The 57462-nt window shown below is 72.2% G+C and carries 51 protein-coding genes and 1 riboswitch (1 of these 52 running past the window's edge); of the genes, 33 read left to right on the top strand and 18 right to left on the bottom strand.

Annotated elements, in window-relative coordinates:
• The 8 genes from HHX30_RS18485 to HHX30_RS18450 all read left to right on the top strand — a co-directional run.
• On the top strand, positions 1-699 hold the 3' portion of the coding sequence (locus HHX30_RS18485) for a phosphotriesterase (RefSeq protein WP_169983218.1). The gene continues 360 nt to the left of window position 1, outside the view; only the last 699 of its 1059 coding nucleotides appear in the window; its start codon lies off the left edge, out of view; the stop codon is at positions 697-699.
• A gap of 31 nt (positions 700-730) precedes the next feature.
• A complete protein-coding gene (locus HHX30_RS18480; RefSeq protein WP_169983217.1) occupies positions 731-1480 on the top strand; it encodes a glutamine amidotransferase in 750 nt (249 codons plus the stop codon).
• A 1-nt stretch (position 1481) separates the two neighbouring features.
• Positions 1482-2423 (top strand): nucleoside hydrolase, encoded by a 942-nt coding sequence (locus tag HHX30_RS18475; RefSeq protein ID WP_169983216.1) that lies wholly within the window; start codon positions 1482-1484, stop codon positions 2421-2423.
• A 41-nt stretch (positions 2424-2464) separates the two neighbouring features.
• Complete coding sequence (locus tag HHX30_RS18470) at positions 2465-3406, top strand: ribokinase (RefSeq protein ID WP_169983215.1); 942 nt, start codon at positions 2465-2467, stop codon at positions 3404-3406.
• A 70-nt stretch (positions 3407-3476) separates the two neighbouring features.
• Positions 3477-4859 carry a hypothetical protein gene (locus tag HHX30_RS18465; protein WP_169983214.1) on the top strand — a complete coding sequence of 461 codons (1383 nt, stop codon included), beginning with the start codon at positions 3477-3479 and terminating at the stop codon, positions 4857-4859.
• Positions 4860-5295: 436 nt separating this feature from the next.
• Positions 5296-6447 (top strand): YncE family protein, encoded by a 1152-nt coding sequence (locus HHX30_RS18460; RefSeq protein WP_211592184.1) that lies wholly within the window; start codon positions 5296-5298, stop codon positions 6445-6447.
• A 132-nt stretch (positions 6448-6579) separates the two neighbouring features.
• Positions 6580-7050, top strand: a complete 471-nt coding sequence (locus tag HHX30_RS18455) for a lamin tail domain-containing protein (protein ID WP_169983212.1) — start codon at positions 6580-6582, stop codon at positions 7048-7050.
• Between the two features lie 263 nt (positions 7051-7313).
• Positions 7314-7796, top strand: coding sequence for a hypothetical protein (locus HHX30_RS18450; protein WP_169983211.1), 483 nt, complete (start codon positions 7314-7316; stop codon positions 7794-7796).
• 173 nt (positions 7797-7969) lie between these two features.
• On the opposite strand, the gene HHX30_RS18445 is transcribed toward HHX30_RS18450, so the two are convergent.
• The gene (locus tag HHX30_RS18445) at positions 7970-9685 is read right to left on the bottom strand and encodes a carbohydrate binding domain-containing protein (protein WP_211592183.1); all 1716 of its coding nucleotides are present in this window, start codon (positions 9683-9685) and stop codon (positions 7970-7972) included.
• Between the two features lie 372 nt (positions 9686-10057).
• Here HHX30_RS18445 and HHX30_RS18440 point away from each other — a divergent pair, with 372 nt between their 5' ends.
• The 4 genes from HHX30_RS18440 (at position 10058) to HHX30_RS18425 (ending at position 13108) form a co-directional block, all read left to right on the top strand.
• Positions 10058-10462: a YchJ family metal-binding protein gene (locus tag HHX30_RS18440; RefSeq protein ID WP_169983210.1), complete on the top strand. Its 405-nt coding sequence runs from the start codon at positions 10058-10060 to the stop codon at positions 10460-10462.
• Between the two features lie 213 nt (positions 10463-10675).
• A complete protein-coding gene (locus HHX30_RS18435) occupies positions 10676-11092 on the top strand; it encodes a hypothetical protein (RefSeq protein ID WP_169983209.1) in 417 nt (138 codons plus the stop codon).
• Positions 11093-11256: 164 nt separating this feature from the next.
• A complete protein-coding gene (locus HHX30_RS18430) occupies positions 11257-11826 on the top strand; it encodes a hypothetical protein (protein ID WP_169983208.1) in 570 nt (189 codons plus the stop codon).
• 34 nt (positions 11827-11860) lie between these two features.
• Positions 11861-13108: an ROK family transcriptional regulator gene (locus HHX30_RS18425; RefSeq protein ID WP_169983207.1), complete on the top strand. Its 1248-nt coding sequence runs from the start codon at positions 11861-11863 to the stop codon at positions 13106-13108.
• A gap of 78 nt (positions 13109-13186) precedes the next feature.
• On the opposite strand, the gene HHX30_RS18420 is transcribed toward HHX30_RS18425, so the two are convergent.
• The gene (locus HHX30_RS18420) at positions 13187-13870 is read right to left on the bottom strand and encodes an STAS domain-containing protein (RefSeq protein ID WP_169983206.1); all 684 of its coding nucleotides are present in this window, start codon (positions 13868-13870) and stop codon (positions 13187-13189) included.
• 107 nt (positions 13871-13977) lie between these two features.
• Between HHX30_RS18420 and HHX30_RS18415 the strand changes: the two genes are divergently transcribed.
• On the top strand, positions 13978-15003 hold the full coding sequence (locus tag HHX30_RS18415) for a chemotaxis protein CheB (RefSeq protein WP_169983205.1): 1026 nt from the start codon (positions 13978-13980) through the stop codon (positions 15001-15003).
• Positions 15004-15012: 9 nt separating this feature from the next.
• Positions 15013-16863 (top strand): CheR family methyltransferase, encoded by a 1851-nt coding sequence (locus tag HHX30_RS18410; RefSeq protein WP_169983204.1) that lies wholly within the window; start codon positions 15013-15015, stop codon positions 16861-16863.
• Positions 16864-16884: 21 nt separating this feature from the next.
• Here HHX30_RS18410 and HHX30_RS18405 read toward each other — a convergent pair whose 3' ends face one another.
• Entirely contained in the window at positions 16885-17697 is an 813-nt protein-coding gene (locus HHX30_RS18405; RefSeq protein WP_311922547.1) for an SAM-dependent methyltransferase, read from the bottom strand.
• A gap of 164 nt (positions 17698-17861) precedes the next feature.
• Here HHX30_RS18405 and HHX30_RS18400 point away from each other — a divergent pair, with 164 nt between their 5' ends.
• From HHX30_RS18400 to HHX30_RS18380, 5 genes are all read left to right on the top strand, one after another.
• Positions 17862-18746: a TIGR03619 family F420-dependent LLM class oxidoreductase gene (locus tag HHX30_RS18400; protein ID WP_169983202.1), complete on the top strand. Its 885-nt coding sequence runs from the start codon at positions 17862-17864 to the stop codon at positions 18744-18746.
• 82 nt (positions 18747-18828) lie between these two features.
• Positions 18829-19302 carry a nuclear transport factor 2 family protein gene (locus tag HHX30_RS18395; RefSeq protein WP_169983201.1) on the top strand — a complete coding sequence of 158 codons (474 nt, stop codon included), beginning with the start codon at positions 18829-18831 and terminating at the stop codon, positions 19300-19302.
• Between the two features lie 94 nt (positions 19303-19396).
• Positions 19397-20566 carry a hypothetical protein gene (locus HHX30_RS18390; RefSeq protein WP_169983200.1) on the top strand — a complete coding sequence of 390 codons (1170 nt, stop codon included), beginning with the start codon at positions 19397-19399 and terminating at the stop codon, positions 20564-20566.
• Positions 20566-21342, top strand: coding sequence for an SDR family oxidoreductase (locus tag HHX30_RS18385; RefSeq protein WP_169983199.1), 777 nt, complete (start codon positions 20566-20568; stop codon positions 21340-21342). Before HHX30_RS18390 ends, HHX30_RS18385 begins: the two co-directional genes overlap by 1 nt.
• A 19-nt stretch (positions 21343-21361) precedes the next feature.
• Complete coding sequence (locus tag HHX30_RS18380; RefSeq protein WP_169983198.1) at positions 21362-22516, top strand: sulfotransferase; 1155 nt, start codon at positions 21362-21364, stop codon at positions 22514-22516.
• Between the two features lie 25 nt (positions 22517-22541).
• On the opposite strand, the gene HHX30_RS18375 is transcribed toward HHX30_RS18380, so the two are convergent.
• From HHX30_RS18375 to HHX30_RS18365, 3 genes are all read right to left on the bottom strand, one after another.
• Positions 22542-23402, bottom strand: coding sequence for a hypothetical protein (locus HHX30_RS18375; RefSeq protein ID WP_169983197.1), 861 nt, complete (start codon positions 23400-23402; stop codon positions 22542-22544).
• Between the two features lie 265 nt (positions 23403-23667).
• Positions 23668-25164: a sugar ABC transporter ATP-binding protein gene (locus HHX30_RS18370; RefSeq protein WP_310741928.1), complete on the bottom strand. Its 1497-nt coding sequence runs from the start codon at positions 25162-25164 to the stop codon at positions 23668-23670.
• Between the two features lie 66 nt (positions 25165-25230).
• Entirely contained in the window at positions 25231-26031 is an 801-nt protein-coding gene (locus tag HHX30_RS18365; RefSeq protein WP_310741929.1) for a DeoR/GlpR family DNA-binding transcription regulator, read from the bottom strand.
• Positions 26032-26384: 353 nt separating this feature from the next.
• Between HHX30_RS18365 and HHX30_RS18360 the strand changes: the two genes are divergently transcribed.
• The 5 genes from HHX30_RS18360 (at position 26385) to HHX30_RS18340 (ending at position 33665) form a co-directional block, all read left to right on the top strand.
• The gene (locus tag HHX30_RS18360; protein ID WP_211592182.1) at positions 26385-28934 is read left to right on the top strand and encodes a PA14 domain-containing protein; all 2550 of its coding nucleotides are present in this window, start codon (positions 26385-26387) and stop codon (positions 28932-28934) included.
• A gap of 109 nt (positions 28935-29043) precedes the next feature.
• Entirely contained in the window at positions 29044-30114 is a 1071-nt protein-coding gene (locus HHX30_RS18355; RefSeq protein WP_169983195.1) for an ABC transporter substrate-binding protein, read from the top strand.
• A gap of 95 nt (positions 30115-30209) precedes the next feature.
• Entirely contained in the window at positions 30210-31760 is a 1551-nt protein-coding gene (locus HHX30_RS18350) for a sugar ABC transporter ATP-binding protein (protein WP_169983194.1), read from the top strand.
• Positions 31753-32703, top strand: a complete 951-nt coding sequence (locus tag HHX30_RS18345) for an ABC transporter permease (RefSeq protein ID WP_169983193.1) — start codon at positions 31753-31755, stop codon at positions 32701-32703. Before HHX30_RS18350 ends, HHX30_RS18345 begins: the two co-directional genes overlap by 8 nt.
• Positions 32700-33665 carry an ABC transporter permease gene (locus HHX30_RS18340; protein ID WP_169983192.1) on the top strand — a complete coding sequence of 322 codons (966 nt, stop codon included), beginning with the start codon at positions 32700-32702 and terminating at the stop codon, positions 33663-33665. The genes HHX30_RS18345 and HHX30_RS18340 overlap by 4 nt, the downstream gene beginning before the upstream one ends.
• Before the next feature lie 76 nt (positions 33666-33741).
• Here HHX30_RS18340 and HHX30_RS18335 read toward each other — a convergent pair whose 3' ends face one another.
• Together HHX30_RS18335 and HHX30_RS18330 are read right to left on the bottom strand one after the other, a co-directional pair.
• On the bottom strand, positions 33742-35979 hold the full coding sequence (locus HHX30_RS18335; RefSeq protein WP_169983191.1) for a glycoside hydrolase family 3 C-terminal domain-containing protein: 2238 nt from the start codon (positions 35977-35979) through the stop codon (positions 33742-33744).
• Between the two features lie 122 nt (positions 35980-36101).
• Positions 36102-38459 (bottom strand): beta-glucosidase, encoded by a 2358-nt coding sequence (locus HHX30_RS18330; RefSeq protein ID WP_169983190.1) that lies wholly within the window; start codon positions 38457-38459, stop codon positions 36102-36104.
• A 174-nt stretch (positions 38460-38633) separates the two neighbouring features.
• Here HHX30_RS18330 and HHX30_RS18325 point away from each other — a divergent pair, with 174 nt between their 5' ends.
• Both HHX30_RS18325 and HHX30_RS18320 read left to right on the top strand, forming a co-directional pair.
• A complete protein-coding gene (locus tag HHX30_RS18325; RefSeq protein WP_169983189.1) occupies positions 38634-39677 on the top strand; it encodes a LacI family DNA-binding transcriptional regulator in 1044 nt (347 codons plus the stop codon).
• A 311-nt stretch (positions 39678-39988) separates the two neighbouring features.
• Entirely contained in the window at positions 39989-41248 is a 1260-nt protein-coding gene (locus HHX30_RS18320; RefSeq protein WP_169983188.1) for an MFS transporter, read from the top strand.
• Between the two features lie 21 nt (positions 41249-41269).
• Here the strand turns inward: HHX30_RS18320 and HHX30_RS18315 are convergent, their stop codons facing one another.
• Entirely contained in the window at positions 41270-41905 is a 636-nt protein-coding gene (locus tag HHX30_RS18315; RefSeq protein ID WP_169983187.1) for a class I SAM-dependent methyltransferase, read from the bottom strand.
• 185 nt (positions 41906-42090) lie between these two features.
• Here HHX30_RS18315 and HHX30_RS18310 point away from each other — a divergent pair, with 185 nt between their 5' ends.
• The 5 genes from HHX30_RS18310 (at position 42091) to HHX30_RS43295 (ending at position 47804) form a co-directional block, all read left to right on the top strand.
• Positions 42091-42777, top strand: coding sequence for a peroxiredoxin (locus tag HHX30_RS18310; protein WP_169983186.1), 687 nt, complete (start codon positions 42091-42093; stop codon positions 42775-42777).
• Between the two features lie 72 nt (positions 42778-42849).
• On the top strand, positions 42850-44214 hold the full coding sequence (locus HHX30_RS42735; RefSeq protein WP_169983185.1) for a D-arabinono-1,4-lactone oxidase: 1365 nt from the start codon (positions 42850-42852) through the stop codon (positions 44212-44214).
• 63 nt (positions 44215-44277) lie between these two features.
• A complete protein-coding gene (locus HHX30_RS18300; RefSeq protein WP_169983184.1) occupies positions 44278-46053 on the top strand; it encodes a glycoside hydrolase family 15 protein in 1776 nt (591 codons plus the stop codon).
• Positions 46054-46192: 139 nt separating this feature from the next.
• Complete coding sequence (locus HHX30_RS18295; RefSeq protein ID WP_169983183.1) at positions 46193-46666, top strand: SPW repeat protein; 474 nt, start codon at positions 46193-46195, stop codon at positions 46664-46666.
• Between the two features lie 385 nt (positions 46667-47051).
• Positions 47052-47804 carry a GNAT family N-acetyltransferase gene (locus HHX30_RS43295; RefSeq protein ID WP_169983182.1) on the top strand — a complete coding sequence of 251 codons (753 nt, stop codon included), beginning with the start codon at positions 47052-47054 and terminating at the stop codon, positions 47802-47804.
• Between the two features lie 107 nt (positions 47805-47911).
• On the opposite strand, the gene HHX30_RS18285 is transcribed toward HHX30_RS43295, so the two are convergent.
• Complete coding sequence (locus HHX30_RS18285; protein WP_169983181.1) at positions 47912-48199, bottom strand: DUF6295 family protein; 288 nt, start codon at positions 48197-48199, stop codon at positions 47912-47914.
• A 10-nt stretch (positions 48200-48209) separates the two neighbouring features.
• A complete protein-coding gene (locus tag HHX30_RS18280; protein ID WP_169983180.1) occupies positions 48210-48953 on the bottom strand; it encodes a dienelactone hydrolase family protein in 744 nt (247 codons plus the stop codon).
• A gap of 384 nt (positions 48954-49337) precedes the next feature.
• A riboswitch (cyclic di-AMP (ydaO/yuaA leader) is annotated at positions 49338-49480 on the top strand.
• 349 nt (positions 49481-49829) lie between these two features.
• Between HHX30_RS18280 and HHX30_RS18275 the strand changes: the two genes are divergently transcribed.
• Positions 49830-50438 (top strand): CHAP domain-containing protein, encoded by a 609-nt coding sequence (locus HHX30_RS18275; protein ID WP_169983179.1) that lies wholly within the window; start codon positions 49830-49832, stop codon positions 50436-50438.
• 48 nt (positions 50439-50486) lie between these two features.
• On the opposite strand, the gene HHX30_RS18270 is transcribed toward HHX30_RS18275, so the two are convergent.
• On the bottom strand, positions 50487-51074 hold the full coding sequence (locus HHX30_RS18270) for a DUF305 domain-containing protein (protein WP_169983178.1): 588 nt from the start codon (positions 51072-51074) through the stop codon (positions 50487-50489).
• A gap of 450 nt (positions 51075-51524) precedes the next feature.
• On the opposite strand from HHX30_RS18270, the gene HHX30_RS18265 reads away from it, so the two are divergent.
• Complete coding sequence (locus HHX30_RS18265; RefSeq protein ID WP_169983177.1) at positions 51525-52322, top strand: IclR family transcriptional regulator C-terminal domain-containing protein; 798 nt, start codon at positions 51525-51527, stop codon at positions 52320-52322.
• A gap of 39 nt (positions 52323-52361) precedes the next feature.
• On the opposite strand, the gene HHX30_RS18260 is transcribed toward HHX30_RS18265, so the two are convergent.
• From HHX30_RS18260 to HHX30_RS18235, 6 genes are all read right to left on the bottom strand, one after another.
• Positions 52362-53006, bottom strand: coding sequence for a DNA alkylation repair protein (locus HHX30_RS18260; RefSeq protein WP_211592211.1), 645 nt, complete (start codon positions 53004-53006; stop codon positions 52362-52364).
• Between the two features lie 75 nt (positions 53007-53081).
• Entirely contained in the window at positions 53082-54065 is a 984-nt protein-coding gene (locus HHX30_RS18255) for a zinc-binding dehydrogenase (protein ID WP_169983175.1), read from the bottom strand.
• 143 nt (positions 54066-54208) lie between these two features.
• Positions 54209-54568 carry a hypothetical protein gene (locus HHX30_RS18250; RefSeq protein ID WP_169983174.1) on the bottom strand — a complete coding sequence of 120 codons (360 nt, stop codon included), beginning with the start codon at positions 54566-54568 and terminating at the stop codon, positions 54209-54211.
• A complete protein-coding gene (locus HHX30_RS18245; RefSeq protein WP_169983173.1) occupies positions 54565-55428 on the bottom strand; it encodes an extradiol ring-cleavage dioxygenase in 864 nt (287 codons plus the stop codon). Before HHX30_RS18245 ends, HHX30_RS18250 begins: the two co-directional genes overlap by 4 nt.
• Positions 55421-56266 (bottom strand): citryl-CoA lyase, encoded by an 846-nt coding sequence (locus tag HHX30_RS18240; RefSeq protein ID WP_169983172.1) that lies wholly within the window; start codon positions 56264-56266, stop codon positions 55421-55423. The genes HHX30_RS18245 and HHX30_RS18240 overlap by 8 nt, the downstream gene beginning before the upstream one ends.
• Entirely contained in the window at positions 56259-57437 is a 1179-nt protein-coding gene (locus HHX30_RS18235) for a CaiB/BaiF CoA-transferase family protein (RefSeq protein WP_169983171.1), read from the bottom strand. Before HHX30_RS18235 ends, HHX30_RS18240 begins: the two co-directional genes overlap by 8 nt.
• Between the last annotated feature and the right edge of the window lie 25 nt (positions 57438-57462).

Genomic DNA, 57462 nt, shown 5'->3' with positions numbered 1-57462 from the left:
ACCGGGCTGAACATCGTCATGGGCTGCGGTTTCTACCTGGAGAAGACCCACCCCGCCCGGGTCCGCCCGATGACGGCGGCGGACGTCGCCGACGAGATCGAGCGCGACCTCACCGAGGGCGTGGGCGGCGTTCGCGCCGGAGTGATCGGTGAGATCGGCGTCTCGCCCGACTTCACCGCCGAGGAGGAGAAGGTGCTGCGCGGCGCGGCCCGGGCGCAGGCCCGCACCGGCGTGCCGCTCTCGGTCCACCTCCCCGGCTGGGTACGGCACGGCCACCGCGTGCTCGACGTCGTCGCGGAGGAGGGCGGCCTGCTCGCCGGCACCGTGCTCTCGCACCTGAACCCCAGCGGGGCGGACCGCGACTACCAGGTGTCCCTCGCCCTGCGCGGCGCCTACCTCGGCTACGACATGTGCGGCATGGACTACCTCTATCCGGGCGAGGGCCAGTCCCCGTGCGACGAGGAGAACGCCGCCGCCGTGGCCTGGCTGGTCCGCGCCGGGCTCGGGCACCGGGTGCTGCTCTCCCAGGACGTGTTCCTGAAGACCATGCTCGTCCGCTACGGCGGCACCGGCTACGCCCACATCCTCACCCACTTCGTCCCGCGCCTGCACCGGCACGGGCTGACCGCCGGCGACACCACCCGGCTGCTCGCGGACAACCCGCGCGAGCTCTTCCTCGCCGCCGCGCGCGGCCACTGATCACAGAAGTAGAAAGAAGGAGACGATTTCCATGACCCGCGTGCTCGTCGCCGGTGAATCGTGGGTGAGCGTGTCGACCCACTACAAGGGCTTCGACGCGTTCACCTCGACCACCTACCACACCGGAATCGAACCCCTGCGGGGCGTCCTGACCGCCGACGGCATCGAGGTCGACCACCTGCCCGCGCACGACGTGCCCGCGTTGTTCCCCGGCACGCCCGAGGCGCTGGCCGCCTACGACGTGATCGTGCTCTCCGACATCGGGGCCAACAGCATCCTGCTGCACCCCGCCACCTGGCTGGCCAGCGAGAAGACCGTCAACCGGCTCGACCTGCTGGCCGAGTGGGTGGAGCAGGGCGGCGGCCTCGCCATGGCCGGCGGCTACCTGAGCTTCCAGGGCTTCGAGGCCAAGGCCGCGTTCGCCGGTACGGCGGTCGAACGGGTGCTCCCCGCCGAGATCTCCCGCTACGACGACCGCGTCGAGACCCCGCAGGGCGTGCCCGGCCTGCTCGCCGACGACGCGCACCCCATCGTGGCCGGACTCCCCGCCCAGTGGCCCGACCTGCTCGGCTACAACCGGTTCGCGCTGCCCGAGGACGCGACGCTGCTCGCGACCGTCGCCGGCGACCCCCTGCTCGCCGTACGGCAGGCCGGGGCGGGCCGCACGCTCGCCTGGGCCTCCGACATCGCGCCGCACTGGTGCCCGGACGAGTTCGTCTCCTGGGACGGTTACCGCACCCTGTTCACCCGGGCGGTCCGCTGGCTCGCGAAGGAGCTCTGACATGCCGATCCCGGTGATCCTCGACTGCGACCCCGGGCACGACGACGCCATGGCCATCCTGCTCGCGGTGGCCAGCCCGGCGATCGACCTGCGCGCGGTCACGACCGTCGCGGGGAACCAGACGGTGGAGAAGACCGCGCTCAACGCCCGCCGGATGCTGAGCCTCGCGGGCGTCACCGGCGTGCCGGTCGCCGCGGGCTGCGACCGCCCGCTGACGGCGCCGCTGGAGATCGGCGACTACGTCCACGGGGAGAGCGGCCTTGACGGCCCGGCGTTCGGAGAGCCGAGCGTGCCGCTCGACCCCCGCCACGGCGTGGACCTCATCCACGACACGCTGGCGGCCGCCGCCGAGCCGGTGACCGTGGTGGCCATCGGCCCGCTGACGAACATCGCCACCCTGCTGCGCCGTCATCCCGAGGACCGCGAGCGGATCAGGGAAGTCGTGATCATGGGAGGTTCCACGGATCGCGGCAACCACACGCCGTACGCGGAGTTCAACATCTACGCCGATCCGGAGGCGGCGGCGGAGGTGCTGGACAGCGGTGTGCCGACGACATGGGTCGGGCTCAACGTCAGCCACCAGGCGCTGGTGACCGCCGACGTGCTCGCCAGGATCGACGCGCTCGGCACCCCGCTCGCCCGGGTCTGCGTGGAACTGCTCACGTTCTTCGGCTCCACCTACCACGAGACCTGGGGCTTCCCCGCTCCGCCGCTGCACGACCCGATCACGGTGGCGTACCTGATCGATCCCGAGGTCATGACGTACGAGCGGGTGGGCCTGCGGATCGAGCTGGACGGCCGGCACACCCGGGGTGCGACCGTGGCCGACCTGCACCACCGCATGGACTGGGAGCCCAACGCGAACGTCGGCATCGGGCTGAACCGGGACCGGTTCTGGGATCTCATGATCGGCGCGATCGAGACGCTCGGCCGGGCCTCCTGAGCCTCGCCGCAGCACTGACAGCCTGAAACAGGAGGAACGTCATGGAACCCCAAGGTGTCGTCGTCGTCGGGAGCATCTCCGCGGATGTCACCGCCTTCACCCGCCGCCTCCCGCGCCGGGGAGAGACCGTTCTCGGCGACGACGTCACCTTGGTCCTCGGAGGGAAGGGCGCGAACCAGGCGGTCGCCGCCGCCCGTGCGGGGGCGCCCACCTGGCTGGTCGGCTGCGTCGGCACGGATCCGTTCGGTGAGATCGTCTCGTCTGCGCTGCGCTCCCACGGCGTGGCGCTGACGGAGGTCCGCTCCGTGGCCGGCCGCACCGGCGTCGCGCACATCAGGGTGGACGCGTCGGGCGAGAACGACATCGTCATGACTCCACTGGCCAACACGGACCTGAACGCCGCGATGGTGGACGAGAGCATCGGGGCCGTGCGCGACAAGGCGAGCGTGCTCCTGCTCCAGCTCGAGACCCCCGCCGACGTCGCCTGTCACGCCGCCGAAGCGGGTGCGCGGGCCGGCCTGACCGTGGTGCTCGACCCCGCGCCCGCGCAGCCGCTGCCCGACCGGGTCTGGCCGCACGTCGCCGTCGTCACCCCCAACGAGAGCGAGGCGGCCGCGCTGACCGGGGTGGAGGTCGTCGACGTCGCGTCCGCCGAGCGGGCCGCGGCCTGGTTCCTCGACCGCGGCGTGCGTCACGCGCTCATCACGCTCGGCGCGGCCGGGGCCCTGTCGGTCACCCCGGAGCGCACCCGGCACTTCCCCGCCTACGCCGTCACCCCGGTTGACACCACCGCAGCGGGCGACGCCTTCACCGGCTTCGTGGGCGCCGCCCTCGCGGCCGGCCTCGACACCGCCACGGCCATCCGCCGGGGGATGGCCGCCGGGGCCCTCGCCACCACGCTGCCCGGCGCCAGCCCCTCGCTCCCCGACCGGAAAGCCGTGGACGAACTGCTCGACGCCGAGGCTGAGGGAGCCGCCCGCTGAGGCGTCCCGGTCTCGAGAGCCGACGGCGGCAGGTGTCCGCTGTCGGTGGGGGCGGCTACCGTGTCGGCTCGTGTCGTGGAGATCGCGTTGGTGGTGGGGTGCCGCTCTGACGGCGGCCCTGGCCGGGGCCGCCTACGTCCTGTCATTGCAGGAGGGGGCTTTCTTCCTGGGAATCGACGCCGCCTACGCCTTCTGCCCGGGCTGGGAAGCCAACATGGGGGCGGGTGCGGCACGGGGGACGGTCTTCGACTGGGTGCCCCTGCTCTGGTACGCGGGCTTGCCTGGCGTCGTCGTCGCGTTTCTCGCCCACTGGATCTGCGTCCGGGTCCGGCGCCCGCGCGTCGGCACGGTCGTCGCGCGGGTCCAGGCGGCGCTCATGCTGGTCGTCTACGGCACCGCCCCGCTCGCCTTCGCGGTGGACATGGGCATCGACCGGGACTGTCTCGGGATGTGGAGCGTAGCCGATGACCCGATGTTCTTCCTGGACACCGACATCGCGCCCACGCTGGCCGCGCTGTGCGTGCTGGCGGCCGTCCGGACTCCCCGCCACCGGATCCGCCGGCTGGCCGCCTCCCGCCGCCTGCGAAGGGGTACGGCCGGTCTGGCGGTGCTGGGACTGCTGGCGCTGCTGCCCGCGGCCGACCTGACGAAGGGTCCGATCGCTCCGCTGGAGGCGTGCCCGGTGGACGACTGGACGAAGGTCGCCATGGGGGAGCACGCCTTCCTCTGCGGTGCCCGTTCCGGCGGGCAGTTCGACGGAGTGTCGGACCACGACCTGCTCGCGTACGGGCGCGCGGGATGCCGTGCGTATCGGGGCCGCGTGGAGGACGCCTATCTCATCGCGCCCATCTGCCCGCGTGCCGCCGCCGACGTGCAGGCGAAGCTCGACGCCGAAGACGCGGACTTCCAGGCCGAGGAGGCGAGGAACCAGCGGGTGTGCGACGCGTCGCGGCACCGGCCGCGGATCACGCCCGTGCGGGTGGCCCGCGACCGCACCTGGACCGACTACGGCGTGCTGGAGTCCTACGAGTACGACGAATCGACGGCGCAGCCGCCGGGGGAGGACGACCTCCTGCGGGAAGCGCAGGAGAACGGCCTGGTGGCGGCCGGACCGGGACACCTGATCATCCTCAGCCATTCGGACTTCGACATCTGCCTCACTCTGGAGACGTACCGGCGGCGGCCGCCGCTGGAGCTGAAGGGGTGGGACCACGTCGTGGAGGTCGGCTACGAGAGCACGACCGGGCAGGTCCGGCTCGTGAACCCCATGGTTGGGCAGAACGACCTGCCCAACCTCGCGTTCCGGGGCAAGGGCCGCTACCGGATCCGGGTGCACTACCGCAGGCCCGATCTCAAAGCGTGGACACCTCAGCACATCCTCGTGATGGTCTATCCCGGCAGAGCCCGGCCGTTGGTCGAACACCGCTCCCGCCCTGTGGGCCTCAGTGATTAGTGCGAGCTGTGCGTACGGTGGACGATCAACACTCGGCCGACGAGGATCCCCTCGTGCGTGATGTCCGGCTGTCGGCGGAGGACTTCGAGAGCGGTCTCGTCCTCACCCCTGTACGGCAAGGTGCTCCGGTGGGGTCCGGGCTGGTGGATCCACCACACGCCGGCCGACGCGTCCCCGGCGGGTCGCGCGATCGCGGCTCAGCTACGGGACGTCGAGGCCGGTGACCCGTCCTGCTCGCTCCGGCACCCTCCCGCCTGAGGGCGGCCAAGAGCAGGTAAAGCCGCCTTCGGACCGCACCCGGCGGGCGTTAGCGTCGCGCCGACCCGCTGCGTCGTGCCGATCCCGGCGCGGCCGGTCATGACCGTACGGGGGCCGGCCGGGCACAGCCCGCCGCGACGAAGGGGCAGGCGTGGACCGAGCGCGTGGAGCCGCTGCCGTGACCGTGGCGCTGATGATCGTGGGGGGATGCGCCCTCGCCGGCTGCGCGGCGGGGCCGCCCGTGCCACCGGCCGCACCGTCGCGGGTCATCGAAGCCCCGACGGCGTCCGCCCGGCCGTCGCCGCGGGCGTCGGTCGGGGCGAAGGGCCGGGATCAGGTCGACATCTACGCGGCCGACCGTCCGGGCATGCTCAGCCCGGTCGTGAAGGGCTTCCGCTCTCTCGTGTACGTGCCCAACAGCGAGAGCGGCACGGTCGACGTCATCGACCCGGAGACGTACCGCATCGTGCGGCATTTCACGGTCGGGGCGCTGCCCCAGCACGTGGTGCCGTCCTGGGACCTCAAGACGCTGTGGGTGAACAACAACCGGGGCAACTCCCTGACCCCGATCGACCCCCGCACGGGCAGGCCCGGCCGCCCGGTGCCCGTGGAGGACCCCTACAACCTGTACTTCTCGCCGGACGGCACGTACGCGCTGGTCATGGCGGAGCGCAACAACCAGCTCGACCTGCGCGACCCGCACAGCATGAAGCTGCTGCGCTCGCTGTCGCTGCCCTGCCGGGGGATCAACCACGGCGACTTCACCGCCGACGGCTCGGTGTTCCTCGCGAGCTGCGAGTTCAGCGGCGACCTGGTCGTGCTCGACTGGCGTACGCCGAGCGTGATCCGGCACATCCATCTGGGCCACATGAGCATGCCGCAGGACGTGAAGCTGTCGCCCGACGGCACCGTCTTCTACATCGCCGACATGGAACGGCACGGGGTGTGGCTGGTGGACGCGGCGACGTACAAGGTCATGCGGTTCCTGCCGACCGGCCGGGGCGCGCACGGCCTCTACGTCAGCCGCGACTCGCGCCATCTGTACGTGTCGAATCGGGGCGAGGGATCGGTGTCGATCGTGTCGTTCGCGAAACGGAAGGTGGTGGACGTCTGGCGGATCCCCGGAGGGGGCTCGCCCGACATGGGCGGCGTGTCGGCGGACGGCACGAAGCTGTGGCTCAGCGGTCGCTACCACGGGGTCGTCTACGTCTTCGACACCCGGGACGGCAGAGTCGTCCGCACCATCCGGGTCGGCGCCGGGCCGCACGGGCTGTGCGTGTATCCCCAGCCCGGCCGCTACTCGCTCGGCCACACGGGTGTCTTCCGGTGACCTGAGCGCTCGGGGCCGGCCGCCGCGGGGAGCGCCCCCGGATGCCGAACCGATACAGGGATGGTGAATCGGTATCAAAGGTCATCATTATGATCGATTCCGATCGTGTCCCCCCATCCCAGGAGTAACTCCGTGCGTACCCGATCCCTGCTGACGGCCGCCGTGGTGGCCGCCGGCGTGGTCGCCGTCTCCCAGCCCTCCTACGCGGCGGGCCCGGCCGTCCAGATCACCAAGATCTACTATGACTCGCCCGGCTCGCCGGACTTCGGCGCGAACAGCAGCCTGAACGGCGAGTACGTGCAGATCAAGAACACGACGAGGAAGGCCGTGAGCCTCAAGGGCTGGACCGTCCGCGACAGGACGAGGCGAGCGGACCACGTCTACACGTTCGGCGGGTTCACCCTCGGAGCCGGGAAGACGGTCACCCTGCGGACCGGCAGGGGGAAGAACACCGCGACCACCCTCTACTGGGGCAGGAGCGGGGGAACTTTCGCCTACATCTGGAACCAGACCGCGGACGCGGCGTACCTGCGGGACGCCTCCGGCGCGCTGGTCGACTCCTGCTCGTACAACTCGTCGCGGCACGACTACAAGATCTGCTGACCTGAACCGGCGGCCCCGCGGTCCGGTCGGCGAGATCCCGGTGGCATGACCGTATGTGAAACATTCAGCGGCCCCGCGGGGATTTCGACCGGCTCCGCCGCCGTCCCTGTCCTGGTCGTCGCGGAGCGGCGTCGGCAAGGTCCCCCCGGGCGCCGCGTTAACGCCGGACCGGATCCGGCCCCCGCGATCGCCCCGCTGGATCGGCCCGTGGCCGCGGCCATAGCCTCCGGGCACTCGCACTCCTGCAACGGATGAGGTGTGAATTGACCGCACGCTCGAGAGGACGTCGCCTCACGGCGTCGTTCGCCATGGCCATCGGGGCGATCGCCGCCGCGCTCCTGCCGCTCAGCCCCGCGCACGCGGCGTACGGCCCGGACCAGCCGGTCTACCTGCAGCTGGTGAGCAACGACGGCAACGCGACGCAGCTGGCCCTCCTGGACGGCACGGTGGCGTTCGACGACGGGAACACGAAGTACCGCTACTCGCTGCGCCTGTGCTGGCAGCACGCCTACCCGCAGCCCTACTTCACGATCAACGTGAACGGCACGAGCACGGCCTGGCCGACCCAGGTCGGCCCGACGTCGATGCCCGGGTGCCAGCAGGCCTACCTGTACAGCGCCGAGGTGAACTTCGGCAGCACCGTCCGCAACGTCCGCTTCGACGTGACCGGCGGGTGGTTCGGCAGCAACGGGCAGTACCAGATGCGGACGAAGAGCACCGGCACCTACGACAACCCCTACAACTGAGCGCTGCCGCCGGAGCGCACCGGGGACAGTGTGAACCATGACCGAACGGCGAGGTCTCCGGCGGGCGGTTCCATCAGGACCGCCGACGCCGGGGACCTCGCCGCCGCCTCCCGCCCGGGCCCGCGGGCGGAGGGCGTCCCGGCCCGGTCCGGGCCGGGACGCGTCGGTACGGCCTAACCGCCGCAGGGGTTGGCGGCGTCGCCGGTGACCACCCCGTTCTTCACGGTGCTGGTGCCGGCGCCGAGGGTGTAGTCCCTGCCGTCGTTGTTGTCCCAGGAACCGGAGCCGTTGTTGAAGGTGACCTGGAAGGCGGTGGCCGTGCCGAGGCTCACGGTCTTCTTCTTCCAGCCGGCGCAGGCGGCGTCCATGGCCACGCCGGGGACGGTGGTCCAGGAGCCGTTGACGCCGTAGTGGATGTAGGCCGGGTTCCAGCCCGTGTAGTAGTAGACGGTGGCGGTGCCGCCGGTCGGCGTCGCCGTGGGTGAGGGCTGGGCGCCGACGCGGATGGCGACGGCGCTCCTGCCCGGGACGGTCACCGTCGCCGTCCCCGCGGCGTCCACGGTCACCGAGCCGCCACCCGCGACGTTCGGATACGTCCCGGCCGGCAGGCCGGTGGTGAAGGTGCGGGTGACGCCGCCGCTCTCGTTGTTGATCGCCACCCAGCCCCTGCTCCCGCGGCTGAAGGCGATCAGGTTGCCCCCGTTGTCGGTCCAGTTCGCGACCGGGGTGCCGGTGACCGTGTTGTGGAAGCCGACCATGCCCGCCATCTCGCGGTCGAAGCAGGTCCACCGGCCGCCGGAGCAGTCGGTGTCGGTGACGAACCCGCCACCGGCCGACGGCGGGCCGCCCTCGCCGTCGCTCCACGTGAAGGAGGAGTAGACGTTGGGCTTGCCGTACGGCCAGGCCAGCATGAAGACGTTGGCCAGCCTGTAGGCGGCGCCGTACTTGTAGTTGAGGGTGGAACCGTTGCGCTCGGTGTCGTGGTTGTCGACGAAGACCACCGCCTTGTCGTCGCCCACCGACAGGCCCCAGCTCTGGCCGAAGGTCCGCAGCCACTTGATCTGGCCGGTGAACTGTTCCCTGAGCTTGCGGCCGTAGACGAACTCGTCCACGTCGCCGATGCCGGTGTACTGGCTCGGCTGGACCGCCTCGTTCGCGCCGTGGATGACCTCCTGGTGGATGTACGGCGAGCCCCTGAGCCTGGACCGGATCGCCGCGAGGTCGTCGGGGCTGATGTGCTTGGCGGCGTCGATACGGAAGCCGTCCACGCCGAGGTCGGTGAGCCTGTTCATGTACGCGGCGATCTGGCCGCGCACGTAGTCGGAGCCGGTGTTCAGGTCGGACAGGCCGACGAGTTCGCAGTTCTGCACCCGCCAGGCGTTGTTGCCGTAGTCGGCGTCGTTGATGCCGCAGGTGGGGGAGTGGAAGTCCCAGGAGGAGTACAGGCCGGGGTAGTCGTACTTGCTGAAGGAGTAGCCGCCGTAGCTGGTGGCGCCCTGCCCGGTCATGTGGTTGATAACCGTGTCCACCTGCACCTTCACGCCCGCGGCGTGGCAGGCGGCGACCATGTTCCTGAACGCGGTCTCGTCGCCGAACTTGCTGGTCAGGACGTAGCGGGCGGGCTGGTAGACGTCCCACCACACCGAGCCGCCCTTGGACATGGAGTCGGCGGGCGGGGACACCTGCACCGAGCCGTACCCGGCCGGGCCCAGGACGTCGGTGCATTCCCTGGCCACCGACTTCCAGTTCCAGTTCCACAGGTTCGCGGTCACGCCGGGGCCGGTCGCGGCGCCGGCGGCGGTCTCGGTGAGCACGGGCAGCGTCACCGCGGTGGCGGCCGCCACGGTCGCGGACAGCGCGCCCGCGACGATTGCTTTGTACAGTCGCATAGAGGGGTCTCCAGGACATCGGATCGGGATCCCTTGAACGCGGGCCGGGTGGAGCCGACACCCGGCCCGCTTCGTGCGCACGCCTGTGAGAGGCGCACGCGGTGCCGCGGACGCGCGGGGTTGTCCGGGCGGCACGGACGATCGACGTCGCGTGGCGGCCGGAACACGGACGAGGCGGGCGGCGCCCTCGCGCCGCGGGGAGACTGGCACACCATCGGGGCCTCCGTCGGGTTTCCGAGGTGTTGCCTGGAAGTTACTTAGCGGGCACCTGTTGTGCAAGAGCTTGCAGCAACTTTCAGAATGTTTCCGGCTACCGGGCTGTGCGGTGATCCGGGGCGCGTGGCCGGTGGCCGGGGACGATAGCCTCGCGGGGTGAGCCCTGCTTCCCGCCGTGCGCCCCGAGCCGGCGAGCCCTGCCCCTGTGGTCTGCGGGCGTACGGCGAGTGCTGCGGCCGGTACCACGCGGGACGGGCCGCGCCGACGGCCGAGGCGCTGATGCGCTCGCGCTTCTCCGCGTTCGCGGTCGAGGACGAGGCGTACCTGCTGCGTACCTGGCATCCCGCCACCCGCCCGGCGCGGGTCGAGTTCGAGCGGGGCATGCGCTGGACCGGGTTGGAGATCGAGGCGGTCACCGGCGGGAGTCCGATCCACACGGACGGCACCGTCACCTTCCGCGCCCGGTACGCCTACCGGGGACGGCCCGGCGAGATGCGCGAGCAGAGCCGCTTCGCCCGGCACGAAGGCGCCTGGGTCTATCTCGACGCCATCGGCGAATAAATCCACAAAGGCCGGACATTCACCTGGATAGCGGTATAGGCGTCGAATGTCGGGGTCTAAAGGCATAGCGACAAAAAATGCGTCATCATCCATGCCGCGCTCGGCATGAGCGAGGCCGAGGCCATGACGCGGGGTATGACGTCGGCGTTGCTCATGTCCGCGACGAAAGCCCACGCCGGATGGCCTTGGTAGGTAAGTAAGGTGCGTGCCACGATGTCTCGCCGCTGTACGTTCCGCTCGCGGCCGCTCCAGGCCGTGACGGCCCGCCGCCTGACGCTGGCCGCTCTCGTGGCCACGATCGCGTGGACCGCCGCGGCCCAGGACGCGAGCGCGAGCCCGGCCGCGCATTCCGCGCGTCGTGGTGCGGCGCACGTCGTCACAGGCAACGGCGGCGGTGGCGGGGAGCAGGTGGCGTCCGGCGGGTCGGCCAGGGCCCGGCAGTCGAAGTCGGGCAACGGCAGGTTCAACCAGAACCTCAACGGCGTGTTCGCCCCGACCTTCATGATCGGCCAGCAGCAGACCGGCATCACGAACGGCGGGCGCGTCAGCACTCAGGGCGCCTTCTGCGGCCCCGGCCCGAGGCTCTGCAAGATCTGGCAGAACATGCCCATCACCTCCAACGGCTGGTGATCGGGGATACGCGGGGCCGTGAATTCCACGAATGGGAGAGTCGTGCTGACTGATATGGCAACGATGCCGTAAGACATCGCGCGGGCCGGGTGCGGAAAACCGCCGCGTCACTAGCCTGGGGGCGGCCTGGGCGAAAAGGGCCGCCCAAAGCACGGGAGCGCGCGATGAAGTGTCGGTGGTACGTCAGGACGGCTTCGAGGAAGACCGGTCTCGGTCTCCTCGCCTGCGCGTCGGTCGCGGCGGTGCTGGCCGCCGCGGGCCCCGCCGCCGGGGACACGCGCAGCCACGGGCGGGAGACGCCTCGCCGGCAGGCGCCCGGGCTCCGGACCGCGCCCTTCGAGCGGGCCGCCGCCCGGCCCGGGCTCACCGCCTCGAACACCACGAGCAGCCGCGGCACGCAGCAGGTCTCCATCAACGTCGCGAACGGGGGGACCGGCGTCCAGAACGCGATGTGCAGGGGTAACCGCGGGTGCGACATCGTGCAGGCGCTCGGCGTGCCGTACGCGGGCGGTGCGCCCGTGCGGGCCCCGGCCCCCCGGGCGATGGCGGCGACGCCGGCGAAGGCGAAGGCACGGCACCGGGCGGCCTCTCCCGGCGGACCGGGGGACGGGTCCGCGGACGGCGCGCGGCCGGGTGCCCGTGCCGGACGCGGGACTCCGCCGCGGACGCCTCCGTTGGTAACCTCGACAGTGGGAAGGGCGAACGCGTCCCCTCCTCTGTCCACGGCCCGTTAACGAGGATCACCCCGAGTCGTCAGGATTGCGCACCATGTCGAAAGCCGGTCGGTCCCAAGAGGAGATTCGCCGGCGCAACCTCGGTGACCTGCTGCGGCACGTGCACCTGTCCGGCGCGCTGTCCCGTTCGGAGCTGGCCGACCGAATGGGTCTGAACCGCAGCACCATCATGGCGCTGACCGCCGAGCTGTCCGCGGCGGGCCTGGTCGGCGAGGAACTGCCGGGGGACACCGGCAGGGCGGGCCGGCCGTCGCTGGTGGTCCGTCCGGAGCGCGACCGGGCGCACGTGCTGGCCTTCGACGTCCGCGTCGACCGCCTGGTCGCCGCCCGGGTGGGACTGGGCGGCGAGATCCTCGACCGCCGTGAGGCGGTGAGGCCCCGCGCGGGCGCGGACCTGGAGGACGTCGTCGGCGTGCTCGCGGGATTCGGCCGCGAGCTGCGGCGCGGCGCCCGGCCGGGCTCGGTGTGCGTCGGGATCGGCGCGGCCTACTGCGGCATGATCCGGCCCGCCGACGGCACCGTCCGCTACGGGCCCTACATCGGGTGGGTGGACCAGGCGTTCGGCGTCGAGCTCGGCGCCCGGCTCGGGCTGCCGGTGCTCGTCGGCAACGAGGCCCACCTGGGTGCGCTGGCCGAGCGCGACCGCGGCGTGGGCCGCGGCTACGACAACCTGATCTACCTGCACGGCGACGTCGGCGTGGGCGGCGGGATCATCGTCGGCGGCAAGCTGCTGGACGGCGACGGCGGCTACGGGTGCGAGCTGGGGCACATGATGGTCAACCCGTACAACGGGCGGCCCTGCATGTGCGGCTCGCGCGGCTGCCTGGAGGCCGAGGTCGGCGAGCACGCCCTGATCGACGCCGCGGGCCGTTCGGACGAGCTGAGCGGACGCGAGGGCGTACGCGCGGTGGTGGAGGCCGCCGCGCGCGGGGACGCGGCGGCGGAGGAGGCGCTGCGCCGGATCGGCGACTGGCTGGGCATCGGCGTGGCGAACCTGATCAACCTCTTCAACCCCGGAATGGTGATCTTCGGGGGGATGCTGCGGGACGTGTACCCGGGGTCGGAGGCACAGGTCCGCCGCAGGGTGGAGACCAACGCCATGGTGATCTCCCGCGAGCAGGTGCGGCTGTGCGTCTCGGCGCTCGGGGACGACGTCACGCTGGTCGGCGCCGCCGAGCTGGCCTTCTCCAGACTCCTGGCCGGCCCTCTGGAGGTGCTCGCGGAGATGCGGCGCCTTGCCGCGAGCCGGGCGGCGGCCCGGAGGCGCGCGCTGGCGCTCTGAGGGCGCCGCGCCGTCCCCGCGCCGTCCCCGCGCCGTCCCCGCGCCGTCTCCGCGACGGCAGGGCTCGACGGCAGGGGCTCAGCGGCAGGCGAAGATCTCGGCCCGGCGGCGGAAATCGTCCGCCTTCGCCAGGTGGGAGTCCCCGTCGCAGGACAGGCCGGAGCACGGCCGATCCGCGAGCGCGTGGTGAAGGGCCGCGAGACGCTCCTGCGCGTCCGCCAGACCCGCGCAGATCGACTCCGCCCTCATCCGCATCGTCGCCATGCGCGTGCGGGCCTGCTCACGCAGCAGCCGCGAGTGTTCCAGCAGCCTCTCCCGGTCCTGCCCGGACGTGCGGGGCACCGCCGCCACGGGGCGTACGGGCGCCACCCGAGGCCGGCCGAGCCCTTCGCCCCGGCCCGGCAGCAGCACGAGCCGCCGCTCCAGGGGCGTCATGGGCGCGGCGCGCACGACGGCGGGGCGGTCCGGCCGTCCCTCCGGCCACAGGAGAGCGAGCAGCCGGCCCAGCGGGCGGCTCGCCCAGACGATGAGGCCCCCGGAGGCCTCGGCGGCGGCGATGTGCACGCGCTCGAGCGCACGCACTCCGGCGAGGTCGCTGAACTTCAGGCGGACCGCGTCGAGCACCAGGTGCACGCAGCCGTCGTCGATCAGCCCCGCGACGACCCCTTCGAGCCTCGGACAGCTGAAGAGGTCCATCTCTCCGCTGACGCTCACCACGGCGGAGTCCGACTCGCGCTGCGTCACCTTCACCCACAGGTTCATGGGTGACCTCCTTACCCCGCCTGCGGCGGGGAGACGGGCACCGGGCGATCGAATTTCTTTTCCGAGCGCTCCGCATGACTCCGGCAGTTCCAGGATATGGGGCGAATATGGATGCGCTCGTCCAGCGGGACGTCGTGGTCGTCGCCGCGTCCGCGGGAGGCATCGAGGCCCTGCGGACGCTGCTCGGCAACCTCCCCGCCGGTCTGCCCGCCTCCGTCCTGGTCGTCCTCCACATCTCGCCGCGTGCGGGCAGCGCCCTGCCGGGCATCCTCGACCGCGCCGGACCGCTGAAGTCGGCCGCGGCGCAGGACGGCGAGCCGCTGCGGCACGGGCGCGTCTACGTGGCCCCTCCGGACCTGCATCTGCTGGTGGACGACGCGTACGTCCGGCTGTCGCGGGGGCCCCGGCACAACGGGCACCGCCCGGCAGCCGACCCGCTGTTCCTCAGCGCGGCCGCCTTCGCGGGCCCGCGGACCCTCGCCGTCATCCTGAGCGGCACCCTCGACGACGGGGCACGGGGCTGCGCCGAGGTGGAGCGCCGGGGCGGGCTGGTGGCCGTGCAGGACCCCGAGGAGAGCCCGTTCGACGGCATGCCGCGCGCGGCCATCGCCGCGACGAGGCGGCCGGCGGTGTCCTCCGTACCCGGCATCGCGGAATGGATCGTGCGGGAATGCGACGGGACGCGGGCCGCCGGGGAGGTCGCGGTGGACCGGAGGCTCCAGCACGAGCTGGCGGCGTTCTTCTCGGCACGCCCGCAGGAACCGCCCCCCGGACGGTTGAGCGCTTTCACCTGCCCGGACTGCAACGGACCGCTGTACGAGGTGGCCGCGCCCCCCAACGGGCACTACCAGTGCATGGTCGGCCACGCCTGGTCGATGGAGAGCATGGTCGACGGGCAGTCGGAGGCCGTCGAGCGGGCCTTCTGGGTGGCGATCCTGCGCATCGAGGAGCGGTTGCGGCTCCTGACGCGGATGCTGGGCCACGCCGAGGAGCGCGGGCAGGTTCTGACGGTCCGCCGTCTGCGGCAGCAGACGGCGCGGGACCGGGACGCCCTGGAGACCCTGCGCCACCTGCAGAGTCAGATCGGCCGCGAGGTGCCCGCCCCGGTCACCCACGGCGCCGAGCGGCGATAGCGCGGACCCATGGTCACCAGCGAGGAACGTGAGTTCGACGACCTCCTGCTGATGCTCAAGGAGACCCGGGGGTTCGACTTCACCGGGTACAAGCGCAGCACGCTGCAGCGCAGGATCGCGCGGCGGCTGGAGGCGCTCAAGCTCGAGACGACGGGAGAGTACCGCGACTACCTGGAGCTGGAGCCGGGCGAGTTCGCGGCCCTCTTCGACAGCCTGCTCATCAACGTCACCGGGTTCTTCCGGGACCCGCAGGCCTGGCAGGTCCTGCGGCACAGGGCCATCCGCGCGGTCCTCGTGGCCAAGGGCGGCGGCCGGCCGATCCGGGCCTGGAGCGCGGGCTGCGCCACCGGCGAGGAGGCCTACAGCCTCGCCATCGCCCTGGCGGAGGAGCTGGGGCTGGACGAGTTCCGGGAACGGGTCAAGATCTACGGCACCGACCTGGACGAGAGGGCCCTGCAGGTGGCCCGTACGGCGGTCTACGACGAGCGCAAGGTCGCCGACATGCGGCCCGAGCTGCGGGACAAGTACTTCGAGCCGACGGGGGCGGGCCTGGCGTTCCGCCGTGACCTGCGCCGCCAGCTCATCTTCGGCCGCAACGACCTCACCAGGGACGCCCCGATCTCCCGCGTCGACCTGCTGCTCGCCCGCAACACACTGATGTACTTCAACGCGGAGACCCAGCAGAACATCGTCCGCAAGTTCCACTTCGCCCTCGCCGACCCCGGCTACCTCTTCCTGGGCAAGGCGGAGATGCTGCTCGACCACGGCGACAGGTTCGAGCCGGTGGACCTGCGCGTGCGTCTGTTCAGGAAGATCCCCCAGCCTGTGGGCGGGACGCGCATCGGCTGGAACCCGCCGGCGGCCCAGGCGGAGGAGAACACGCGTCTTCCGCGACTGCGGGGCGCGGCGCTCGCCTCCGGTCCCGTCGCCCAGATCACGCTCGACGCGGCGGGCAGGCTCGCCCTGCTCAACACCCGCGCCGAGGTCATGTTCGGCCTGCAGGCCCGCGACGTGGGCAGCCCGTTCCAGGACCTCGAGGTGTCCTACCGGCCCGTCGAGCTGCGGTCGCTGATCGAGCAGGCCGAGCTGGACCTGCGCACGGTCGAGCTTCACGACGTCACCTGGCAGCGCCCCGGCGCGAAGGAGCCGGGCGTCTTCGACGTCGCCGTCGTCCCGCTCATGGACAGGACCGGCGAACTCGTCGGAGTCACGATCAACTTCCACGACGTCACGCGCTATCGCCGGCTCCGCGACGAACTGGAGCAGGCCAACAAGGAGCTCGAGCACGCGTACGAGGAGCTGCAGTCGCTCAACGAGGAGCTGGAGACCACCAACGAGGAACTCCAGTCGACCAACGAGGAACTGGAGACCACCAACGAGGAACTTCAGTCGACCAACGAGGAGCTGGAGACGATGAACGAGGAGCTCCAGTCCAGCAACGACGAGCTCCAGCAGATCAACGAGACGCTCAACGTCCGGACACGGGAGCTCGACCGGGCCAACCAGTTCGTCGCCTCCGTGGTGCGCTCGCTCGGCGACGTGGTCGTCGTCGTCGACCGGGAGCTGCGGGTGCTGCTGTGGAGCCGGGGAGCGGAGGAGATGTGGGGGCTGCGCGCCGACGAGGCCGACGGCCGCGACCTGCCCTCACTCGACATCGGCCTGCCCCTCGACCCGCTGCTGCCCGTGGCGCGGCGCGTGCTGGACGGCGCGCCGGCCGCCGACGGTCAGGGGGACCCGGTGAGCGTCGAGGCCGTCAACCGCAGAGGCCGTCCCGTCCGGCTCGCGGTCACGCTGGCGCCGCTCCACGAGGACGACGCGTCGGTTCAGGGGCTGATCCTGGTCATGAGCAGGGGGGAGTGAGCCTCCGGGCCCGCGGCGGCCTCAGGTGACCAGGCCGACTCCGCCGATGATGGCGCCTCCGGGCATGCCGTCCCATCGGCGCTGCGCGGGATCGGGCCGCCACAGGTGCAGCGGCACGACGCCGGGCTCCAGCACGTCGAGGTCGTCGAAGAAGCTCCGGACCCGGGCCGCGGTGCGCGGGACGATGCCGCCCGCGGTGGTCGCGGTGTAGACGTCCCGGCCCCGCCTGACCGCGTCCTCGTCCAGGTCGCCGTGGGTGATGTGGGAGAGCACCAGGTGACTGCCCGGGACGAGCGGCTTGCGGAACGCGCCGACGACGCGCGCCGCCTCCGTGTCGTCGGTCACGAAGTGGAGGACGGCCAGCATGATCAACGCGATCGGCCGGGCGAAATCGAGGTGGGCGAGGACCTCGGGGTGGCCGACGACGGACTCCGGTTCGCGCAGGTCCCCCTCGACCACGACGGACCGGGGGTTGTCGGCGAGCAGGGCGCGCGCGTGGGCGAGCACGATCGGGTCGTTGTCGACGTAGACGACCCGCGCCTGCGGCGCCTCGGCGTGCGCGACCTGGTGGACGTTCTCCTGCGTCGGCAGCCCGGTGCCGATGTCGAGGAACTGCCGGACGCCCGAGCGCGCCAGGTGCCGTACGGCCCGCACGAGGAAGGCGCGGTTGGTCCGGGCGACCTCACGGGCGTTGGGCAGGATCGAAATGATCTTCTCCGCCGCCTCGCGGTCGGCCGCGAAGTTGTCCTTGCCGCCCAGGTAGTAGTCGTACATCCGGGCCACGCTCGGCGTGCCGGGGTCCACCACCCACGCGGGAGCCTCCTCCTCGTGCACCCTCTGCCCTCCACTGCTCGGGGTCCGGACGACCATCCTAGAGACACAGCTGCCGGTTTTGACCGCCTGATCCGACAATCGGCAATGTCGGATGTCCTCGTACGCGCCGGCTCCGGCCTTGCCGGGCATTCAGAAATAGAACGGGTTCTCGTACGCTCCGCAGTATGCGTTTCACCTATGCCGAGGCCATGACCGACCCGTCGTACTACCTGCCGCTCGCCCGGGCCGCGGAGGCGGCGGGGTACGCGAGCATGACCGTGGCCGACTCCCTGGTCTATCCCCGGGAGTCGGACGCGAGGTACCCGTACACGGCGGACGGGGACCGGGAGTTCCTGGAGGACAAGAGCTTCATCGAGACGTTCGTCCTGATCGCCGCCATGGGGGCGGTGACCTCGGCGATCCGGTTCACGCCGTTCGTCCTCAAGCTCACGGTGCGCCCGCCGGTGCTGGTGGCCAAGCAGGCCGCCTCCGCCGCCTGGCTCACCGGCGGCCGCCTCGCCCTCGGCGTCGGGCTCAGCCCGTGGCCGGAGGACTACGCCGCGATGGGCGTTCCGTGGGCGCGGCGGGGCAGGCGCATGGACGAGGCCGTCGAGATCGTCCGCGGCCTGACGCGCGGCGGCTACTTCGAGTACCACGGCGAGTTCTACGACCTGCCGGCGGTCAAGATGTCCCCGGTCCCGGCCGAGCCGATCCCGATCCTGGTCGGCGGGCACAGCGAGGGGGCGCTGCGCCGCGCGGCCAGGCTCGGGGACGGCTGGATGCACGGCGGGGGCGACCCCGCCGAACTGGACGCGCTGCTCGCCAGGCTCGCCGCGCTGCGCGCCGAGGAGGGCACCGCCGACCGGCCCTTCGAGATCCACGTGATCTCCCCCGACGCCTACAGCGCCGACGGCGTGAAGCGGCTGGCCGACAAGGGCGTCACCGATGTGATCGTCGGCTTCCGCAGGCCGTACGTGAAGGGGCCCGACACCGAGCCGCTGAGCCGGAAGATCGAGCACCTGGAGCGCTTCGCCGAGAAGGTGATCGCCAAGGTGGATGAGCGTTCGTGAGACGCTTCTCGTGCGGCGAGGCGGCCGACGGCGGTAGAACGCGTTCTTGCCAGCCGTTCCGCGCTCGCGCATGCTGGGGCGCATGGATCTGATCGCGCTGGAGGAGATCCGCCGGACCAAGTACCGCTACCTGCGCTGCCTGGACCTCAAACGCTGGGACGACTTCGCCGACACGCTCACCGGCGACGCCGTGGCGGCCTACGACAATCCGGTCGCCGGCGACCCGCTGCGGTTCGACGGGCGCGAGGCCATCGTCGGCTACATGCGCGCCAGGCTGGGGCCGGAGGTGATCACGACGCACCTCGCCGGTCACCCCGAGATCGAGATCGACGGCGACGACGCGAGCGGCACCTGGTGCCTCGACGACACCGTGCTGATTCCGCGCCACCGCCTGATGATCCGCGGATCCGCCTACTACGAGGACACCTACCGGCGCTGCTCCGACGGGCGCTGGCGGATCAGCGGCACCGGCTACCGCCGGACGTACGAGTACACGGTCTCCCTCGACGACCTGCCCGGCCTGCGGTTCACCGCGAACCGCTGGGCCGCGTCCTGACTCTTTCCGGCTGTGCCGTTGACCGTGCCTAGAACGAGTTCTACTCTCACGGTGAGCAAGGTCATCGTCAGCGCCGCGCGGCGGAGGGAGCCCGATGGCCACGGAACCGTTCGCCCGGGCGATCGCCGAGGCCGAGAAGATCATCCGCTCCGCCCGGCACGTACGGACCGAGCAGGACCTGGCCGAGGGCCTGGACTACCTGGCGGGCGGCATCAAGGCGGCGTTGCACATGACGTGGGCCTACGACCGCGACTTTCCCTTCTTCGCCGCCTCCACCGGCCCGTACGCCAAGCTCGGCCTGGACAACCCCGACACGCTCTACTTCCACGCCTACATCCGGGACGACGCCGAATACGTGGTCACGGGCCGCCGCGGCACCACGGCGGACCTGAGCTTCCAGGTGCTCGACGGCGACTACTCGCCCGCGCGGTCGCCCGGCAGCCTCACCGCCTTCGACGACCGTGACATCGAGATCGCTCCGGACGGGTCGTACGAGCTGCGCTTCGGCCCGCCCGGCACGGGGGCGCGCCGCACGCTGGGAACGGGTGCGGCGATGCTGATCGTGCGCGAGGTCTTCTCCGACTGGGACGCCGAGCGGCCCGGCGAGATCCGCGTCCACCGCGCCGACACGCTCGGGTCGGCGCCCCCGCCCCCGGCCGTGGACAGGATCGCGAAACGCTACGAGGTGGCCGCGAGGATGCTGCTGGGCCGGCTGCGGACGTTCCTCGCGTTCCCGGAGCGGCACTATCTCACGCTGCCGGTCAACACGATGACCGAGCCGAGGCCCACCCCGGGCGGCCTCGCGACGCAGTACTCCTCGGTCGGCCACTACGACCTCGACGACGACCAGGTCATGGTCGTCACCGTGCCCGCCGCGGGCCGCGACGTCGCGCCATACCAGGGGTTCCAGCTCGGCAGCATGTGGTACGTCTCGCTGGACTACGTCAACCACCAGACCAGCCTCACCGCCGACCAGGCCCGCCACGACCCCGACGGGAAGATCCGCTACGTGATCGGCGAGCGCGACCCCGGGCTGGCCAACTGGCTCGAACGCACCGGGCACCGCCGCGGCTACCTGCAGATCCGCTGGCAGCGGCTGACCCGCCCACTCGGGCCCGAGGACGGCCCCGAGGTGGAGGTGATGCGGTTCGAGGACCTGCCGTCCCGGCTGCCCTACCACGACCGGCAGCGGGTGAGCCCGGGGGAGTGGGCGGCCCGGATCGCCGCCCGGCAGGCCGCGGTCGCCCGAAGGATGCTGGGCTGATGCCGCTGGAGGGCCGGGTCGTCGTGATCTCGGGGGTCGGGCCCGGGCTGGGGCGCGGCCTGGCGCTGCGGTGCGCGGCGGCCGGGGCCGACGTGGTGCTGGCCGCCCGCGGCGAGGAGCGGCTGGCGGCGGTGGCGGAGGAGGTCGCGCGGCTCGGCCGCCGGGCGGTGCCGGTGCCGGCCGACGTCACCGACGAGGCGTCGCGGCGGCGGCTGCTCGCGACCGCGCTGGAGAGCTGCGGCCGGGTCGACGGCCTGGTCAACAACGCATTCGCGATGCCGCCGATGACCGACCTCGTCGACGTGGACCTCGGCGCGGTGCGCGCCGCCTTCGAGACCAACGTGCTCGCCGCGTTGCGGCTCACCCAGCTCTTCGCGCCGGCGCTCGCCGAGCGGGCGGGCTCGGTCGTGATGGTCAACTCGGCGGTGCTGCGGCACTCGCGGCGGACCTTCGGGGTGTACAAGATGGCCAAGGCGAGCCTGCTCGCCCTCGCCCAGAGCCTGGCGACCGAGCTCGGGCCGCGCGGGGTGCGGGTCAACAGCGTCGCGCCCGGCTACATCTGGGCGGACAACCTGAAGCGCTACTTCGAGACCCTCGCCCGGCGGCGCGGCGTCCCCGTGCGGCAGGTGTACGACGAGACCGCGGCGGCGCTCGATCTGCGCAGACTGCCCGAGCCCGACGAGATCGCCGACGCCGCGGTGTTCCTGCTGTCCCCGCTCGCGCGGGCGGTCACCGGCCAGTGTCTCGACGTCAACTGCGGCGAATGGCACCACTGACACGTACGGAGGCGACCGGATGAGCGCGGGACGCGACGGCGTCGGCACGATCGAGGACCTGCACGCCTGGGCGAGCGGCGCCACCGGCCTGACCGACTTCGGGGACGACCCCTACCTCGACGGCCTCGGGGTGCTGCTCGAGTCGTACGCCCGGGACGCGGCGCTCACCACGCCCGGCGCCCGGGCGGCCCGTGCGATGCTGCGCGGCGCGCTGACCGCCCGGCTGCGGTGCGAGGAGGCGTGGCGGCGGCACCCGGAGCACGCGGCCGTGCCGGTCGAGCGGCCGATCTTCGTGACCGGCCTGCCGCGCACCGGCACCACCGCACTGCACCGGCTGCTGACCGCCGATCCTGCCAACCAAGGGCTGGAGCTGTGGCTGACCGACGCGCCCCGGCCGAGGCCGCCGCGCGAGACCTGGGCGGGCGACCCGGAGTACCGGGCCGCCCAGGCCGCGTACGAGCGGCACCACGTGCGCCATCCGGAGTTCATGGGCGTGCACTACATGTCGGCGGACATGGTCGAGGAGTGCTGGCGGCTGCTCCAGCAGTCGATGCGGTCGGTCTCCTTCGAGTGCCTGGCCCACATCCCGGCGTACTCGGCCTGGCTGGCGGCGCAGGACTGGAGGCCCGCCTACGAGCGGCACCGGCGGATCCTCCAGCTCGTCGGGCTGGGCGACCCCGGCCGGAGGTGGGTGCTGAAGAACCCCAGCCACCTGTTCGCCCTGGACGCGATCATGGACGTCTACCCCGGCGCGCTGGTCGTCCAGACCCACCGCGACCCGGTCACCGCCATGGCGTCGATGTGCAGCCTCGCCGCGCAGGCGACCGCCGGGTGGTCGGAGGCGTTCACCGGTGCGGTGATCGGGCGGGACCAGCTCGGCCTGTGGAGCCGGGGCCTCGACCGCTTCCGCGCCGCCCGCGCCCGGCACGATCCGGCGCGGTTCTTCGACGTGCGCTACGAGGAGTTCGTCCGCGACCCGCTCGGCACGGCCGAGGCGGTCTACGCCCGTTTCGGGCTGCCGCTCGGCGACGCCGCCCGCGCGGCCATGGCCCGCCTGCACGAGGAGAGCCGTTCGGGGGAGGCCCGGCCGTCCCACCGGTACGAGCTGTCCGGCTTCGGGCTGACCCCCGAGGAGGTCGAGGCCCGCTTCGCCGACGTCGGGTCGTCCAGGTGACCTCGCCGGTTAGCGCGCCCTCGCGTCAGGAGCCGAAGAAGCCCTCTCGGTGGTATTTGCACGTACCACCGCCGCAGCTGGGGTCCGAATTCCAGCCGTCGCTGTAGGCGGCCATCCGATAACGCAGCACGGATCCCTTGGTCTTCACTTCCCAGTCGTCCGGTGGCACCTGGCTGTCGAACTGCTTGACGTAGTTGCCGAAGGCGTTCCGGTAATAAATCCGGTGTCGCGCGTACAGGAAGCTCGGTGACCCCGGAGGGGTGCAGTTGTAGACGAAACTATTCGTATAGCGGGCTTTGCCGCCGAAGTCCGCCGAATAGTACGCTTTGGGCGCCCTCCCGGGTATGGCGGAATCACTCCAGTCCGGATGCCAGAAGTACCCCGAATTGCACGTGGGCGACTGCGAGGCCGTGGATGCCCGGGAGGTGGACGCGGGAACCGCGAGCGCGCGGGCGACGACGGGAGAGGCGGTGACCGTCCGGCCCTGGAGGTCCGGCGGCGGAACCGAGTCGTCTCGGGGCTCGTCCAGCAACAACCGGGGAACCGGCAGGCTCCGCGGTGTCGCGGCGAGATACGCGTCGAGCATGCTGTCCAGTGGAAGCGGCACGACCGGCGCGTTCCGCTCTCCGTGTCCTTTCTGGAGGAGCCCGTAATCCTGGGAGGACGGGCTGTGGGAGAACACGACACGCACGCCGTTCACGAATGTGAGATCGGCGAGCGTGTCCTCGGGATCCTCCACCGCCGTTCCGTCATCGGGCGGCGGGTCGCCGGCGGTGGCCGTGGTCCGTGCGATCGCCTGCGCGAAGCCCGGGGGTGCGGGTGTCACCAGGGCCGCGAGCGCCAATACGGATATGGACAGGATTACGGTCGGCTTCCTGGCCGTCATCGCGACACTCCTTTTACATCCCCGGGAAATTAGTCCTGGGCGGAGTATGAGCCGCGTGTTCGGAACGGTCAAGTAACGGAATGAGCCCGGAACCCGCTGTACTCCTTGAGTTTTAGGAATAATGCGACGTTCGCTTTTTTGAGCCGGCCTCGTCGGAGACGACGCGGTCGCCGAATTCTGTACAGGCGGCCGGAGGGTTCGAGGGCGGGCGAGGGCGAGGTGGCCGGCGTGTGGACATCGCCGGCGAACCCACGCAGGAGCGGGGTCAGCCCGCGGCGAGCGCTCCCATGATGCGGTCCTCGCTGACCTCGTGGCCGGCGAGTTCGCCGACCACCGCGCCGTCACGCAGGACCACCACGCTGTCGCAGTTCTCCACCAGTTCCGACACGTCGGAGGAGATCAGCAGGATCGCCAGCCCGTCCACCGCCAGGTCGTCGAGTAGCGCCCGCATGGCCAGCTTGGTCGCGATGTCGACGCCCCGGCTGGGCTCGTCGAGCAGCAGCACCTTCGGGTGCATCGCCAGCCAGCGGGCCAGCAGCACCTTCTGCTGGTTGCCGCCGGACAGCTCCCCGGCGGCCTGACGGGGCGAGACGGCCCGGATGTCGAGCCGCCGCATGAACGTGGCGACGATCCGGTCCAGATGCGCGTCGGAGACGATCCCCGCGCGGGACAGCCGGGGGAGCGCGGCCAGCGCGATGTTGTCGCGGACCGACAGCGTCGGCACGATCCCCTCCACGCGGCGGTTCTCCGGCACGAGCCCGACCCCGGCGCGGATCGCGTTCCTGATCGACCACTTGCCCGTGGGCGCGCCCGCGATCGTCACCTGCCCGGCGTCCACCCGCAGCGCGCCCGCGATCGCCTTCGCGGTCTCGCTGCGCCCCGCGCCGCGCAGCCCGCCGAGGCCGACCACCTCTCCCGTACGCAGGGCGAGGGAGACGTCGCGGAGGACGTGGCGGCGGGTCAGCCCCCGGGCTTCGAGCAGGGGCTCGTCGGCCGGTGGGCCGGCGGGCTCGCCGGTGACGGCGGCGTCCGCCCCGCCGGCGGCGAAGGGCCGGCCGAGCAGGAGCGAGACCAGCCTGCGGCGGTCGAGGCCGGCGAGCGGCCCGGTGTGCACCACCCGGCCCTCACGCAGCACGGTCACGCGGTCGCAGATCTCGTAGAGCTCGTCGAGCCGGTGGGTGACGTACAGCACCGCCCGGCCCTCGTCGCGCAGCCGGGAGATCGCGCCGAACAGGATGTCCAGCTCGTCGCGCTCCAGCGCGGAGGCGGGCTCGTCCAGGACGACCAGCCGCGCGTCCGCGGACGCGGCCCGCGCCAGGGCGACGAGCTGACGCGCGCCGTCGCCGAGCGAGCCGAGCGGGCGGCGCGGGTCGGCGCGCAGGCCGTAGGCGGCCAGCAGCTCGGCGGCCCGCGCGTGCATGGCCGCGAAGTCGATCAGGCCGAAGCGGCCGCGCGGCTCCCGCCCGAGGAACAGGTTGGCGGCGATGCTCATCGTGGGGACGAGACCGGCCTCCTGGTGGATGGTGGCGATCCCGAGCCGGGCCGCCTCGGCGGGGGAGGAGAGCGCGACCTCTTCCCCGAGGAGGCGCAACCGGCCGGCGTCCGGCCTGCACACTCCCGAGAGCACCTTGACCAGGGTCGACTTTCCCGCGCCGTTGCCGCCGACGAGCGCGTGGACCTCCCCGGCCCGCAGGGCCAGGGTGACGTGGTCGAGCGCCGGCGCGCCCTGAAAGCTCTTGCAAATACCTGCCGCCTGCAGCACGGTTGCCTCCGCCTCGAATGGTGCGCCCGGCAGGAAACAATCTCGTAACGAGGCCGTCACATTCGATCAAATCTGAGCAACATGCAGGCGGACGCCCTTGCCGCCCAGTTCGTCGAGCACGTCGCGCGGGGCGGCGTCGTCGGTGACCAGGTGGTCGATCTGCTCGGCGGACACGGTCCGCACCATCGCGTCCATGCCGATCTTGGTGTGGTCGGCCAGCACGACGACCTCCTCGGCCGCGGCGGCCAGGGCCTGGTCGACGCAGGCGACCTGCATGTTCGGGGTCGACAGGCCGCGGTCGGCGGTGAGCCCGTTGCCGGAGATGAAGGCCCGGCGTACGCGCAGCCCCGCGAGGGACCGCTCGGCCGCGCTCCCGACGAGGGCGAGGATCGGACCGCGCAGCGTGCCGCCCGTCAGCATCACCTCGATGCGCGGGGAGTTGGCGAGGGCCTGGGCGACGAGCAGGGAGTTGGTGACCACGGCGAGTTCGGTGTGCCTGCTCAGCCTGCGGGCGAACTCCTGGGTGGTGGTCCCCGGGCCGATGACGATGGCGTCTCCGTCCTCGACCAGCGACGCGGCCAGATCGGCGATGGCGGACTTCTCCGCCGAGGAGAGCGCCACCTTCTGGACGTAGCTGGCCTCCCTGTTCAGGTCGCCGGGGAGGGTGGCGCCGCCGTGGTGCCGGTTGAGCAGGCCCTCCGACTCCAGTGCGCGCAGGTCGCGGCGGACGGTGACCTCCGACGACTGGACCGCCTGCGCGAGCTCGCGCAACGAGACGGCGCCGTTGGCCCGCACCAACTCCAGAATGCGCTGGCGGCGCTCGGCCGCGAACACGGGCCGGCGCCCGTCGCTGTCCGTGTCGACCACGCCCTCACCCTCCGCTGTGACCGGTTCCGATCATAGTCGACCAGCGAAACGGGCGCATCGCTGACCGGAAATGAACGAATTTGATCCGATCTCTTGACCGGATGGCCACCGCGGTGCTTATTTGAGGGCGATAACCGACTCGATCCTGTCCGAATCTGATCGGTCCCGTTCAATGGCACGATCCCCGCGTGCCCGGACGTCCGCGGCTCCGATCTCGACCCACCCCCCACGTCACGGCAGGTGGCCGTCGGCGCGCGGTGCCGCCTCGGAGCGCCGCCGCCGCGCCGGCCGGACGCGGCCACGCCGTACGGCGCGTCCGCCCGGCTCCGCCCTGCCCGCAGGAAAGGATCCCTGTGAGAAAGCCCATCCTCTTACTCCTGGCCGTCGTTCTCGGCGCGGTCTGGCAGGTCGCGGGGCAGGGTCCCGCGACCGCCGCCGGCGCCGACCGGCACGGCCTGCGCGGCGACTACTACCTGTCCTCGGCAGCAGGGAAGTTCGACTTCGCCCAGCTCAAGGCCACCGTGATCGACCCGGATCTCGAACTGCCCGACCTCAATCCGGTCTTCACCTCGTTGACCGGACGGGAGGACGACGTCACCGTGCGGTGGACGGGCCGCATCCAGCCCGCGTACTCCGAGCCGTACACCTTCTCGATCATCGGGGACAACGGCTTCCGGCTCTGGGTGAACGACACGCTCGTCATCGACCACTGGGTGGACGACTGGGACAAGGAGCAGACCGGCACCCCGATCACCCTGCAGGCCGGCCAGAAGTACGACATCAAGGTCGAGTATTTTGAGCACTTCGGCGGCGCCAACCTCCACCTGCGCTGGCAGAGCCCCAGCCAGGCCAAGCAGGCGGTGCCGGCGGAGGCGTTCTACCTTCCCGAGGGCTTCGACCCGCCGGGGCCGGACAGTGCCGCCGTCGACGCGGCGGGCGACACCGCCACCCTCGACTTCGGCGACACCGCGCTCGCGGCGCTCCCCGCAGACGCCGCCGGGCACTTCGGCCTGACGGTGGCCGGCACGAAGTGGCAGGTCGCGTCGGCCGCCCTCGACGGAACCACCAAGGTCACGCTGAAGCTCGGCTTCCCCATCCCCCGTCTCGCCGCCGACATCCGGGCCTCCTACGACGGCAAGGGCGGCCTCGCCAGGGCGGACGGCACCGCGATCGAGGCGTTCACCTGGGTCCCGGTGTCCAACGGCTCCACGTACGTGCTGAAGACCCGCTGGTCGGGCGACGTGGACGCGAACAACCCGCTGCCCGAGTACCCCCGTCCGCAGCTCGTCCGCGACCGCTGGCAGAACCTCAACGGCACCTGGCAGTTCGCCGCCGCCAAGGACGGTGAGGCGCCGCCCTTCGGCCGCGACCTCGGCGAGCGGATCGTCGTGCCCTACCCCGTGGAGTCGAGCCTGTCCGGCATCGGCCGCCACGAGGACCGCATGTGGTATCGCCGCACCTTCGAGGTGCCGGCCTCCTGGAAGAAGGACCGCGTCCTGCTCCACCTCGACGCCGTGGACTACGAGTCGGTCGTCTACGTCAACGGCAAGCAGGTCGGCACCCACAAGGGCGGCTACGACAGGATCACCGTGGACGTGACCGACGCGCTCACCCGCAAGGGCCCGCAGGAGCTGGTCGTCGGCGTAAACGACCCGACCGACAACGGCCGCCAGCCCATCGGCAAGCAGCGGCTCAACCCGGGCAGCATCTGGTACACCCCCGCCTCCGGCATCTGGCAGACGGTCTGGATGGAGCCCGTCGACAAGACCCACATCGAGGCCGTGGACACGGTCCCCGAGGTGCTCGGGCAGTCCCTGCGGGTGAAGGTCAGGGCGAGCGGCGACGCCACCGCCGTTGTCACCGCCCGCGCCGGCAAGCGCGTCATCGGCAAGGTCTCCGGCCCGACCGGCAAGGAGCTGGCCGTGCCGATCCCGGACCCCCACCTCTGGTCGCCCGACGACCCGTACCTGTACGACCTCACTGTCGAGCTCAAGGGCGGCGACAAGGTGGAGAGCTACTTCGGCATGCGCTCCATCTCGGTCGGCAGGGTGAACGGCACGACCCGGGTCCTGCTCAACGGCAAGCCGGTCTTCCAGTTCGGCCCGCTCGACCAGGGCTACTGGCCGGACGGCATCTACACCGCGCCGACCGACGAGGCGCTGCGGTACGACCTGGAGCAGACCAAGGCGCTCGGCTTCAACATGGTGCGCAAGCACATGAAGGTGGAGCCGGACCGCTGGTACGCCTACGCCGACAAGCTGGGCCTGCTCGTCTGGCAGGACATGCCGTCGATGTTCGGCGCGGCGAGCGCGGCCGACAAGACGCAGTTCGAGACCGAGCTGAAGGAGATCGTCGACGAGCACCGCAGCAGCCCGTCGATCGTGATGTGGGTGCCGTTCAACGAGAGCTGGGGCCAGTACGACATCTCCAGGATCGCCGACTACGTGAAGAGCCTGGACCCCTCCCGGCTCGTGGACAACATGAGCGGCATCAACTGCTGCGGCGCCCAGGACGGCGGCAACGGCGACGTGATGGACTACCACATCTACCCCGGACCCGGCAGCCCCGGTAAGCCCGGCTTCTTCCGGGCGTCGGTGCTCGGCGAGTACGGCGGGCTCGCCCTGCCGGTGGTCGGCCACACCTGGACCGGCGGCGGCTGGGGCTACGCGGTCGAGGCCGACGGCGAGGCGCTGACCAAGCGCTTCCTGGAGATGGACGACGCCCTGCGCAAGCTGCACGCCTGCAACGGCCTGAGCGCGGCCGTCTACACCCAGACGACCGACGTGGAGACCGAGATCAACGGCCTGATGACCTACGACAGGGCCGTGACCAAGCCCGACGTCAAGCGCGTCCACGACGCCAACAAGGCGCTCACCGCGGAGATCCTCCCGGCCTGCGCCTGATCGATCGGCACCACGGCGGCCCGGACGACGGTCCGGGCCGCCGGCCCCCGAGGACGCGCACGACGTGTCCCTCCGGCCCGCCGTGTCACCCCCCATCGGAAGGATCACCATGAAGCCATATCCCCGCGCGGCCGTGCTCACCCTCGCGGTGCTGCTCGGCGCGGCCGGCTGCGCCAAGTCGGAGACCCAGGCCACGTCGGGTGCCGGCGCCGCGGCGACCGCGCAGCAGCAGGTGGTGCAGAGCCCGGCGGGCTCGGCCGGCCCGACCTGCACACTGGAGCAGTTCGGCGGCACGAAGTTCGACCTGAAGACCGCCACGGTCGGCTTCTCCCAGTCGGAGAAGGAGGCCAACCCCTTCCGCATCGCGGAGACCAAGTCCATCAAGGACGAGGCGGCCAAGCTCGGCATCGCCGATCTCAAGGTCACCAACGCGCAGTCGCAGTTCTCCAAGCAGATCACCGACGTGCAGCAGCTCATCGCCCAGGGGGTGAAGCTGCTCGTCATCGCGCCGCTGAACTCCGACGGCTGGGAGCCGGTGCTCCAGCAGGCCGCAGCGAAGAAGATCCCGATCATCACGGTCGACCGCAAGATCAACGCGAAGCCGTGCAGCGACTACCTGACGTTCATCGGCTCGGACTTCTACGAGCAGGGCAAGCGCGCCGCGGACCAGATGATCACCGCGCTCGGCGGTACGGGCAAGGTGGCGATCCTGCTCGGCGCGCCGGGCAACAACGTCACCACCGAGCGCACCAACGGCTTCAAGGACCGGATCAAGGAGAAGGCGCCCGGCATCCAGATCTCCTTCGAGCAGACGGGTGAGTTCGCCAGGGAGAAGGGCCAGCAGGTCACCGAGCAGCTCATCCAGTCCAACCCCGACATCAACGGCATCTACGCCGAGAACGACGAGATGGCGCTGGGCGCGGTGACCGCGCTGAAGGGCGCCGGCAAGGACCCGGGCGCCATAAAGATCGTGTCGGTCGACGGCACCCGCAGCGCCGTCCAGGCCATCACCGACGGCTGGCTGCACGCGGTCGTCGAGTCGAACCCCAGATTCGGGCCGCTCGCCTTCGAGACCGCGCAGAAGTTCCTGGACGGGCAGCCGATCCCGGACAAGGTCATCATCTCCGACCGCGAGTACGACGGCTCCAACGCCGAGGCGTCCCTCGGCGAGGCCTACTGACCCGCGAAGGCCCGCGCGGGCGCCCGGTTCCGTACGCGGACGCCGGGGGGCCCGCGCGCACGCCGAGCGGAGATCCGCGCGAGGAAGGGAAGTCATTGAGCCAGTCGGCCGCACCGGTGCTCGAGGCCAGGCAGATCAGCAAGCGCTTTCCCGGCGTGAGGGCCCTCGACGGCGTGTCCCTCGCCCTCTTCCCCGGCGAGGTGCACGCCCTCGTGGGCGAGAACGGCGCGGGCAAGTCCACGCTGATCAAGGTCTTCACCGGCGTCCACCGCCCGGACGCCGGTGAGCTGATCTACGACGGTTCGCCCGTGGCCTTCGGGACCCCGCTCGACGCGCAGCGCGCCGGGATCTCGACCATCTACCAGGAGGTCAACCTCGTCCCCATGATGAGCGTGGCCCGCAACCTGATGCTGGGCCGCGAGCCGCGCGGCCGCCTGGGCGTCATCGACACCGCCGGAATGTACGGCGAGGCGGAGCGGATCCTCGCCGGCTACGGGGTCGTCACCGACGTGCGCCGCCCGCTGCGCACGCTCGGGATGGGCGCCCAGCAGATGGTCGCCCTGGCCAGGGCCGTGGCGGTCGACGCCCGCGTGGTCATCATGGACGAGCCCACCTCGTCGCTGGAGCCGCGCGAGGTCGAGACGCTGTTCTCGGTGATCAGGAAGCTCAGGGACGACGGCATCGCGGTCGTCTACGTCAGCCACCGCCTGGACGAGCTGTACGAGGTGTGCGACCGGGTCACCGTGCTGCGCGACGGGCGGGTCGCGCACACGGGCCCGCTCGCCGGGCTCGAACGGCTGAAGCTCATCGCCCTCATGCTGGGCCGCGACCTCGACGAGGTCAGGACCGGAGGCCTGACCAGGTTCTCCCGGGACCGCCACCGGACCGGGGACCGGGACGGCGCCCCGCCCGCCGTACAGGCCGTGGGCCTGACCCGGAGGCAGGCGCTGCGCGGAGTGGACGTCTCGGTGTGGCCGGGCGAGGTCGTCGGCCTGGGCGGGCTGCTGGGCGCGGGGCGCAGCGAGACCGCCAAGGGCATCGTGGGCGCGCTCCCGTTGGACGCGGGCCGGGTGCTCGTCGCCGGCCTGCCCCTGCGCACCGGCTCGACCACGGCGGCGATCAGGGCCGGGGTCAGCCTGCTGCCCGAGGACCGCAAGGCCGAGGGCATCATCCCGGCGCTGTCGGTCCGGGAGAACATCGCGCTCGCCGCCCTGCCGTCGCTGTCGCGGGCCGGAGTGGTCTCCGACGCGAAGATCGACAAGGTCGTCGAGGTCTTCATGCACCGGTTAAGGATCAAGGCGGCCTCGCCCCACCAGCCGGTGCAGGAGCTGTCCGGCGGCAACCAGCAGAAGGTGCTGCTCGCGCGGTGGCTCGCCATCCGGCCGAAGGTCCTGCTGCTGGACGAGCCCACCCGCGGCATCGACGTGGGCGCCAAGGCCGAGGTGCAGGCCCTCGTGGACGAGCTGGCCGAGGAGGGCCTCGGCGTGTTACTGATCTCGTCGGATCTGGAGGAGCTGGTGGAGGGCGCCGACCGGATCCTGGTGCTGCGCGAGGGCGCCGTCGTCGGCGAGCTGTCCGGCGACGACGTCACGGAGGACAAGATCATGGCGTCCATCGCCGAACGAGGGGCGGAGTCCGATGGCTGAAGCGGTCGCACCGCCCGGGCGGCGGGTGCTCGCCTGGGCCCAGGAGTACGGCGTCTACGCCGCGGTCGGCGTCCTCCTGCTGTTCAACGTGCTGTTCACCCCCCACTTCCTCGACGTGGCGAACTTCCGCACCCAGCTTGTGCAGGTCGCCCCGATCGTGATCGTGTCGCTCGGGATGGCGCTGGTCATCGGCACGCAGGGCATCGACCTGTCGGTCGGCTCGGTCATGGCGCTGGCCGCCGCGCTCGTCGCGCTCTACCTGGGGTACGGCGCGTGGCCGGCGCTGCTGGCCGCCCTCGCCGGCGGGGCGGTGGCCGGGACGGCGGGCGGCGCGCTGGTCGCCTATGTGGGCGTGCAGCCGATCGTGGCCACGCTCGCGCTGCTGGTCGGCGTCCGGGGCCTGGCCAACGTGCTCGTCCCGCAGCTCGTCGAGTTCCGCAACCCCGACCTGATCGCGCTCGGCAGCAGCTCGCTGTCCGGCGTGCCGGTGATCGTGGTCATCGCGGCCGTGCTGACGCTGCTGATGGCGTTCCTCGTCCGCAGGACGACGTTCGGCAGGCAGGTGGTCGCGATCGGCGGCAACCGCGCGGCCAGCGAGCTGTCCGGGCTGCCCGTCCGCCGGGTGCTGCTGCTGGTCTACGTGATCTCCGGGGTGCTGGCCGCACTCGCCGGGGTGCTCGCGACCGCGCGGCTGCAGGCGAGCGATCCGACCTCGCTCGGCCTGTTCATCGAGCTGTCGGCCATCACGGCGGTCGTGGTGGGCGGCACGCCGCTGAGCGGCGGGCGGATCCGGGTGCTCAGCACGGTCATGGGCGCCCTGCTCATGCAGTTGCTGTCGGCCACCCTCATCAAGCACAACCTGCCGCAGTCGTGGACGCAGATCGTGCAGGCGGTCATCATCCTGGCCGCCGTTTACGCCACCAGGGAGCGAGGAACCCGATGACCGGATCGCCCGGACGCGAGCAGGTGAGCCGCGTCCTCCAGCAGCACGGCGCGCTGATGGTGCTGGCGGCGCTGGTGATCGTCGGCAGCGTCGCCTTCGACTCCTTCGCCACCGCGGGCAACGCCGCGAGCGTCCTCGTGTCCTCGTCGTTCACCGCGATCATCGCCGTCGGCATGACCTTCGTGATCATCAGCGGCGGCATCGACCTGTCGGTGGGGTCGCTGTTCGTGTTCGGCGGGGTCCTCGCGGCGTACGGCTCGCAGTACGGACTGTTCGTCGCGCTGGCGCTGCCGCTCGCCGCGTGCGGGCTGGTCGGGCTGCTCCAGGGGCTGCTCATCGCCAGGACCGGGATGGCGCCGTTCATCGTCACACTTGCCGGGCTGCTGGGCGTGCGCGGGCTGATGCTGGCGTTCTCCGACGAGGGCGCCACGACCTACCTCGTGGAGGACTCCGCGTTCGCGCGGCTCGGGCAGGGCGGGGTGTTCGGCCTGACCTGGCCGGTCTACATCACCGCGCTGCTGGCGGTGGCCGCCATGGTCCTGCTCCAGCGGACGGCGTTCGGCCAGAACGTGTACGCGGTCGGGGGCAACGAGCAGGGGGCCGCGCTGATGGGCGTGCCGGTAGCGCGTACGAAGGTCTACGTCTACCTGATGTCGGGCCTGCTCGCGGGCCTCGCCGGGGTGCTGAACGCGGCCCGGCTCTCCTCCGGCGTCACGATCCTCGGCATCGGCCTGGAACTCGACGTGATCGCCGCGGTGGTGATCGGCGGCACGCTGCTGACCGGGGGAGCGGGCGGCATCACCGGCACCATCGCCGGCGTGCTGCTGCTCGGGGTGATCCAGAGCCTGATCAACCAGGTGGGCAACCTGACGTCGGCCTTCCAGCAGGTGGTCAGCGGCCTGTTCCTCGCCCTGGTCGTGGTCGCCCAGCGGCTGCTCGGCCGGGCGCAGCGCCTCGGCTAGCCCGGGCCGGTCGGCGCGCGGGGTCCGTCACGCGGCGCGAAGCGGCGCGTTGTATATCCCAAGACGATCCGGCGGGTCAGGCCGCAGGCCCGCCCAGGCGCACCAGCTCCCGCAGGGTCTCGTGGGGGAGGTCGATGCCGGCGAAGGTCAGGAACCGTCCCATCGGCATCGACGAGGCCATCCGCAGCCCGTCGGCGTCGTGCTCCGCGGGCCGTTCGCTCCTCCCGGCGGTCAGGACCTTGAGGAGAGCCGGCCCGGCGTGCGGATGGGACAGCCACTCGCCGAGCGTCGAGTCGAGCGACACCACGGGGACGGCGGCGTCGCCGTCGAGGCCGATCGTCGTCTCGGCCACGACGGACGAGGCGTTCTCGCCGATCTGGATCGTGTAGTCGCCCGGCGCCACCACCCACCGGCCGAGCGGGACGTCGTAGTAGGCGAACGCCCGCCGGCCGAGGAGGAGGGTGACCGTGCGCGACTCGCCGGGGGCGAGCGCGACCTTCGTGAAGGCCCGCAGCTCCCGGGCCGGCCGCCGCACGGGACCCGCGGTGGTGGCGACGTAGACCTGCACGACGTGCTTGCCCGCCCGTCCGCCGGTGTTGGTCACCGTCACGGTGACGGTCGCCGTGTAGTCGCCCGTACGCACGACCCTGAGGCCGCTGGTCGCGAACGTCGTGTAGCTCAGCCCGTGGCCGAACGGGTAACGCACGGGCCGCTCGGCCGTCTCGTGGTAGCGGTAGCCCACCATGACGCCCTCGCCGTAGCGCACGTGCCCGGCCTCGCCGGGGAAGTTGAGGTAGCTCGGCGTGTCCTGCAGCCGGAACGGGATGCTCTCGGCGAGGCGCCCGGAGGGGTTGACGACACCGAACAGGAGGTCGGCGACGGCGGAGCCGCCCGCCTGGCCGAGCAGCCAGCCTTCGAGGACGGCGTCCACGTCGTCGTGCCAGCCCTCCAGCGAGACGACGCCGCCGTTGGACAGGACGACGACCGTACGGCGGGCCGCGGCGGCGACGGCGCGGATCAGCTCGACCTGGGCGGCGGGCAGGTCGATGGTCTCCCGGTCGAACCCCTCGGACTCCTCCCGCTCGCTGAGGCCGGCGAAGACGACGGCGACGTCGGCGGCCGCCGCGGCCTCGGCCGCCGCCTCGCGGAGCTCCCGGTCGTCGCCCGTTCCGTCCAGCGAGAACCCCTGGGCGTAGGCGGCGTCCGGGGCGTGGGCGCGGATCGCGTCGAGCGCCGCGTCGACCCGGGTCGCGTTGATGTGGGAGCTGCCGCCGCCCTGGAACCGGGGCCTGACCGCGAACTCGCCGATCACGGCGATGCGGGTGTCCGCCGGGAGGGGGAGCGTGCCGCCCTCGTTCTTGAGCAGCACGGCGCACTCGGCGGCGAGCTCACGCGCGAGCGCGTGGTGGGCGTCGGCGTCGAACGCGCCGGACACGCCGCTGTGGCGTGCGGTGAGGGCGACGACGCGGCGCACGCTCGCGTCCACCACGGCCTCGTCGAGCTCGCCCGCGCGGACGGCCTCCACGACGCGCCGGTCGCCCGCGCCGCCGGTGCCCGGCATCTCCAGGTCGAGCCCGGCGGCCAGCGCGGCGGCCCGGTCCTGGACGGCGCCCCAGTCGGAGACGACGACGCCGGAGAAGCCCCACTCGCGGCGCAGGACGTCGGTGAGCAGCCACCGGTTCTGGGAGGCGTAGACCCCGTTGACGCGGTTGTAGGAGCACATGACGGTGGCCGGCCTGGCCTCGGTGACCACGCGCTCGAACGCGGGGAAGTAGATCTCACGCAGGGTGCGCTCGTCCACGTCGGCGCTGACCCGCATGCGCTCGGTCTCCTGGTTGTTGGCGGCGAAGTGCTTGACCGACGCGCCCGGCCCCTCGGCCTGCAGCGCGGCGACGTGCGCCGCCCCCAGGACGCCCGACAGCAGGGGGTCCTCGGAGTAGTACTCGAAGTTGCGCCCGCACAGCGGCGACCGCTTGATGTTCACGCCGGGGCCCAGCACGACGGCCACGCCGAGGGCCCGGCCCTCCCGGCCGACCGCCGCGCCGATCCGGGCGGCCACCTCGGGGTCCCAGCTCGACCCGACCGCGACGGCGGGCGGGAAGCAGGTGGCGGGCATGCTGTCGTTGATGCCGAGATGGTCGGAGCCGCCGGCCTCCCGGCGGACGCCGTGCGGCCCGTCGCACAGGGCGATGGAGGGGATCCCCGCCTGCTCCAGCGGCTTGGTCGTCCAGAAGTCCCGGCCCGACAGCAGCGCGGCCTTCTGCTCAAGCGTGAGCGCGTCCAGTGCGAGCGCGCCGAAGTCGGTCCGGGCCAACGGGGAGGCTCCTTCCACGGGGGTGATTCACATCGTCTTACACAGAAGGAGCAACGGCGCGTGCTCCGGGCAGGGGAATCCGGCAGGCGGACGGCCTGCCGCCCGCCTGCCGCCTGTCACGGTCAGGAGGCCGGTTCGGGCGTCCGCGCGTGCGTGGTGAGCCGCCGGGCCCGGCCGAGCACGACGGTGTCGCCGGTCAGCAGGATCTCGGCGCGCAGCGGGCGCTCGGCGGCGGACGGGCCGGCGGTGAGCGCGATCGCGCCAGGCTCGACGATCCGGCGCAGGTCGGGGCCGGTGTAGGAGAAGGCGTCGGCCGGCACGTCGAAGACCACCTCGCGGGTCTCGCCGGGCGCGAGCGGCACCCGGGCGAAGCCCACGAGCTGCGCGACGGGCCGGGCCACCAGCGCCACCGGGTCGGTGGCGTACAGCTGCACGACCTCCTCCGCCGCCCTGGAGCCGGTGTTGGTGACGGTCACCCGCGCCTCGACCGTGCCGTCCGTGGGGCACCGCTCCGCGGAGGTCGTCAGCGCGTCGTACCGGACCGTCGTGTACGACAGGCCGTGGCCGAAGGGGAACGCCGGGGTCGGGTCGGACACGGAGATGCCGTCCGTCCGCAGCCCCAGGGGCGGCTGCAGATACGTGGAGGGGTTGACGAACGGGGAGCCGGGGATCTGGACGGGCAGGCGGCCCGAGGGCTCGATCCGGCCGCTGAGCACCCCCGCGATCGCCGCGCTTCCCTCCACGCCCGGCAGGAACGCCTGGAGCGCGGCGGCGGCGCGGCCGGCGTAGGGGCCCACCGCGTACGGACGGCCGGACACGACGACCAGCACGACCGGCGTGCCGGTGGCCAGGACCGCCTCGGCCAGTTCGCCCTGGACGCCGGGGAGTCCGAGGTGGTCGGCGTCGCAACCCTCGCCGGAGGTGCCGTTGCCGAACAGTCCGGCCCGGTCGCCGACGAACAGCAGCACGAGGTCGGACTCCGCGGCCAGCGCGGCGGCCTCGGCGATGCCCGAGGTGTCGTCGCCCGACACGTCCGCGCCCCGCGCGAACCGCAGGTCGGCGGCGGGGAACTCGGCCCGCAGGCCGTCGAGGACGGGGGCGATGGGCAGGCCCATGCCGTGGTCGGGGAAGCGGTCGAGCACGTGGTTCGGGAAGGCGTAGCAGCCGAGCAGGGTCTGCGGGTCGTCGGCGCACGGGCCGACGACGGCGATCCGGGCGGCCGTCCCGGCGGCCAGCGGCAGCACGCCGGCGGGGTTGCTCAGCAGCACGACGGACCGCTCGGCGACCGTGCGGGCCAGGTCGCGGTTGCGGGGGCCGTCCAGGTCGACGTCGCCGGCGCCCTCGGGCACGAGTGGCCCGCCGTCCAGCAGGCCCAGCTCGATCTTCTGCACCAGCACCCGGCGGACCGCCTCGTCGACCAGCGACTCCGCCACGTGGCCCGCCCGCACCTGCTCGACCATGCGCTCGCCGTAGCCGACCGTCTCCGGCAGCTCCACGTCGATGCCCGCGCGCAGCGCGATGGCGCCGGCGTGCGCCTCGTCCTCGGCGACGTGGTGGTTCATGGCGAGGAACGGCACCGCCCAGTAGTCGGCCACGACCGTGCCGTCGAAGCCCCACTGGTCGCGCAGCACGCGCCGCAGCAGGTCGGCGTTGGCGGCGACGGGGACGCCGTCGATGTCGGTGTAGGAGTTCATGACCGACCGGGCGCCGCCCTCGCGGATCGCCGTCTCGAACGGCGGGAGGATGACGTCGGCCATCTCCCGGGGGCCGATGCTGACCGGCGCGTGGTTGCGGCCCGCCCGGGAGGCGGCGTAGCCGGCGAAGTGCTTGAGCGTCGCGATGATCCCGGCCTCCTCGAGGCCGCGCACGTACGCCGCGCCGATCTGGCCGACGAGGTAGGGGTCCTCGCCGAGCGACTCCTCGACCCGGCCCCACCGGTAGTCGCGTACCACGTCGAGGACGGGGGACAGGCCCTGGTGGACGCCGACGGCCCGCAGGTCGTCCCCGATGGCCCGGGCCATCCGCTCCACGAGCGCGGGGTCGAAGGTCGCGGCCCAGGCCAGCGGCGTGGGATAGGCGGTCGCGCCGTACGTGGCGAACCCGGTCAGGCACTCCTCGTGCGCGATGGCGGGGATGCCGAACCGGTTGGCCGCCACCACCTGCTCCTGCAGCGAGCGCAGCCCGGCCGCGCCCTCGGCCGGGCTCACCGGCGCCGTGCCGTACACGCGGGTCAGGTGACCGACTCCGCCGCGGATCCGGTCGTCGAGGTTCGCGCCGTCCTTCATGAACAGGTCCTGCAACGGGGCGACGTTGCCCGACGCCGCCTGGGATCCGGCGGTCGAGATGTCGACCCAGACCGAACCGAGCTGGGCGACCTTCTCCTCCAGCGTCATCTCGGCCAGCAGCGCCTCCACGCGCTCGTCGAGAGGCCGCTCGGCGTCCCGCCAGGGCGCGATGCCCGGCGCGTCTACGAATGTCATGACATCCCTTGCTTGTCGATCCACCGCGGGGGGCCGGAAGACCGAAAGTTTCCAGATTAGGACCGATAGTTTATGTGGACTCTAGGTCGATGCGCTGGAGCGCGTCAAGGAATCGGACGGGAGATATCCGAAACATTCGGGTGAGTGACCGAAAATGGGCGCTAAACTGCGGCCATGACGACGACCAGGGAGCCGACACCTCCGGAACGCACGCCCTCCCGGCCGCTGACCATCGCCCAGATCGCCGAGCTGGCGGGGGTGTCCCCCGCGACCGTCTCCAAGGTCGTCAACGGCAGGTCCGAGGTCGCCCCCGAGACCCGCGCCCTGGTCGAGGACCTCATCCGCGAGCACGGATACCGCCGGCAGAAGAAGCGCCCCACCGCGGCCCCTCTCGTCGAACTCGTCTTCCACGAGCTGGAGGGCGCGTACGCGATGGAGGTGATCAAGGGGGTCGAGCAGGTGGCGCGCGAGCACGACCTGGCGGTGGTGGTCTCCGAGCTGCAGGACCACCGGCCTCCCGCCAGGGGCTGGATCGAGGGCGTCATCGGCCGCCGCCCCTGCGGCGTGATCGTGGTCTTCTCCGGTCTCACCGGGGCCCAGCGCGAGCAGCTCAGGACGCGTGACATCCCCTTGGTGCTGGTCGATCCCACCGGCGACCCCGGGCACGAGCTGCCCTCGGTGGGGGCCGGCAACTGGAGCGGCGGCCTGTCGGCCGCGCGGCACCTGCTGGAGCTGGGGCACCGGCGCATCGCCCTCATCACCGGCCCCGCCCACGCCCTGTCCAGCCGCGCGCGGCTCGACGGGTTCCGCGCGGCGATGGACGCCGCGGGCGTGCCGACGGACCCGGCGCTCGTCCGGCAGGGCGACTTCAGCGTGGAGGACGGCCTGGCGCACGCCCGTTCCCTGCTCGCCATGCCCCGGCCTCCGACCGCCGTGTTCGCCTTCAACGACGCCCAGGCCATGGGCGTGTACCAGGCGGCCCACGAGATGGGGGTGCGCATCCCGGGCGACCTGAGCGTGGTCGGCTTCGACGACGTGCCGATGGCGCAGTGGCTCATCCCCGCGCTGACCACGGTGCGCCAGCCGCTCACCGAGATGGCCGCCGCCGCCACGACCATGGTGGTCGCCCTCGCCCGCGGGGAGACCCCGCCACAGAACCGCCTGGAACTCACCACCAGCCTCGTCGTCCGGGGGAGCACGGCGCCGCTCGCCGCCTGAAGTTTCGGATACCCGATAGAAATTTCGGCCAACGTCGGGACCGTGCGGGCACGAACGGGTTGCCGCGAAAGCCTCGGGGCATCCGTGGTCACGAGGCCGCGCTCGCCGGACGGCAGGCGTCCGGTATCGCCGTTCTCGCCGAAACTTTCAGCCCGCGTACTCGGCCGCCCACTCGGCCCGGCTCGCGGTCCGTCGCCCCCGGAGGCGGTGCCGAGCCCGGCAAGGAGCGGCACCCGCCTGCTGCGGGCCGCGCGGACGGCCGGAGTAAAGTACGCGAAATGTTCGATATGCCCAGATCGGTGAGGTAGCGGGTGGCGGGGGTACAGGCAGTCCTGAGGCGCGTCACCCTCGACACCCGCCCTCTGAGCATTCCCGCGTACCGGCGGCTGCTGGTGGGGCAGGGCGTCTCGTTCATCGGCTTCCAGCTCACCTCGGTGGCAGTGAGCGGGCAGGTGTACAGCCTCACCGGGTCGTCCCTGTGGGTGGGCCTGCTCGGGCCCGTCAGCCTCGTCCCACTGGTCGTCTTCGGCCTGTGGGGCGGTGCGGTCGCCGACGCGGTGGACCGCCGCCGGCTCCTGCTGGCCGGTTCGGTGGTGGCCTGGCTGTCCACCGCCGCCCTGCTGGTGCACGCCTGGTCGGGGATCGGCAGCGTCCACCTCATCCTCGCCGTCATCGCCCTGCAGTCGATCGGCTTCGCCGTGACCTCGGCGACGCGCGGGGCGATCATCCCCCGCATCGTGCCCACCGAGCGGGTCCCCGCGGCCAACACGCTCAACTTCCTCGTCAGCAGCATCGGCACGGTGGTCGGGCCGCTGCTGGCCGGCGTGGTGCTCGCCAAGGGCGGTTACGCCACCGCGTACTTCATCGACGCCGTCCTGTTCGGCGCCGGCTTCTACGCGGCCGTACGGCTGCCGGCGCTGGCGCCCGTCGGCGAGATCTCCCGGCCGGGCCTGAGGTCGGTCGTCGACGGGCTCGCGTACGTGGTGAGCAGGCCCGTCGTGCTCATGTCGTTCGTGGTGGACATCATCGCCATGGCGTTCGCGATGCCGAGGGCGCTGTTCCCCGAGATGACGGCGGAGCGTTTCGGCGGATCGGCGGTGGCGTTCGGCTGGCTGTCGGCGAGCATCGCGATCGGCGCGGTAGTCGCCGGGGTGTTCTCCGGCTGGGTCGGCCGGGTGCGCCGGCAGGGGGTGGCGCTCACGCTCGTGATCGCCCTGTGGGGCGTCACGGTGGCCGCGGCGGCGCTGGCGCAGCCGTTGTGGCTGGTCGTGGCGCTGCTGGCGATCGGCGGCGCGACCGACCTCGCCTCCGCCGTGTGGCGGCAGACGATCCTGCAGACCTACGCGCCCGACGAGATGCGCGGACGCCTGCAGGGGGTGTTCATGGTCGTCGTCGCGGGCGGGCCCCGCCTGGGCGACCTGCGGGCGGGCGCGACCGCGGACGCCTTCGGACTCGTGCCCTCCTGGGCGGGCGGCGGCCTGGTGTGCGCCGTGCTCGTCCTGCTGGCCGGCTTCGCCGTGCCCGCGTTCCGCCGGTACGACGCCCTCGCGAGCCGCCCGGACTCCCGCTGAGCCCTTCGACCCGGCCGGGCCTCAGGGCCGGGCCTCGCCGCGTACGCAGAAGGAGATGGGGCTGCGGACGCGCCCGGGGAAGACGAAGCGCTCCAGCGGCCCGACGGTGAATCCGGCCGCCTCGACGGCCGCCACGCTGTCGCGGCCCGTGTGGCAGCCTCCGGTAAGGCGCGGCCACACGGTCGCGTCCAGCAGGTCCTGCGCCCTGGCCCAGCCGCCGGGGGCGGCGCGGACGTGTTCGAGGAAGCGAAGCCGCCCTTCCGGGGCCAGCACGCGGCGGATCTCCCGCAGCCCGGCCACCGGATCGGGCAGCGAGCACAGCACGAACGACACCACCGCCGCGTCGAACTCGCCGCTCGCGGCGGGCAGCCGGCCGGCCAGGCCGCAGACGACCTCGATCCGCACCGGCGACCGGCGGGCGGCGTCGAGCGCTGCCGCGCGCAGCCGCGGTTCGGGCTCGACGGCCAGCACACCCGTGACGGACGGCGGATAGCAGGAGAAGTTGAGCCCGTTGCCCGCGCCGACCTCGATCACCCGGCCCGACAGCCCGGCCACCAGCGCCTCGCGCTGTGCGGCCATGCCGTGCCGGTCGAGCACCCTGCTGAACCACGTGTAGAAGCGGGCGAACAGTGGATGGCTGACCTCGGTAACCGGCATGACGTCCCCCTCCCCCGTCCCGCCTTCATTCCCCGCTGCTCGGCGGAGAGGCATTACCGAATCCGGGCGATCCGGACCGTGGTCGCCACAGGTCCTCGTGGGTACGGGCTCCGATGGACGATGCGGTGGGTGACGCGGTGCATGTCGCGGTGGGACGCCGCGGCGCGCGCGGAAAGGAAGCGACCATGACCTCTGCCGTGACCCCTGCCGTGACCCCTGCGGTGGAACCCGCCACCCGGCTGCCGCTCATCGGCGACCGGGCGCCCGACTTCGAGGCCGACAGCACGCACGGGCCGGTCCGGCTCGCAGACTACGCCGGGCGGTGGCTCGTGCTGTTCAGCCACCCGGCCGACTTCACCCCGGTGTGCACCACCGAGTTCGTCGCGTTCGCCGAGCTCGCGCAGGAGTTCGCCGCCCGCGACGTCGCCCTGCTCGGCAACTCGGTCGACTCCGTGCACAGCCATCTGGCCTGGATCCGGGCGATCGAGGACAAGCTCGGGGTGAAGATCCCCTTCCCGATCATCGCCGACCTCGACACGCGGGTGTCCCGCGCGTACGGCATGCTCCACCCGAACGCGTCGGCGACCGCGGCGGTCCGCGCGGTGTTCGTGATCGACCCGGAGTCGGTGGTCCGCGCGATCCTCTACTACCCGATGAACGCGGGGCGGATGGTCCCCGAGATCCTCAGGCTCGTGGACGCGCTCCGGACGGCCGACCGCGACGGCGTCTCCTGCCCGGCGAACTGGCGGCCGGGCGACGACGTGCTGCTGGGCGCGCCGAAGACCCAGGCCGAGGTGGAGGCCAGGATGGCCGACGAGCGGCTCAAGCTCGTCGACTGGTACCTCGCCGCCCTGCCCGGCCACGGCGCCTGACCGTACGCCCCCGCCTCGTGACGCGGCGGGGGAGGGGCGACCACGCGGCCCTTGGTCCGGTAGAACTCTTTCGTGACTCATACAGTGACAAACTGGGCGGGCAACATCACCTTCCGGGCCGAGGCGGTCGAGCGGCCCTCCTCCGTGGAGGAGGTGCGCGGCCTGGTGGCGCGCGGCGAGAAGACCCGCGTGCTGGGCAGCGGCCACTCCTTCAACCGCATCGCCGACTCCCCGGGCCTGCTCGTCTCGCTGGACGCGCTGCCCCCGGAGATCGAGATCGACAGCGCGTCCTCGACGGTCCGGGTCGCCGCGAGCGTCCGGTACGGCGAGCTGGGCCGCCGCCTGCACGACAAGGGCTACGCCCTGCCCAACCTCGCGTCCCTGCCGCATATCTCGGTCGCGGGCTCCTGCGCGACCGGCACCCACGGCTCGGGCGACGCGAACGGCGGTCTCGCCACGTCCGTACGCGCGATCGAGATGGTGACCGCGGACGGCGACCTCGTCACGCTGGACCGCGACACGGACGGCGACCGCTTCCCCGGGGCCGTCGTCGCACTGGGCGCCCTCGGCGCCGTCGTCGCCATGACGCTGGACGTCGTGCCGTCGTTCGACGTCCGCCAGCGCGTGTACGAGGGCCTGCCGGCCGAGGTGCTGGACGGGCAGTTCGACGCCGTCATGTCCGCCGCGTACAGCGTCAGCCTGTTCACCGACTGGCGTACCTCCCGCATCAACCAGGTCTGGGTGAAGGAGCGGGCCGGCGCGGCCGACGCGGATCCCGCCGAGGCGGCGGCGGTGAGCGGGCTCGCGGGGGACGCGGCCGCGGGCGGCCTGGAGGGGGCCACGGCCGCCGGGGGCCTGCACGGCGCCGAGCCGGGCGGCGGCTTCTTCGGGGCGACGCTGGCCGACGGCCCGAGGCACCCCGTGCCGGGCATGTCCGCGGTGCACTGCACGGCCCAGATGGGCGTCCCCGGCCCCTGGTTCGAGCGGCTGCCGCACTTCCGGCCCGACTTCACCCCCAGCAGCGGGGAGGAGCTCCAGGCGGAGTACATGGTGCCCCGGCGGCACGCGGCCGAGGCGTTCCGCGCCCTCGACGAGATCCGCGACCGCATCGCCCCGGTGCTGCAGATCTCCGAGATCCGTACGATCGCCGCGGACGACCTGTGGCTGAGCCCGAGCCAGGGCCGCGACACGGTGGCCTTCCACTTCACCTGGATCAAGGACCCCGGCGCCGTGACGCCCGTGCTCACCGCGATCGAGGAGCGTCTCGCGCCGTTCGGCGCGCGGCCCCACTGGGGCAAGCTCTTCACCCTCCCGCCCGACGTCGTGCGCTCCCGCTACGAGCGCCTGGACGACTTCGCGGCGCTGGCGCGGCACTTCGACCCCCGGGGCGTGTTCGCCAACGAGTTCGTCGAGCGGTACGTCCTCGGCCGCGCCTGACGCCCCTGCCGGATTCGGCCCGTGAAGGCCGGGTACGTCCTCACGGGATCACGAGGCAGGACGATGCGCATCGAGGACTACGCGCTCATCGGCGACATGCACACGGCCGCCCTGGTCGGACGCGACGGCTCGGTCGACTGGCTGTGCCTGCCGCGCTTCGACTCCGGATCCTGCTTCGCGGCGCTCCTGGGCGGCCACCCGGCGGGCCGCTGGCTGCTGGCCCCCGCCGGGGGCGGGACGTGCACCGGGCGCCGCTACCGCGACGGTGCGCTGGTCCTGGAGACGACCTGGGACACGCCCGGCGGGTGTGTCCGGGTCGTCGACTTCATGCCGCCGCGCGGCGAGGCGCCCGACCTCGTGCGGGTGGTGGAGGGCGTGCGGGGCCGGGTGGAGATGCGCACGGAACTGCTGCTGCGCTTCGAATACGGGGCCGTGATCCCCTGGGTGCGGCACCGCGAGGGAGAGGTGGCGGTGATCGCCGGTCCCAACGCCGCCTGGCTCCAGACGCCCGTCGAGCTCACCCACGACTCCCGCCTCCGCGGGACGACCGCGTCGTTCTCCGTCGCCGCGGGAGACCGGGTGCCGTTCGTGCTCACCTGGCAGCAGTCGTGGCGGGACCGGCCGCGGCGGCTGGAGGCGGCCGGGGAACTGGCCGCCACCGACCGGCTCTGGAGGCGGTGGCTCGGCGGCTGCCGCTATCGGGGGGATTACGGCGAGGCCGTGGGCAGCAGCCTCCTCGCGCTCAAGGCCCTCACGTACGCCCCCACCGGCGGCGTCGTCGCGGCGCCCACGACGTCGCTGCCGGAGCGGATCGGGGGCCCGCGCAACTGGGACTACCGCTACAGCTGGCTGCGCGACGCCTCGTTCACCCTCCGGGCGCTGATGGACGCGGGATACGCCGACGAGGCGACGGCGTGGCGTGACTGGCTGCTGCGGGCCGTCGCGGGGGACCCCGCCGACCTGCAGATCATGTACACGGTCGACGGCAGCAGGCACATGCCCGAGTGGACTCTCGACTGGCTGCCGGGATACGAGGGGTCGCGGCCGGTGCGGATCGGCAACGACGCCTCCGGCCAGTTCCAGCTCGACGTGTACGGCGAGGTGATCGACTGCCTCTACCAGGCCAAGGAGTCGGGCCTGCGGCCGGACGAGGAGGCCTGGGAGCTGCAGCGCGCGCTCATGGACTATCTGGAGGGGGCGTGGCGTGAGCCCGACAACGGGCTCTGGGAGGTGCGCGGCCCGCGCCGCGACTTCGTCCACTCCAAGGTCTTCGCCTGGGTGGCGGCGGACCGGATGGTCCGCTCCGTCGAGAAGCAGGGCCTCGACGGCCCGGCCGGCCGCTGGCGCGCCCTGCGCGAGGAGATCCACCGGGACGTGTGCGCGCACGGCTACGACGCCGACCGGAACACCTTCACCCAGTTCTACGGGTCGAAGGGCCTCGACGCGGCTCTGCTGCTCATTCCCCGGCTCGGCTTCCTTCCGGTGGACGATCCCCGCGTCGCGGGCACGGTCGACGCCGTGTGCCGCGAACTGACCGAGGACGGCCTCGTCCTGCGGTACCGGCCCGAGGCCGACGACGTGGACGGACTGCCGGGCGGCGAGGGCGTCTTCGTCGCCTGCTCCTTCTGGCTCGCCCACGCCCTCGCCCTGCTCGGCCGCCGCGAACGGGCGCGGCGCCTGTTCGAGCGCCTGCTGTCCCTGCGCAACGACGTCGGCCTGCTGTCGGAGGAGTACGACGTCGGCCGCGGGCGGCAGGTCGGCAACTTCCCCCAGGCCTACAGCCACGTCTCCGTCGTCAACGCGGCCCAGGCTCTGGCGGCGCCGGGTCCATCTGCCTGACAGATGTCGTCCATCTGTTTCCCGCGCGTCTCGCGACCTACCCCAGGCCACCTGCCGCGTTGCATGATGCAAGTGAGGGCCGCGCGGGTCCGGGGAAACCCGCGACCGCGGCCCTGTCGGGGGAAAGAGGTGACGCACCATGGTGCAACCAGGTCTGGCACGACGCCCGGACGCGACGGAGCTGCGCCAGACGTACGATCGCGCGGGGTCGACCGTGCCCGCGCAGGTCATGGACGGAGTGACGTTCCTCGCCGGGCTCTATCTCGCCATCTCGCCGTGGGTCGTGGGCTTCGCCGGGTTCGGCGGCCTGGCGATCAACAACCTGATCATCGGGCTGACGGTCGCGGCGCTCGCGCTGAGCTGCGCGTCCGCGTTCGGCCGCACGTACGGCGTGAGCTGGGTGGTGCCGGTGCTGGGCGTCTGGACGATCATCGCGCCGTGGGTGATCCGCGGCCAACCGGCCACCACCGCGACCATCTGGGACAACGTGGTCACCGGAGCGATCATCTTCCTGTTCGGCCTCGGCGCGCTGGCGTTCGCCGCGAACTACCGGCAGCACGAGAGTGGCGGCCGACGACGGCGGGGGGTCGGCGCACCGGGCGGCCAGTGGTAGCCGCCGTCAGGCCAGGCCGCGTACCCGTGGTTTCCCGTCATCGGGCGCGCGTACGCGTCCTGGCCGGTCGCATGAAGGCGGCCGGATAACCGGTTGCGGCCGCGCGCGGACGCGTGGGAGGGTACGACCGCTTCACAGCACGCGTACAGACGAAGGACTGAGGCCATGGCTTCGGCGACCCGCAGCGGCCGCCGCCGGCACTGAGCGGTCCGCCACCCGGCGGCACCGGCGTAGGCAGTGCCATCACCGTTTCACGGCGGCCCCACGCCGCGGTGCCCTGCGCACCGTCCGCGTCCCCGACGGGGACGGCCCCCGCGCGGCTCATCGCCCGCTCGACGTGGCGGGAGCGCGCTCCACTTCGTCATCAACGTGAGGTCCAATCACCGTGGACATCGATGTCCAGAGCTTTGCCGTGGCCAACCTTCGCCGCCGCCCCGAGGTCGTCGAGACCGGCGGTTTCGTCGCCGGGTTCGATCCCGGAACCCGCAGCCCGTACGTCAACTACGCCACCCCCCTGCCCGGAGCCCGGCCGTCCGCGCGGGACGTCGCGGCGCTGGTCGGGGCGTTCCGCGAGCGCGGGCTGGGGCCCCGGCTCGAGTTCGCGCCGGACGCCGCGCCCGGCGTGGAGCCCGCGCTCACACAGGCGGGCTTCGGCGTGGAGGCGGTGCACGACTACCTCGTCTGCACCCCGGACACGCTGACGCCGCGGAGCGACGACCGTCCCCCGGTGGAGACGCCGGTCGCGGACCAGGACTACCTGTCGATCGACGCCGCCCTGTCCGAGGCGTTCGGCGCCGGGTTCGCCGCCTCGCCGGAAGGCGCGGCCCGGCTGCGCCGCCTGGAGGAGAGCGGCGGGGCGGTGCGGTTCGTCCGGGCGCAGGACGGCGGCTGCGCCGGTGCGGCCACCTGCTCCGCCCCCGCCGTCAGCACGTCGGAACTCGCCGGTGTCGGCACGCGCCCGGCCTTCCGCGGCCGAGGCGTCGCCGCCGCGGTCACCGCCGCGCTGACCGCCGAGATGTTCGCCCGAGGCGCGCGGTCGGTGTGGCTCGAGTACGGCGGCGAGGGGTCGCGGCGCGTCTACGAACGCGTCGGATACCGGCCGTGGGGCACCCGCCTGTACATGTCGCTCGACGAGTGACCCGTCCGGGGCCGGTCGCTGCCCGGAAATCCTCCGGCGGGCGGCTCGCACGGCGCGGTCAGGCGGGGGCGGGCCTCCGGGCCCGCCGCCGGTGCCGCACGGCGCGGTCAGGCGGGGGCGGACCCGCGGGCGGCGGAGGCGAGCCCGGGCGGCGCCGCGGCCAGGGCCTTGTGGATCGCGTCGACCAGGGCGAGCGCCGCCTCCTCGGTGAGCTCGATCGCGACCCGGGCCGACGGGCCCTCGGCCGGGTTGGTGAAGTCGATGTTCACCGTGTGTTCCTGGCAGGCATGGTAGGGATGGTCGACGTAGACCATGCCGTCGGTGACCGTGAACCAGCCCGACGCCCCCTTGGCGGCGCCGTCGATCCGGATCTTCTCGGTGAGATAGGTGCACATCTGGTCCTCCTCAGGCGGCGAGGTGGCGGCCGAAGAAACCGAAGATCTTCTTCCAGCCCTCCACTGCGGCGGCGGGTCGGTAGTTCGGCCGGTCCACGGAGAAGAACGCGTGGCCGGCGTCCGGGTAGACGTGGAACTCGTGTTCCTTGCCGAGTCTCGTCAGCTCGGCGTCGAGCACCGCGACCTCGTCCGGCGAGGGGAACCTGTCGGCCGCGCCGAAGAGCCCGAGCAGCGGGCAGGACAGGTCGGCGGCCCGGGAGATCAGCGGCTCGGCCTTGAGCGGGAAGTCGGCGGGCGGCGCGGTGACCACGAAGGCCCCGTAACAGTCGACGGCCGCGTCGATCCGGAGCGAGCAGGCGGCCAGGAACGTCTGCCGGCCGCCGGAGCAGTAGCCGATGACACCGATCCTGCCGTTGGCGTGCTCCAGGCCCTTGAGGTAGGCCGCGGCGCCCGCGACGTCGCCGACGAGCTGCTCGTCCGGGACGCCCCCCTTGGCCCGGGCCGCCGCGGCCTGGTCGTCCGGGCTGACACCGGCGCCCTCGCGGGAGTACAGGTTGGGGCAGATGGCCGCGTATCCGTGTGCGGCGAACCTGCGCACGACCTCCTTGGTGGCCTCGTCGTACCCGGGCAGGTGGTGGATCACCACAACCCCGCCGTGAGGGCCGGTATCGAGCGGCCGGGCGGCGTACGCCTCGAGCTCGGCGCCTTCGTGTCCGGTGACGGCGACCGTGCCGGCCCACATCGCGTCGGTCATTGGGGTCCTTCCCTGGAATCGGGTCGCGCGCGGCCGGCGGCGTGGCCGCGTCCGGAAGCTCACGATAGTAGTTTCTTTTGCTAACTAAGTTTCCGCGGAGGCGATGTCGGGCCGCTGCGAGCGCGGCGGGGTGCGGGACTGCCGCCCGGGCGAGTGACGCCGCGCCCGGGCGCGGCGGCTCTGACCCGATCGGGCGTCCGGGCGCGCGTGCCGTACGGGTGTGTGGCGTATCTCACCGAGGGCGGACCGCGACCGCGAGGACCAGCGGAAGTGTCGCGCGACACCGGCCCGAATGGGGCCATTTGCCGGTTTTTGGGCCGTGTCTTACTTGTTATCTACTATGCTTCCCGTGTCGCGCCGGTGTGCGGTCCTCAACCCGAGGACGACCGGCGACCGCCGAATCCCGGACGTCATTCATCCCGGGAACCGGGGACCCATGTCTCTTGGGGTGAATCCGGACCATCCGGTAGGGCTACTCCTGGCCCGAACCCGTCAGCTAACCCGGTAGGCGGCCAAGGAGAGGAGAGCGCGTGGAGTGTCGGCTCCACCTGCCGATCCGGTCCGCGTCGCATCGACGGACCGCATGCCCGCCCTGGAACGTCTCCAGGCTTCCGGGGTGATGGCGCGCCCGTGACGGGCTGCCACATCTCCCGTTTCTGATTCCGCCCCGCCGCGAGGCCGTGCCCTCGTACGGCCATGCCGTCATGCCGTCACGCCCGGTGGGCCGGTTCGTCATGTCTCGAAGCGCGCCATGAGGAGCCTCCGATTTCCAGCGATCCCATAGCTCGACAGCTGCTCGACGCCGTCCGCCCGGAACTGGGCTACCGCGAACGAGCGGGAAAACATACGAAGTTCGGCGAATGGTACGCCGACAACGTGGCCAAGGACCCCGACTTCAAGACCGCACCCTGGTGCGACATGTTCGTCTCCTGGGCGGCGAACCGGGCCGGGGTGCAGGACCACGTCGGCGAGTTCGCGCTGACCACGCGGCACGCCAAGTGGTTCAAGAAGCAGCACGCCTGGAGCGACAAGCCCGAGCCGGGCGCCGTGGTCTTCTTCGACTGGTCGGGAACCAAGAACGTCCGCGACATCGACCACGTCGGCGTGGTCGAGAAGGTCGCGGGCGGGAAGGTCCACACCATCGAGGGCAACGTCGACGGCGTCTGGCTGAAGCGGAAGGTGCGCGACAAGAGCAAGATCGTCGGGTACGGCCTGCCGCGCAAGGTCAAGGCGACGCCGAAGGCGCCGGTGACGGTCCAGCCCGTGGCCGCGGTGAACGCCAGTGTCCAGGGTCCGGCCGGGCCGGCCACCAGGAACATGGCGGCGCAACAGGGGCAGTCTCCCGACGTCGTGTGGTCGCCGGGTGACGCCGTCCTGCCGGCCGGTCTGCTCTTCGCGGTGGTCTCCACCGCCGTGACCGGGCTCCGGGTCAAGGCCGCGGCGGCGCCCTCCGGCGGACGGCACCGCAGGCGCCGCACCCGGTGATCTCCCGCGAGCCCGCGTCGCAGGGGCGGCGGCCGGGCGGCGGCCGCCTCACTCCAGGAGGCGCTTCATCTCCTTGATCTCGGCCGACTGGCTGGAGACGACGGACGTCGCCATCCGCCGGGCCGGCTCGTACGCTCCGGCGCGCAGTTCGTCCCGTGCCATGGTCACGGCGCCATCGTGGTGCCGGATCATCATCGTGAGGAAGGCCCGGTCGAAGGGCCGTCCGGACAGGCCTTCGAGGCGCCGCATGTCCTCGGGGGACATCATGCCGGGCATGGCGTGGTGGGCCGGCGCGGCGCTCTCATCGGGCACCCGTTCGCCCCAGGCGGTGAGCCAGCCGCTCATCGCCTGGATCTCGGCAGCCTGGGCGGCCTTGATCCGCTCGGCGAGCCGCTTGACCCGGGCGTCGGCCGCCCGGCTTTCGGCCAGCTTCGACATCTCCACCGCCTGACGATGATGCGGGATCATCATCTGGGCGAACATGACGTCATGCTCGTTGTGGTCGGCCGCCGGCGTCGTGGCGGCCGGGGCGGCGGGCAGGGCCGGCGTGCCGGCGAAGGCGGCGGCGCCGTACCCGCCCATGCCGCTCAGCAGACCGGCCGCCAGCAGGGCCGAGGGCAGCACGCGTCCCCTCATCACAACCACCTCCGTTTTCGTCCGGACACGGTGATCGGGCCGGAGCGGAGCGGCGGCCCGGCACGCGGAGGCACCCCGGGAGTCGCGGGACCTGTTCCGCAGCGAGTCCCTCCGCGTGACCGGACCGCGACGCCCTCCGCTCGCCGTCCGCCTCGGGAGACGTGCCCGGCCGGATGCCGGTCATGCCTCCCGGGCCTCCTGCCGGTCGCGAGGCCGCGCGGTCCCCTGGGAAGGCGGCCGGACACACTTCTCGCCGCACTGTCGTGGCGTCCGCCGCTGGAGCGGACATAGGTCCGCTGAGCGGTCGTGTCAGAGGCTTCCGCCGCCGGGCGTCACGCAATGACGGAGCGAACCTGGGCATCCCGGGTTCTTCCTCTCGCCGTCAGGCGGACAGCGACAGGCTGGCAGGGTCTAAAGTTGACTCGGCGAGTTCGAGCGGAAGAGGCGTTCATGGCACGAGGCGACACTGGACCCGACTTCATCGAGGCGCTGGCGCGCGGCCTCGATGTCATCAGGGCGTTCCAGCCGGGGCGTCCGGTCATGTCCCTGACCGAGGTGGCGGCCGCGACCGGACTGGCCCGGCCGACCGCGCGGCGCATCCTGCTCACGCTGCAGGAGCTGGGGTACGCCCGGGCGGAGCAGGGCGGTTTCGCCCTCACCCCGCGGGTGCTCGAGCTCGGCGTCTCCTACGTCCGCTCGACGGGACTGTGGGAGGTCGCCCGGCCGCACCTGGAACGGCTGGTCGCCCAGACGCGCGAGTCCTCGTCGATCGCCCAGCTCGACGGGTCCGACATCGTGTACGTCGCCCGGGTGGCCGTACCGAAGATCGTCGCCCTCTCGGTGCAGATCGGGACGCGGTTTCCGGCGCTGCAGACGTCCCTGGGCAAGGTGCTGCTCGCCGCGCTGCCGCCGGACGAGCTGGAGCGGGTGCTGGCCGAGCCGAGCCGGTCGGGCATCGAGCCGCGGTGGCGGCCCGGCCGGCAGGAGCGCGACGCGATGTTGCGCGAGGTGCGGGCGAAGGGCTGGGCGCTGACCGACGAGCAGCTCGCCCTCGGGATCCGGTCGGTGGCCGCGCCACTGCGCGACGGCTCGGGAAAGGTCATCGCGGCGGTCAACGTGAACAGCCACGCCGCCGAGACCTCGCTGGACAAGCTCACCGGGGAGCACCTGCCCCTGCTGCTCACGACGGCCGGGGCGATCAGCGCCGACTGGGCGCTCTACGAGTCGGTCCCGCAGGTCACGGCATAGCTGAGGGATGTGGCGGCACGGGCGTGAGTGCGAACCTTCCTACTCGGCGTGCTGCCGGCGCACCATCTCGGTGATCCAGACGGGCGCGAACGGAGAGGTGCAGCCCGGGGGTGTCGGGTAGTCCTTGAGCACCTCCAGGCGCTCACCGATGTCGATGGCACGGGCACGGTGCTCGGCGTGCTCGATTCCGATCTGCGCCAGGCAGTGGTTCATCGCCCATTGCAGGCGATCCGGTGCGTTCTTCATCTCCGCCTCGATGACGTCGAGCAGCCCCGCGAGGTCGAGGCCCTCCGGCTTTCTCGTCACGCGTTCGGTGGTCAGCGCCCAGCCCGCACTCGCGACCACCGGATCCGAATCGGCGGACCAGGCCAGGCGCAGCTCTTCGGCGTGCGGGCTCTTCTTCACCACGTAGTTCACGAGCCAGTCATGCACCTTGGGCGTACGCGCCTCGCGCAGCATGGCGTCCAACCCGTCACGCTCGAACGCCTTCGGACGGCAGATCAGGATCGCCAGCAGTCGCGCCGCGGTGTCATCCGTCTCCCAGAGCCGGCACGCGAGTTCCTGCTGCGTCTTCAGCCGCTTGGCGAGCGCGCGCAGCTTGCCGAGGTTCACACCGTGATCGTCACCGTGTCTCTCGTTGACCTCGCGCGCCTTCGGGTCATCGAGTTCGGCCAGCTCGGCCATCACCTCGGCCACCGTCGTCTCGGTCGGCGTCGTTCCGGCCACCTCAGCCTCCTGTCCGTCGAGCTCCCCGGCCCGTCAGAGCGTCAGACATTCCTCAGCGAGCCGCCCAGGGATGAGGACTATTCTGCCCGAGGCGGCGCCGGCGGCCTGGCGCTGCCAGGCGGCCGCGGCCTCCTCCAGCGGGACGCGCTCGTGGGCGACGGACAGCCGCCCGGCCGCGGCCTGCTCGGCCACGAACACGATCGAGGCGGCCCGCTGCTCCGGGGTCAGCTCGTTGTTGGTGTATCCCAGCAGCCGCAGCGACCTGCCGCGCAGCGTGGAGGAGTCGATAGGGCAGGTCTCGTCCGCCGAGGAGCCGAGGTTGACCCACCGGCCTCCGGGGCGCAGGGCGCGTGCCGCGGCGGCCGCGGGCGCGCCGAAGAGCGGGTCGAGCACGAGGTCGGCGGGCCCGTCGCAGGCCTCGGCGAAGCGGGCCGCCAGCGTGGCGACGTCACCGGTGTCGAGCGCCACCACGGCGTCCGCGCCCGCCTGCCGGGCACGTTCCGCGGCGGCGGGGGAGCGGGCGCCCGCCACGACCCTGCGGGCGCCGGCGATGCGCGCGATCCGTACGGCGGCCTGCCCGACCACGCCGCCCGCGCCGAGCACCACCACCTGTTCGCCGGGGGCGAGCTCGCCGCGCCAGGTCAGCGCCATGTGCGCGGCGACGGCCGAGAGCCCGAGCGCGGCGACCGCGACCGGATCGGCCGCGGCGGGCAGCTCGACGAGGTCGCGGGCGGGCACGGCCGCCACCTGCGCCATGCTGCCGTCGCCGGGCGCCATCCCGGCCGAGGTCGCGAACCACACCGGCCGCCCGTCCGCGATTCCGGCCCCCTGCACCCCCGGCACGTACGGCGTGCGCGGCCGGCCGAAGTAGGACGTGCCGCTCGCGCACAGCAGGTCGAGCGGCGTGACGGGCGCCGCGCCGACCTCGACCAGCGTCTCGCCGGGCCCGGCGGCGGGCACGGGGAGGTCGGCCACCAGCGGCGGCCTGCCGGGTTCCACGATCTGTGCCGCTCGCATGGTCCACCTTTCGCCGAAGTACGTCTGGTCGTGGCACATCTGGGGGAAGCTCGTCGTCATCGGCGAGAGCCGCCGGACACGCCCCGCACGGCCTGCCCGGCGCATCGCCGCCCCGGCCCGCTCTCGACGGCGGGCAGGTCCGATCAGGTCGCGATGTCGGGGTACGGCATGGCCATGTGGGCCAGCCGCCGGGCGTACTCGGTCTGGAAGCCCAGCGGCTCGTGGTCGCGCTCGAACATCGCGATGAACAGCGTGAGCGTGAGGAACGGGTGCGCGCCCAGCTCGAACAGCTTCGGGTAGTCGTGGCCGGCCAGGGCCTCGCGCTCGGCGTCCTCGAAGCGCAGCCAGGTGGACGCCTCCCCGCCGTGGCAGCTCAGCAGCCGGTTGGCGTGCTCGGCCTCCCACCACTCGACCGTGCCCCGGGGGTCCTCGCGGTAGCGCTCGACCAGGCCGGGGTCGCGGTCCACGGTGAACAGGAACTTGTTCAGCAGGTACTTGCTCACGCCACGCCTCCGTTGGGATACCAGGTGAAGTAGGCCTCCATGGTGTGGAACAGGTCGTAGGTGTCGACGTAGTCGGCCTTGGCGCCCTCGCCGGCCACGCCCATCATCAGCATGAAGTCCATGAAGCCGTGGGTGGCGTTGCCGGGCAGGTGCAGGCTGTCGAGGGTGACCTCCGACAGGCACCCCTCGATGTCGCCGGAGGAGATCCACTCGACCGCCCTGCGGTCGAACTCGGGGTCGGGCCCGTGCGGGCCGAACTGGCGCGGCCCGCCGAGCTCCAGCGACAGGTGCCCGGTGCCGATCACGGCCACCCGCCTGTCGGCCGGCCACGACTCCACCAGCTCCCGGATCGTGCGGCCGAGCTGCACGAACCGCTTCGGCCGCGGCAGCGGCGGGGCGAAGATGTTGGTGTAGATCGGCACGATCGGCAGGTCGTTCTGCGGCCGCAGCGTGATGATCGGGCAGGTGATCGAGTGGTCGATCCGCAGCTCGTTGGAGAAGGCCAGGTCGAAGCCCGCGTCCAGGCCCTCCCGCAGGATGTACGCCGACAGGTCCTCCTGGCCGGTGAAGAACATCCGGGGCAGGCCGAACTCGCGTTCCTCGTTGTACCAGTTCGCGTCGTAGAACGGCGCCTTGCCGACGAGGAACTGCGGCATGTTGTCGAGCCAGAGCTGGTGGAAGTGGTCGGAGCCGACCATGACCAGCACGTCGGGCCGCGCCTTCGTCAGCGTCTCCCGGAACGCCTCGACCTTGCGCACCCACTCGTCGGCGAACGGCGGGCGGTCCTCGCCGGTGGCCGTGCTGGCGCGGTAGTAGAACGGGTGATGGGTGGACGCGATCACCGCGACCAGTTCAGCCATGCGAACCTCCAGTGGCGTCAGGGGCGTAGGGCTCGGGGTCGACGGACCGGTTGCTGAGGTCCACCGACAGGAAGATCTCGTTCGCCACCGGGCGGCGCAACTCCTCGGCGAGCTGCCCGATCAGGCCGGCCGTACGGGCGAGCAGGGCGAAGCCGCGCAGCAGTTCGAGCGGCAGGCCGAGGTCGGCGAGCGCCGCGCCGCACACGCCCGCGCCGTTGAGCGGCAGCTTCTTGCCCAGCACCTCGGGATGCACGCGGCCGATCGCGGTGAACAGCGACAGGTGCGGCCCGACCAGGTTCTCCTCCGCGGCGATTCGCAGCAGCCGGGGCGTGCGGGGGTCGCCCTCCTTGTGCACGTGGTGGCCGAGGCCGGGGATGAAGCGCCCCTCCTGCCGCCGGGCCCGTACGGTCTCCAGGGCGAGGGCGTCCCAGCCGGCGTCGTCGGACGGCGGCGGCCCTTCGTGGGCCGTCAGCACCTGGTGCAGGAACCGGCCGCAGTCCTCGGTCACGCCGAGGAAGCGCGACCCGCCGCCGAGCAGCCCGGCCGCGAGCGCGCCCTGGATCGAGTCGGGCGCGGACAGGTACGTCAGCCGGGTGACGATCGCGGTCGGGGTGAACCCGTGGTCGGCCAGTGCGGCGAGCACGGCCTCGAACACCCGGGTCTCACCCGGCGTGGGCCGCCGCTGGGCGGCGAGCCAGAACGCGAGCTCGCCGAACCCGACCTTTCCCATCACGTCCTCGGCGAGGTCGCAGCCGAGCAGGGTGATCGACCTGAGCGAGGACGCTCCCAAGGCCGTGGGGTACGACGGCCGCTCGATCATCTCGGGCCGGTCAGACATCCTCGTTCTCCTCCCGCGTCAGCCATTCGCGCAGCTCGTCTCCGTGCTCGTCCAGCTCCGGCGGCGGCAGCCGGTAGGCGGCGGGGGTCGCGGAGAACCGGATCGGGTGGCGGGTGGTCGGGACGGCCCGGTCGCCCTCGCCCACCTCCACGACCGGGTCGAGCCCGAAGCGCTCGGCCATGGCGAACCCGCCGTCGATGGTGTTGATCGGCCCGCACGGCACCCCCGCCGCGACCAGCAGCTCGAACCACTCCAGCGCGCCGCGCGTGGCCAGCCTCTCGACCAGGATGGGCCGCAGCTCCTCGCGGCGCGCGGTCCGGTCGGCGTTGCGCGCGAAGCGCGGGTCGCCGGCGATCTCCGGGATGCCGAGCACCTCGCACAGCTTGCGGAACTGGCCGTCGTTGCCGGCCGCGACGATGAGGTCGTTGTCGGCGGTGGGCAGCGGCTCGTAGGGGAACACGCTCGGGTGGGCGTTGCCCATGCGGTAGGGGACGACGCCTCCGGCGACGTACGCGGAGCTGTGGTTGACCAGGCCGGTCAGCGCCGAGGACAGCAGGTTGACCTCGACGTGCTGGCCCTGCCCGGTGGCGTCGCGGTGGCGCAGGGCGGCGAGGACGCCGATGGCGGCGTGGTTGCCCGCCATCACGTCGAAGACCGAGATCCCCGCGCGGTACGCCGGCCCGTCCGGGTCGCCGGTGAGGCTCATCAGGCCAGACATGGCCTGCACCATGAGGTCGTAGCCGGGTACGTCGCGGCCCGCGCCGGTGCCGAACCCGCTGATCGAGGCGTACACCACGCCGGGGTTGGCGGCGCTCACCGAGGCGTAGTCGAGGCCGTACTTGGCGAGCCCGCCCGGCTTGAAGTTCTCCACCAGCACGTCGGCACGGCGGGCCAGCTCCCGGGCCACCCGGGCGTCCTTCTCGTCACGCAGGTCGAGCGCGATCGAGCGTTTGCCCCGGTTGACCCCCAGGTAGTACGTGGACACGTCGCCGCGTACGGGCGGCGTCCAGGTGCGGGTGTCGTCTCCCCTGGGCCCTTCGACCTTGACGACCTCGGCGCCCATGTCGGCCAGCAGCATCGTGGCGTACGGCCCGGCCAGGACCCGCGAGAAGTCGGCCACCAGCACGCCGGACAGCGGCCCGCCTCCCCGCTCGGGCGCGGTGTCTGTCATCCGGCTCCCCCTTCTTGCTGTGACT

This window comes from Microbispora sp. H10836, assembly GCF_012999525.1.
In the GTDB taxonomy this organism is placed as follows: domain Bacteria; phylum Actinomycetota; class Actinomycetes; order Streptosporangiales; family Streptosporangiaceae; genus Microbispora.
Note: the sequence above shows the minus strand (reverse complement) of the source record. Positions and strands in the feature narration are given on the sequence as shown.

Coding starts and splice junctions, on each gene's coding strand:
- HHX30_RS18390 (WP_169983200.1), top strand. CDS start 19,397: ATGGCCACGGAACCGTTCGCCCGGGCGATCGCCGAGGCCGAGAAGATC.
- HHX30_RS18280 (WP_169983180.1), bottom strand. CDS start 48,953: ATGACCGACGCGATGTGGGCCGGCACGGTCGCCGTCACCGGACACGAA.
- HHX30_RS18260 (WP_211592211.1), bottom strand. CDS start 53,006: ATGGCCGAGCTGGCCGAACTCGATGACCCGAAGGCGCGCGAGGTCAAC.
- HHX30_RS18400 (WP_169983202.1), top strand. CDS start 17,862: ATGCGTTTCACCTATGCCGAGGCCATGACCGACCCGTCGTACTACCTG.
- HHX30_RS18330 (WP_169983190.1), bottom strand. CDS start 38,459: ATGACATTCGTAGACGCGCCGGGCATCGCGCCCTGGCGGGACGCCGAG.
- HHX30_RS18445 (WP_211592183.1), bottom strand. CDS start 9,685: ATGCGACTGTACAAAGCAATCGTCGCGGGCGCGCTGTCCGCGACCGTG.
- HHX30_RS18380 (WP_169983198.1), top strand. CDS start 21,362: ATGAGCGCGGGACGCGACGGCGTCGGCACGATCGAGGACCTGCACGCC.
- HHX30_RS18435 (WP_169983209.1), top strand. CDS start 10,676: ATGTCTCGCCGCTGTACGTTCCGCTCGCGGCCGCTCCAGGCCGTGACG.
- HHX30_RS18315 (WP_169983187.1), bottom strand. CDS start 41,905: ATGCCGGTTACCGAGGTCAGCCATCCACTGTTCGCCCGCTTCTACACG.
- HHX30_RS18240 (WP_169983172.1), bottom strand. CDS start 56,266: ATGTCTGACCGGCCCGAGATGATCGAGCGGCCGTCGTACCCCACGGCC.
- HHX30_RS18265 (WP_169983177.1), top strand. CDS start 51,525: ATGGCACGAGGCGACACTGGACCCGACTTCATCGAGGCGCTGGCGCGC.
- HHX30_RS18470 (WP_169983215.1), top strand. CDS start 2,465: ATGGAACCCCAAGGTGTCGTCGTCGTCGGGAGCATCTCCGCGGATGTC.
- HHX30_RS18375 (WP_169983197.1), bottom strand. CDS start 23,402: ATGACGGCCAGGAAGCCGACCGTAATCCTGTCCATATCCGTATTGGCG.
- HHX30_RS18295 (WP_169983183.1), top strand. CDS start 46,193: ATGGTGCAACCAGGTCTGGCACGACGCCCGGACGCGACGGAGCTGCGC.
- HHX30_RS18410 (WP_169983204.1), top strand. CDS start 15,013: ATGGTCACCAGCGAGGAACGTGAGTTCGACGACCTCCTGCTGATGCTC.
- HHX30_RS18255 (WP_169983175.1), bottom strand. CDS start 54,065: ATGCGAGCGGCACAGATCGTGGAACCCGGCAGGCCGCCGCTGGTGGCC.
- HHX30_RS18285 (WP_169983181.1), bottom strand. CDS start 48,199: ATGTGCACCTATCTCACCGAGAAGATCCGGATCGACGGCGCCGCCAAG.
- HHX30_RS18345 (WP_169983193.1), top strand. CDS start 31,753: ATGGCTGAAGCGGTCGCACCGCCCGGGCGGCGGGTGCTCGCCTGGGCC.
- HHX30_RS18430 (WP_169983208.1), top strand. CDS start 11,257: ATGAAGTGTCGGTGGTACGTCAGGACGGCTTCGAGGAAGACCGGTCTC.
- HHX30_RS18325 (WP_169983189.1), top strand. CDS start 38,634: ATGACGACGACCAGGGAGCCGACACCTCCGGAACGCACGCCCTCCCGG.
- HHX30_RS18270 (WP_169983178.1), bottom strand. CDS start 51,074: ATGAGGGGACGCGTGCTGCCCTCGGCCCTGCTGGCGGCCGGTCTGCTG.
- HHX30_RS18420 (WP_169983206.1), bottom strand. CDS start 13,870: ATGAACCTGTGGGTGAAGGTGACGCAGCGCGAGTCGGACTCCGCCGTG.
- HHX30_RS18310 (WP_169983186.1), top strand. CDS start 42,091: ATGACCTCTGCCGTGACCCCTGCCGTGACCCCTGCGGTGGAACCCGCC.
- HHX30_RS18340 (WP_169983192.1), top strand. CDS start 32,700: ATGACCGGATCGCCCGGACGCGAGCAGGTGAGCCGCGTCCTCCAGCAG.
- HHX30_RS18385 (WP_169983199.1), top strand. CDS start 20,566: ATGCCGCTGGAGGGCCGGGTCGTCGTGATCTCGGGGGTCGGGCCCGGG.
- HHX30_RS18480 (WP_169983217.1), top strand. CDS start 731: ATGACCCGCGTGCTCGTCGCCGGTGAATCGTGGGTGAGCGTGTCGACC.
- HHX30_RS18235 (WP_169983171.1), bottom strand. CDS start 57,437: ATGACAGACACCGCGCCCGAGCGGGGAGGCGGGCCGCTGTCCGGCGTG.
- HHX30_RS18245 (WP_169983173.1), bottom strand. CDS start 55,428: ATGGCTGAACTGGTCGCGGTGATCGCGTCCACCCATCACCCGTTCTAC.
- HHX30_RS18425 (WP_169983207.1), top strand. CDS start 11,861: ATGTCGAAAGCCGGTCGGTCCCAAGAGGAGATTCGCCGGCGCAACCTC.
- HHX30_RS18415 (WP_169983205.1), top strand. CDS start 13,978: ATGGATGCGCTCGTCCAGCGGGACGTCGTGGTCGTCGCCGCGTCCGCG.
- HHX30_RS18300 (WP_169983184.1), top strand. CDS start 44,278: ATGCGCATCGAGGACTACGCGCTCATCGGCGACATGCACACGGCCGCC.
- HHX30_RS18475 (WP_169983216.1), top strand. CDS start 1,482: ATGCCGATCCCGGTGATCCTCGACTGCGACCCCGGGCACGACGACGCC.
- HHX30_RS18355 (WP_169983195.1), top strand. CDS start 29,044: ATGAAGCCATATCCCCGCGCGGCCGTGCTCACCCTCGCGGTGCTGCTC.
- HHX30_RS18395 (WP_169983201.1), top strand. CDS start 18,829: ATGGATCTGATCGCGCTGGAGGAGATCCGCCGGACCAAGTACCGCTAC.